Source organism: Parabacteroides sp., assembly GCF_977054455.1.
This window is the reverse complement of sequence record NZ_CDRTCT010000033.1, coordinates 1-54,404: the sequence shown is the minus strand read 5'-3', so window position 1 is coordinate 54,404 and position 54,404 is coordinate 1. Positions and strand designations below refer to the sequence as shown.

Here is a 54,404-nt window from a genome sequence, read left to right as displayed (position 1 = left end):
CAGCTTAATGATTTTGTCCATATTTTTGTTTGCACTTATAATATAGACTTTTATTTTTTAAGCTGTGCTCTTTTATTAATTAAATACACAAAAAGTAACCATACAGCAAAAGTGAACAAGACCCATTTGATTTAAATGGGATAGAAAATCGTATTAGATGCAGTAGTAGTTTCGATTCAGACCAATGGCTTTCTGAAAGATCGTACAATAAGGGGATGAAAAAAAAGGTTCACCCGATAATCATCGGGAAGAACCAGAACGGGTACAAAATAAAAAAGGCCATCTTCACAGACAGCCAATCTTCATTGTTAACCTTAAATCTAATACCATGAAAAACACGATGCAAATATAGAGAGTTTATGTTATACAGCATACTAATTCCACAAAAAAGAGCATTTCCTTAACCTGATTTAACTATTCTATGTTTTACAACATAGTTTTCATGCACTTTTGGCTTAATCATGCCCGGCACAGGCAACGGTTGCACCGTCATTGGAACGGCCTACAATGCCGAATAAAAACGATCCAAACAAAAAGGCGACTGCCCGGATGGATAGTCGCCCCTTTCCTATCGATCTTAATGACCGGGAAATCAAACTTACTTGTTGAAACGTTCCTTCAATTTAGCCAGCATATCCTGAGTCATGGAATCCAAGTCGTATTCCGGTTTCCAGCCCCATTCCTGACGGGCACATGTGTCGTCCAGAGAGTTCGGCCAAGATTCTGCGATAGCCTGACGCAACGGATCTACATCATATTCCATCTGGAAGTCAGGAATATACTTTTTGATGTTACTGTAGATAATTTCAGGATCGAAGCTCATGGATGCGATGTTGAAAGAGTTACGATGAACAAACTTCGTAGAATCGGCTTCCATAATTTCGATAGCTGCACGCAGGCCGTCCGGCATATACATCATATCCATGAATGTACCCTGCTTGATCGGACATACGAACTTCTCGCCTTTGGCAGCAGAATAATAGATATCAACGGCATAGTCGGTCGTACCGCCACCCGGAGGTGTCACATAGGAGATAAGTCCCGGAAAACGTACGGAACGGGTGTCGACGCCGAAACGGATGTTGTAGTAGTCACTCAACAACTCGCCTGAAACTTTCGTAACACCGTACATAGTACGCGGGTTACGGATCGTATCCTGCGGAGTCTTGTCCTTCGGTGTGTTATTGCCGAATACGCCGATTGAGCTCGGAGTGAATACCGCACAATGCATTTCACGGGCGACTTCCAATACATTAAACAAACCGCCCATACCGATTTTCCAGGCAAGCTGCGGTTTCGCTTCTGCAACGGCAGACAGCAATGCTGCCAAGTTATAAATCGTATCTACCTTATATTTTGACACAGTCTCAGCAATCTGCTGTTCGTTTGTAATGTCGACAATTGCAGAAGGTCCCGATTCCAGCAGTTCGCCCTTAGGCTCCTGTCCGGGGATGTAACCTGCTACAATGTTTCCACCGTAGATACCTCTCAACTTCATGGTTAACTCTGATCCAATCTGACCGGTAGAACCAATTACTAATACATTCTTCATTGCGTTTGATGTTCTTTTAAGTTTTTTCGATGGCAAAGGTATAGAGAATAAAAACATTCCGGTATGAATTTCTTGTATTTTTTTAGCCTATATATTCAAAAAAAATATGACCTTTGCCGCATCGACAGACAAATCAGAGACAAAGAAAAACTGGTTTCAAGCATCATACATTGCCACTTGTCTGCGATAAAAGAGATATAATTGTCAACTTAATTAAAAATACTAACAAAAAACAAAGTTATGTACGGTAAACTGAAAGATTTCCTTACTCAGGAATTGGCAAACATCAAAGCTGCCGGATTGTATAAGAACGAGCGTATCATCACCACTCCTCAAAGAGCCGACATCAAAGTAAACGCAGGAAGCGACGTTTTGAACTTCTGCGCAAACAACTACTTAGGCCTGTCTGACAACCAGCGTCTGATCAAGGCTGCCAAAGAAGCGATGGACACACACGGATACGGCATGTCATCCGTCCGTTTCATCTGCGGGACGCAGGATCTGCACAAACAGTTGGAAGCCGCTATCTCCGACTATTTCAAAACCGAAGATACGATCCTGTATGCTGCCTGCTTCGATGCCAACGGCGGCTTGTTCGAACCATTGTTCACTGAAGAGGATGCGATCATCTCCGACGCATTGAACCATGCTTCCATCATCGACGGCGTACGTCTTTGCAAGGCAAAACGCTATCGTTATGCCAACGCAGACATGGCCGACCTGGAACGTTGCCTGCAAGAAGCCCAGGCACAACGTCACCGCATCATCGCAACAGACGGTGTATTCTCTATGGACGGAAACGTGGCTCCGATGGACAAGATCTGCGAACTGGCTGAAAAATACGATGCCTTGGTAATGGTCGACGAATCCCACTCCGCCGGTGTCGTAGGCCCGACAGGACACGGTGTGGCTGAACAATATAATGTCTACGGAAGAGTCGATATCTTCACCGGTACGTTAGGTAAGGCATTCGGCGGCGCTATGGGTGGATTCACAACCGGAAAGAAAGAGATCATCGACATGCTGCGCCAGCGCTCCCGTCCTTATCTGTTCTCCAACTCTGTCGCCCCCGCTATTGTAGGCGCCAGCCTGGAAATGTTCAAGATGCTGAAAGAAAGCGACGCTTTGCATACGAAACTGATGAACAACGTCAGCTACTTCCGCGAAAAGATGCTGGCTGCCGGTTTCGACATCAAACCGACCCAGTCCGCTATCTGCGCCGTTATGCTGTATGACGCTAAATTATCCCAGGATTTCGCTGCCAAGATGCAGGAAGAAGGCATCTATGTAACCGGTTTCTACTATCCGGTAGTACCGAAAGACCAGGCACGTATCCGCGTACAGTTGTCCGCCGGCCACGAAACAGAACATCTGGATAAAGCAATTGCCGCATTTATCAAAGTCGGAAAAGAACTGAACGTAATCAAGTAAGTTTGTTTTCAGCAAATACAAGAGGCGAGGATCGGAAACGGTCTTCGCCTTTTTCATTAAAATGGGCTATTCTTCAAAAGAAAAGAATTACCTTTGTCCTAATCACAAGTAATTTTTATGCAACTCAGTAACTATCATAGTCATTGTACATTCTGCGACGGGCGCAGTACACCGGAAGATTTTGTCAAATTCGCCATTTCGCATGGATTCCGCGCTTATGGCTTTTCTTCCCATTCACCGCTCCCGTTCGAAACATTCTGGAACATGTCGAAAGACGATATGCCCGAATATCTGATGGAAATAGAACGGCTGAAAAAGAAATACAGCGACCGGTTGGAAATATATGTAGGGCTGGAAATTGATTTTCTGGACGAGAGCTATAACGCATCCATCCCCTACTTCCGCAACCTGCCGCTCGATTACCGCATCGGCTCCATCCACTTTCTGCCGGTCGCACAACCGCTCGCAGAAAGGAACATGGTGTGCATCGACGGCTCTTTCCGGGAATACAAGAAGTCTGTCGACACCTACTACGACGGGGATATCCGCAAACTGGTCGCCCATTATTTCAACTCCACGCAGCAAATGATCGAAGCAGGCGGGATCGACATCGTCGGCCACATGGACAAAATATACATGAACGGCCACAAATGTGACGGCTTCGACCTGCAAGCGGACTGGTATCAAAGGCCGCTCAACGACTGCCTGCACCTGATCGCCGAAAAAGGCCTGATGGTCGAAGTCAACACGAAGAACCTCGTGAAGAAACAGGAGGTCTATCCGCACACCGCCTACCTGCACCGCCTACGCGAGCTGGATATTCCGGTGATGGTAAACTCAGACTGCCACTATCCCGACCTGGTGAACGACGGACGTGCGGAAGCATTCGAACTGCTGAAAAAGGCCGGGTTCAAATCCACCCGCGAACTGATCGGCGGACAGTGGCAGGATGTGGCGATCTGACGCATTTGTAACGCTATTGTAATACGTATTTCATTTCATCGAAATACAGAAATACGTCCTTTGCAGAAATAAAATTGTATTTGTAATAAAAAAGAGACAAAGATTATGGATATGCCGAAGATTCTTGTAGTGGACGATGAAGAGGATTTATGCGAAATCCTCAAGTTCAATCTTGAGATAGAAGGGTATGAAGTAGACACGGCTTTCAGTGCCGAGGAAGCGTTAAAGATGGATATAGCCTCCTACCAACTGCTGCTTTTAGATGTCATGATGGGTGAAATATCCGGATTCAAGATGGCCAGCATCCTCAAGAAAGAAGAAAAGACGGCCGATATCCCCATCATCTTCCTGACAGCCAAGGACACTGAAAACGATATGCTGACAGGCTTCAACTTGGGAGCCGACGACTACATATCCAAGCCTTTCTCCATCCGTCAAGTGGTGGCACGCGTGAAAGCCGTGCTGCGCCGCACATCAGACAAGGAGAAAGCGCCGGAAAACGAATGCCTCAAATATGAAACTCTCTCACTCGACACGAAGCGCATAAAAGCCTCCGTAGACGGACAGGAAGTCCCGCTCACCAAAAAGGAATTCGAGATACTGAAACTCCTTCTTGAAAACAAAGGAAACGTGTTCTCGCGCGAGGAGATCCTTTCCCGGATATGGAAAGACGAAGTATATGTGCTCGACCGCACCATCGATGTAAACATCACCCGCCTGCGCAAAAAGATCGGGCCATACGGCAAAAACATCGTGACGCGGCTCGGCTTCGGATACTGCTTTGAAAATTAAAAATTGAGAATTAAAAATTAAAAAATAAACGAACGGGCACTTATTCTTACATTCCAAGATGATTTCTTACTTCTTAATTTTTAATTTTTACTTCTTACTTCTTAATTCTTAATTTACCCCATGGTCAAGATAGAATCAACGACAAACAGCAGAATACCTTTCAGCCAGCGACTTTTCTGGTCGATATTCGCCATGTTCCTGGGGTTCACGGCTTGCTTCCTGTTGTTCCAGTATCAGCGGGAACGGGAGTTTGCCCAGGAGAAGTTGAATTGCGTATTGGGAAATTACAACTACCAGCTGTTCCGCCGCGCGCAGGAGGCCGAGGACCTCAGCCGGGTGGTCCACCGGTTCATCGGCGACATCCCCCAAAAAGATCTCCGCGTGACCATCATCGACCCGGCGGGGAAAGTGCTGTTCGACAACAGCGGCGCCGAAGAATTCAACAACCATAACGACCGCAGCGAGGTGCGCAAGGCACGCCTCTACAACGAAGGGTTCGCCATCCGCTCGTCCAACTCGACGGGCAAACGCTATTTCTACACGGCGACGAATATCGGCGGGTATATCTACCGCTCCGCCCTCCCCTGGGACCCTTACACACAGCGCGTACTGACGATCGACAAGGATTTCATCTATTTTATGGCGTTGATGACGCTGATATTTTTCTTCGTCCTCTCCCGCTTCACGTTCAGCATCGGGCGGACGATCTCGAAGCTGCGCGACTTCGCCCTGAATGTGGAGAAAGACCGCATACCGGAGAACGAATATATCTTTCCCAACGACGAGCTTGGAGACATATCGAAGAATATCGTCGGGCTTTACCACCGCCAGCAGAAGGCCAAGGACGAGCTTTCGATGGAACGCGAGAAGCTGATCAAGCATTTCCAGTACGCAAAAGAAGGTTTCGCCATGTTCACACCGGAAGGCAGGGAGATATTGTCCAATATCCTGTTCGTACAGTTCGCGAACCTGATTTCCGACATGCAGATACGACAGTCGGAAGACGCGGTCGACATTCCGGAACTGGAACCGATCCATCTGTTCCTCTCCAAAAACATCCCGAACACGAACCGCAAGCGGAAAGTGTTGCGCGAATCGGTCACGGTGGACAAGAACGGAAAGATTTTCCTGATCGAATGCATTCTGTTCCTCGACAACAGCTATGAGATATCTATCAACGACATCTCCCGCCAGGAAGAAGAGAGCCGGATGAAACGGCAGCTGACGCAGAACGTGGCGCACGAGCTGAAAACTCCTGTCAGCAGTATCCAGGGTTATCTCGAAACGATCATCAGCAATCCGCAGCTGCCGGACGACAAACGCCAGTTCTTCCTCGAACGCTGCTACTCGCAAAGCACACGACTCACGGGACTGCTGCGCGACATCTCGGTGTTGAACCGCCTGGACGAGGCCTCCGAAATGTTCGAGCTGTCGGAAGTAAGCATCCCAAAGCTGGTCGACGAGATCGAGAAGGAATGCTCGAAGGAGATGGAGGAAAAGAAAATCACGACAGAGGTGGTCCTTCCGGGCCACCCGACGGTCTTTGGCAACTATTCGCTGCTCTATTCGATCTTCCGCAACCTCTACGACAATGCGATCGCCTATGCGGGCGAGGGCATCCGTATCACGGTGAGTTGCTACAAGGAAGACCCGAAGTTCTACTACTTCAGCTTCTCGGACAACGGCGTCGGCGTCGCGGAAGGGCACGTGAACCGCATCTTCGAACGCTTCTACCGCGTCGACAAGGGCCGTAGCCGCAAGGCCGGCGGGACCGGCCTGGGGCTCTCCATCGTCAAGAACGGCGTGAACTTCCACAAAGGACAGATCTCCGCCAAGAGCGGGTCGGGCAAAGGAATAGCGTTCTTCTTTACTTTAAAGAAGAGAATTTGACTCCGTGAAGATGTGTCAAAAGAAAATCCTGCTTACAACAGACATAATTTAGGCACGGATTACGCGGATTACACGGAAAGAGAATAAATTCATCCGTGTAAATCCGTGAAATCCGTGCCTGAAAGATCGTGATAAAGGAGTTTTGAAACACCTCCACTACTCCTTCACGCTATCCACCGGATTCTCATTCGCCGTGCGCCAGTTCTGGAAGGAGACGGTCAGGAAGGTGACGAGGAAGATGACGCCGAAAGCCAAGGCGAACACCCACCAGTAGACAGGCGTACGATAGGCGAAATTTTCGAGCCAGCCGGCGGCCGAAAGGTAAGCGACCGGTGTGGCAAGGAGGAAGCAGACCACGACGATCATAAGATACCTGCGGTTAAACATCAGCAGGATATCCGCCACCGTCGCCCCGTAGACCTTGCGGATGCCGATCTCCCGCCGCCGGTACTGCGTCTCGAAGATCACCAGTCCGAAGACACCGACGACCGAGATCAGGATCGCCAGCAAGCTCGCCCCCGTCACCATCTTCTTCACAAACTCCTCGCGGTGGTACAGCCGGTTATAGAGCGCGTCGTAGAACTCCACCTCCAACGGATAGGAAGCATCCAGCCCCGCCACCACCTCGCGAAGGCGTTCGACCGCCTTCGTCACATCCGCCCCCGCCCTGAGACGGATATAGGCATAGCTCAACCATTGGAAGTCATTGCCGGGCGAGACGCAGAAAGCGATGTTCCGTTCCTCCTCCCGGAGCGAAGTCAGCGCCACATCGCCTATGAAACCGGTGATCCGCCCCGGTCCCCACCCCATGTCGATCATCTCCCCGACTTCGAGATTGTTCGCCCGTCGAGCCGTCTCGTTGAATATAAAATGGAAATTGCCATCCTCGTCGTCCGACGGCGAAAAACCATTGCCATCCGTCACCCTGATCCCCATCACATCGAGGAACGAAGGGGAGACATTCAGGAAGAAACCGGGGAAAGCCTCTTCCTTGTGCGTAAACTCGTACGTCGAATAGGCATCCTCGCCCCCGACCTTCTGGGCGGAGAAAGCGACGCCTTCTATATCGGGATATTTCATCAACTGGTTGGTAAAAGCCTCCTTGTGCCGGGTGCACAGGTCGCGGCTAAGCTCGGTGATCATGATCTGGTCACGGTCGAACCCGAGCGCATAATGGCGCATGAAATAGTTCTGCAACTGGATGATGCACGCCCCGACGATCAGGGCGATGGAGACGATATACTGGAAGCCGATCAACGCCGTGCGCAACCGCCGCCCGCTCCGCGACAGCCCGAAACTCCCTTTCAGCACCAGCGCGGGCGGGAAAGAGGTGATATACCAGGCCGGATAGATACCCGCCAGAACCCCCACCGCCAAAGCGATCGCCCCCGTCCACAGCACAATCGGCAGGTTCGACAGCAGACGGATATCCGCCTCCACGAACGACAAGTATTGTCCCCTGTCCAGCAAACAGACCCAGACGAGCGCCAGGAGATAGGCCATCAGGCAAATCCCCGCCGCCTCCACCAGCAATGACAGACGGAGCGTCGCGTCCGGGCTCCCCAACACCTTCTGCGTGTTGATGCTCCGGATGCGCATGGGGGTAAGCGCCGTACTGAAATTCATGTAATTGACCGCCGCGATCAGCAGGATCAGCCAGGCAATGAGGAAAAGCAGGCGCACCGTCTCCGGGCTTTGCGTCCTGAGCGGACTGCTTCCCCAGACGTCCTGCATATTCATATAATGAAGATCTTCAAGCGGCAGCAACCGGAGGTGCAGATGTTCGCATCCCCAGATTTGCGAGAAATCGAACGTCCGGTTGAAATTGTCCTCCACCGCCCTGGCAGATTCGGAACTATCGAGGAGCAAGTAACAGAGCCAGTTCGACCCGCCCCACTCGGTAGGTTTGCGGTAAGGGGCGTCGATCGCGGAGTAGATCGTATTGCCCAGCTGTGTATTCTCCGGGAAATCGCGGTAGACGCCCCCCACCGTCAGGTCGCGGCCCACCTTCGTCCAGACGTTCTCCTTGAAATGGATCTGCCGCCCTACAGCCGGTTCGCCTCCGAACATCCGCCGTGCCATGCTCTCCGGGATAATCGCCTTTTCGGGATCGGCAAGGCAATCCTTGTCCCCTTCGACAAAAGAGAACCCGAACACATCCACGATGGCGGGATGGCAAGTCGTCACCTTCTCGCGAAAACCTTCCGCCTCGCTCCCCTCGCCTACCGAGAGGTAGTTCCGTTTGTCATACGGAGTGATCATCGTCCCCGCCTCGATATGGGGAGAAGAGGCGATCAGCACGTCGGGAAAAGCGCCGGGATAGATCACGCGTCCGTTCGCCATCACACTGTCGCAGAGTTCGGCCAGGAAGATCCGCCCCGCCTTCGGATGGCAACGGTCGAAACGCCGGTCGTAGTCCACCTGCATCATAATCACCAAGAATGCTGTAAAGGCAACAGACAGGCCTATGACATTCAGCCCGGCCGCCATCCGGAAACGTCTGAGGACGCTCAGGAAGTTGCGTAAAAGTGTTTTCATCACTATTTTATTTTTAATTCTTACTTATATTATATGTTACTTTTGGCTTGATCCAAAAGTAACTATTCCTTCACGCTATCCACCGGATTCGCATTCGCCGCCTGCCAATTCTGGTAGGTGACGGTCAGGGCGGTGACTAAGGCCACCACTAAGAAGGCGAGGGCGAACGTCCACCAGTAAACCGGCGTGCGGGAAGAGAAATTCTCCAGCCACTTCTGTACACCGTACCACGCGAGCGGTGCGGCAATGACGAAGCAGACCGCCACGATACGCAGGTAAAACAAGTTGAACATCGCCAAGATCTCCCCTACCGTCGCCCCGTGCACTTTGCGGATGCCGATCTCCTTGCGCCTGTACTGCGTCTCGAAGACCACCATCCCGAACACGCCGACGATCGAGATCACGATGGCCAACAGCCCGAAAAGGCTGATCATCATCTTCAGGTATTGTTCCTTCTGGTACAAGTGATTGAAAACATCGTCATAGAAACGGATGTCGAACGGGTAAGCCGGATCGATGTCCGAAAGGGTACGGCGAATATGCCCGACCGCCTCCTCCACATTCGTGCCGCCTTTCAAGCGGATGTAGGAAACATGCATCGGCCAGTCGTTCACGACAAATGCCACATCCGCCTCCGGCCCCTCCTTGCGGAAAGAAACGGCCCGCACATCGCCCGCGAAACCGGCTATATACCCGTTGCCATTTCCGGACAGTTCGTGCCCGACCTCCATCTGCATACGTTCGCGAGCCGAACGGTTATAGATATAAGTGTCCACCGAGTCCCTTTTGGCATCCGCCTCCATGAAATCGCGCCCTTCGGTAACGGGGATTCCCATCACCCGGAGAAAATTCCACGACACGGGGATCATATAGGTATAAAACTCCTTTCCGTCATACTCCATCGGCAGCATCGAGTAGGCATCCGACCCGCCCATGACCGACGCGGCGAAAGCGACATCTTCTATCCCCGCATATTCCTTCAATTTGGAGACATACACATCCTTATGCTGCTTCGCGATCGTTTGAGGCAGTTCGACGATCGCCACCTGGTCCTTGTCGAACCCTAAGTTGAACGTGCGCATGTAGTTGTTCTGCAACTGCACAAACATCGCCCCGACGATCAAACCGATCGAGACGATATACTGGAAGCCGATCAACACCGTGCGCATCCTCCGTCCGCTCCGCGACAGCCCAAAACTGCCTTTCAACACCAATGCAGGCGGAAAAGAGGTCATATACCAGGCCGGATAGGCGCCTGCCACCACCCCGACCAGCACGGCGACCAGCAGCATGCCGCCCATCAACGGCAGATGGTTCTGAAGCAACGTATCAGCCTCGACAAACGACAGCCACTGCGATCTGTTCAACAAGAAAACAAGCAGGAAAGCGACGAGTGAGGCCAGCACGCTGATGCAGACCGCCTCGCCCACCAACGACCGGCGCAATTCGGCAACCGAACTGCCTAACACCTTCTGCGTATTGATGCTTCTCATTCGTATCGGAGCGAGCGACGTGCTGAAATTGGTAAAATTGATCCCCGCAATCGCAATGACCAGCAAGGCGACGAAGAAAAGCAGGCGTACCGTACCGGCATTCCCACATTCGAAAAAGTCCGGCAACTGCCCCGGCATATAATAAATGTCCGTCAACGGAACCAGTTCTATCCGAGTGCCCTCATCACAACCATGCCCTTTGAAATCGAACGATTGGTTGAAGTTGTCTTCCACCACCTGCTGCGCATCGGGACTGTCGAGCAGCATATAGCCGATAAAATTCTGGGAAGTCCAATCATTCTCAAACATCTTGTTCACCCGCGTGTACAGGCAATTATCCAACTGCGTGTTCCCCGGAAAATCCCGATAGACCGCTCCGACCGTCAGGTCGCGAACGTCTCCTTTAAAATAAACCCGTTCCTCCAGATGCAGCCTCTTCCCGATGGCCGACGTTTCGCCGAACATCCGCCGCGCCATGCTTTCCGGCATCATGGCCATTTCGGGTTGTTCCAGGCAACGCGCATCCCCGTCGATGATCGTAAAGCCGAACACCTCGGCTAGGCCGGGATAGCAACCTCTCAACAATTCGGTGAACCCTTCCCGCCCGTTCTCCTCCCCGACGGTCATGTATTGCCTACGGTAATCGATGGTCAGCAGCGTGGCCGCCTCGATATGGGGCGACGATCGGTAGACGGCATCCGCAAAGGCACGGGGCAGAATAGGGGCAAACATATCCTCCTCCATCTGCAGCCTGTCCAGGCGGACAATCCGGTCGGCCGTCGGATGGCAACGGTCGAAGTTGCGCTCATATTCGATCTGCATCATAATCACCAGAAAAGCGGCAAAGGCAACGGAAAGTCCGGCAACATTCAATAACGTAGCTATCTGAAATCGTCTGATAATGCTCATGAAATTACGCATAAGTGTTTTCATCACTGATTGTATTTGTTTTTATTTGCCTAATACTATGCAAAAATTATGCCATTAAACCTAAACAACTGAACAACAATATTATACCAAAACAGTTTCATTCTACGTCTGTCAAAATTATAGACAGGTGTGTCCAAGATTTTGACAGTTCCGCACCACCGCCCCCTGTCCTCCCGATTTTTCAATTGTTCTTCACGCTGTTCACCGGATTCTCATTTGCCGCATGCCAGCTCTGGAAGAATACCGCCAGGAAGGAAATGATGAGGCAGAACAATCCGGCGGCGATGAAGATCAGCGGCGTGAGCGTGATCCGGTAGCTGTAGTCCGCCAGCCATTGCCGCATGAAATACCAGCTCAGCGGCGTCGCGATCACGAACGCGATCCCGACATACGTCAGGAAGGTGCCGACGAGGCGTACCAGGATCCCGCGGTTGTCCGAACCGAACACCTTGCGGATCGCCACCTCCTGCGAGCGTTGCTGGATGAAATAGGTCGACATCGCCAACAGCCCCAACAGCGAGATCAGGATCGCAATGCAGGCGAAGATCACCACGATCTTGGTCAGACGGATCTGCGACTCGAAATGCTCCTGGATGCCTTGGTCGATAAACTGCCCTTCGAAAGGAACGCCCGCCACCTCCTCGAAGACCTTGCGCACCGACTCGTACGCCTTCATCGGATCGCCCTGCACCTCGATCACGTAGCTCCACGGCCACCAGCCCGACTCCGTCTTCCGGAAACGGAACATCACCGGCGAATTTTCCTGCGTGATGTCTCTCAACTGGAAATCACGGATCACCCCTAAGATAGGCTTCATATCTTCGTTCATCTTGAAAGAAGGAGCATCTTCCGGCAATTCCATCTGCTTAAAGGCCAGTTCGTTCAGGTACCAGCCTCCGTCGGCATCGGCCAACCGGTTGTCCGACTTGATCTCGAAACCGAAGATGTGGAAAGCGGCGCTGTCGACCTGCACTTGCTGGAAACTGAGCGATTTGCCTTCGTATATCCCGCTCAGGTTGTTCGTCCCGCTCGAAGGCGTCCCGTTGCTGTGGCCGACAGCTTTGACCATCGGAAGCTGGCGCAACAGATCTTCCGCCCGTTCCATCTCGCTCTCCGTACGGAAAGAGTTTTCCGATTCGATGATGTTCGTCGTGTTGTAGCCCAACGGTGCATGGATCAGATGGTCGATCTGGAGGTACATCGTCAGCGAAGCGGTGATCATGGCGATCGTGATCACATTCTGGAACGTGATGAAGAACTTGCTGAACACCATCTTCGTCTGCCGGCGGAACGTCCCGCGCACCACGTCGATCGGCTTGGCCGACGAGATCATCACGGCCGGAAGCAATCCCGACAAGGCGCCCGTCAGCACGATAAACAGGAGGATCGCCCCCATCCAGAGCGGCGTCGCCAACACGTCGAACGTCAGCCGCACCTGCAGCAGGTCATTGGCAAACGGCAGCGCCGCCTTGGCGAGCAACAGCCCGATGGCAAACGAAACGACTGTCAGGAAGGTGGCCTCCAGCATCAACCGCAGGAACAGTTCCACACGCGAAGAACCCAAGAGGCGGCGGGTCGCCATCTCCTTCGCCCGCTGCCCGGCCTGTGCCACCGTCAGGTTGATATAGTTGATGATCGCGAAAATCAGGATCAGGATGCCGACGGACATCAGGACCAATGAAAAGCGCCTGTCGCCCTGGTTCAAGCTGTGCGACTCCGTGTTTCCGAAATAGATCTCCGAAAGCGGGACGACGCGCACCTCCTTTGCAAATTCCATCTTGTAAAGCCAATACCGCTCCTTGAAAAAGCTCATTATTTCGTCTGTCCGGGCCTTCAAGTCCATCCCCGGCTTCAGCAACAGGAACGAGACGCACGAGCCGGCGTTGCCCGGATTCGTCTTCGACAACGACTGGTTGAACTCCGACACCCGCTCAATACGCACTAACAGGTCCGTGCTCGGAATCACCGAACGGTTGATGTCTTCCATGATGCCGGTCACCGTGACATTGGTCGAATCGTTGATATGCAAGGTCTTCCCGATCGGAGTGTCGGTACCGAAGGCCTTCCGGGCAAAGCTTTCCGAAACAACCGCGCTGTAGGGATCATCCAAAAGCCGGTCGCGGTCACCATCGAGCACCTTGAACGAAAAGAGGTCGAAGAACGTCGAATCCGCATACACGATATCGCCCGTCAACTTCTTGTCTCCATAAAGAATTTGTTTATTCTTCCCCTGGTCTATGACGACCGGGCAGACTTTCTCGATCTCCGGATACCGTTCCTCCAACCAATAAGGGACGGGAACGGCCGATTCCAGGAATATTTCATTGCCGACGGTGACGATCCGCTCGTAATTCGTCTGCTGTTTGTCGATGTTCAACTCCCGTTCCACATACACCGCGATCAGGATCACGAACATCAGCGAAACGGACAGCCCGAAGACGTCGATCGCCGTATATCCTTTGTTCCTGCTCAGGAACTTCAGGAAAGATTTTATATTTAACAGATTGTTCATAGTGTATTCCATTTATAATTCATCACTCCATATCCATATCTCAGAAAAGGACATATCCGACTTTCCCAAGCCGGATATATCCGCAAAAAACAATTGAATGTGTCTATGTGTTACTTACAAAAATTAAATGAATTCACTTACGGACGATACGATGCTGCCGTCGAACAGGTTGATCACCCGGTGGGCGAAGCTCGCGTCGTGTTTGGAGTGTGTTACCATAACAATGGTGGTCCCTTCTTTGTTCAGTTCGGTCAGGAGCTGCATCACTTCGGCGCCGTTCTTGGAGTCCAGATTACCGGTCGGCTCATCGGCGAGGATGATCTTCGGGTTCGAAACGACGGCGCGGGCGATGGCGACACGCTGTTGCTGTCCTCCGGAGAGCTGCTGCGGGAAGTGGCTGGCGCGGTGGCTGATGTTCATGCGTTTCAGGATGTCGTTGACCATCTGTTTGCGTTCGCTTGCCTTCACCTTGAGGTAGGTAAGCGGCAACTCCACGTTCTCAAATACATTCAGTTCGTCGATCAGGTTGAAACTCTGGAACACGAAACCGATATTTCCTTTACGTACCTGCGTACGTTCTTTTTCTTTCAGGTGGCCGACTTCCTTGTCTGCCAGGTAATAGTCGCCCGATGTCGGGTTGTCCAGCAAACCCAAGATATTCAGCAAAGTGGACTTGCCACAACCGGAAGGGCCCATGATAGCCACAAACTCACCGTCCTTCACTTCCATCGACACGCCGTTCAATGCAATCGTTTCTACCTCTTCCGTACGGAAAAACTTACTTAATCCTTCAATTTTAATCATGACTGTATCTGTTTTTATTGATATTGCTTCTTTTCTTGCCTACTTATAGGCAAACAGCGTGCCAAAGTACATAAATTATTTATTTACAGCATCCTAACTATTTCGATATTTTCCGCGAGTGTCTAATTTTTGGACAGTGGTGTAAAGATATTGGACACTCGCAGGAAGCAACCGCGAAGAAATTTATCCCCATTCGCTCTCCTCTTTGAAGTCGAAACGTTCGATCTTCGTCACCTGTATTTCTCCGTTCCGCAGCAGATATTCGTTCCCTTTGAACTTTTTGTCCAAATCATCCAACGAAAAAGAGATGTCCGAAGTTCCGACTGCAAAGCGGTAGAAAGAGGGCATGACCTTGCCGTCGGTTTTCGATTCGATCACCTTATAGGCGGCTTCCTTGTCCTTCCTGAAGGCGTTGAGAAACTCGTCCAGCAATTTCGGATTGTCCTTTTTCGAGAATGTGATCGTGGTCACTTCCTTCACCGGTTTTTTTGTTTTCCGGTCCTTGTCGTAGATCACGTCGACACTCACCTTTTCCATCGACTCGCATTTTTTCATCAATGCATTCAAATTCGCCTGCGCCAGCAGATCGCCGGCCCAGCTCCCCGTCACCAACAGGGCGGCTGTCAAAATAAGATTTCTTGTTTTCATACTTTTTCACTATTTGTCTTTATATTTCCTTTCCAATCTCTCCACATCCGATTCGAACCGTTCGACCTCGTCCTCTTTCGTTTGGATATTATCCATTGTTTTCTCGTACTGCCGCAAAGAACGCAGCGCCAGCCGTTCCTTCTCGTACTGTTTCTTTTCCGCCTGCCGGATCACCTCGTCCAGTTCCCGCGCCACCGCTTCGGGTATCTCCGTCTTCACTCCGCCCCTGATGATGTAGCTGCCGGCATAGGGGTTGAACTCCTCTTCCTTGCCGCCGTCTTCCTTGTTCAAGAATAAGAACAGCAACAAAGAAGCGGCCACCGCTCCTCCTATCCCTATCCACCTCTTAAAAAAAGGGACTTTGCGGACCGGTTTCGGAGGGTTCCGCCCCTCTTCCACCTCCCGGACGATCCCGGTTTCAAAAAAACCGAATACCGGACGGTAGGTTTTCAAATGCTCCGACAAATCCGGGCGGGCGAAGAAGGCATATAGCTCCTGCTCCTCGGCGTTGGTGGTTTCCCCTTCGAAGAAACGTTCCAACAGGTTCTCGATATTGGTATATTCGTCTGCTTTCATCTTGTTACATTTGTAAGAATAGATCCCTAACTTTTTTACGTGCACGCGAGAGGTTCATCCGGACAGCTTCGGGCGTACTGCCGGTCAATTCGGCAATCTCCTTTACTTCGAAGCCGTCGACATGCTTCATCCGAAGTATCGTCTGCTGGAGGCCGGGAAGCTGCTCCATGATTTGCATCACCTGGCTGACACTGTCTTTCTGCTCCAACGCGACATACGGATCACCGTCTGCCGCAAGCATCGCCGAGCCGGACAACTTTTCCGGCCTGTACTGGAACGCCCGGAGACGGTTCAGGCAAAGATGTTTCGTGATCTGCACGGCAAGCGCCTCCACGCTGTCGTAGCGTTCGAGTTCATCGCGGATATACCACATCTTCAGGAAAACCTCCTGCACGACATCCTCCACCTCCTGCGGGTCATCCAGCAAGCGGCGGGCGCATCCCGACAACTTCCCCCTGAGCGGTACGACTTCTATTTTAAACTGTTCTTGTTCCATTCTATTAAAAAGACACGCCACCCGGACAAACGTAACATGAGGATTGAAAAAAAATACCCGGAAGGCATTTCGATTCACCTACCGGGTACTTCCGATTCACCTGCCGGGCAAACAAGGTCCCGGCTTATTCCGATTTTATGCTTTTCACCGGATTCTCGTTCGCCACATACCAGGAACGGAGCACGACGCAGAATCCGATCACGGCCAGCAACGCCAAACCGCCCAGGATAAAGATGAAGACGTTCAACGATATCTTTTCGGGGAAATTCTCCAGCCACTTGCCGCCTGCCAGATACGTGCCGGCCAAACCGATCATGACAGCCGGCAGACCGATCATGAGGATATTGTGCAACAACAACTTCAGCACATCGCCCGCCGTCGCCCCGTTCACCTTGCGGATCGCGATCTCCTTGCTGCGCCTGCGTATCTCGTCCGAGACATAGCCGACAAGCCCCATCAGCGTAATCAGCAACATGAAAACGGCCGCCACTGCTACCGAATTGCGGAAACGCTCGGTGTCGCGATACGACTCATGCAGCTTGTCGCGATAGGTAGTCAGCACGATATCCTGGTCCGGCAGCAACTCGCGCAGGCGGTTTTCCAACATCGTGAAAGATTCGGGAGACATCTCGCGAAGGCGGATGTTCATATAGAAAGAGTTCCAGCCACCCAACCCGACGATCACGACCGGGGTCTGCGGGGTAAAGGCCGAGCCGACGATAAAATCGTCCAACACACCCGATATCACGACATCAAACAGCCCTTTGCATTTGTAGACCTTGCCGACCGGATTGCCTTCCCAGCGCAGGACTTCCAGGAAACGTTTGTTGACCAAAGCCGGAATCGGATCTCCGCCAAGACGTGTCGGGATATTCCCGCCCTGCATGATAGTCAAGCCTAATGTTTTGACATAGCAGGAGTCGGCAAACTCAAAGCGCAAAGTGGTCAATGCCTCCTGTGTCTCCGGATCGATAAGAGGCGTACCGCTGAAAAAGTTGCAGACCAACTGTCCGGAATACGTGATATTCTCGATCTCCGGAGAACGCATCAACTCCGTCCTTACCATCTCCTGCCGGGCAGCCGGTATGCTGTCGAGATTGCAAAACACCAGATTGTCCGGCTGATAGCCCATGTCCTTGTCCAAAATCCGGTCATACTGCATCAGGATAATCGCCAAGAACATCAACATGAAAGCGGCACACGCTATCTGGACACCCAGCAAACCCTGCTTCCAACCCCGCTTGCTATAGTTATAGAAACGGAACGCCTGTGTCACGGGGATAGCCGAGAAAATACGAGCCGGCACAACGCCCGAAAGCAACACCACCAACAGGACCAGTCCCAGTGACAGCAGCAACTGGCGTCCGGCAAAAAGCGAACCGAGCGTCACTCCTGTCAACTCCGTAATCCAATCCTCTCCGGCCAGGATCAGCAACACCGTACAAACCAGCGAAACCAGGATCAGGATCACCGTCTCGGACAAATTCATCATGAAGATATTGCCCGAACTGGCCCCGTTGCTTTTATAGATCGCCATCGTACGGGAGCGGGTGGCCAGGGAGGAAATGGACATCATCACATAGTTCAATGAAACGGACACCAAGATCAATGTCGCCAAAATGGACAGGACGAGCAGCGTCAGTTTCGTTTCCTTATTGTCCGTATGCAGCGTCGTGACCGGCTTCAGATAACAATCGAACATATACCCGTTTTTCTTCATGGACTCACGGTCCATGTGCCGTTCCAACATGGCGGGAATCGCTTTTTCATTGATCTCCTTCAGGTCGGCGTTCGCTTGCAGGCGGACATATCCGACATAGCCGTCTCCCCCGTCCCAACTGTTGCGGCTGTTGTCGGCTATCGAATAGATGATATCGAAATCGAGATGCGAGTTTTCGGGCACATCCTCGAACGTCCCGACCACCGTTAGAACCGACCGGTGCCTTTTGTCACCGAAAAGTATCTTTCCGATCGGGTCTTCACCTTTGAAAATACGACGTGAAAGCGACTCGGAGAGAAACACGTTACCGCCAGTCTTCAATCCCATCTCGTCACCCGAAAGGATTTTGAGCGGCAAAGTCTTGAAGAACATCGTATCGGCCATAATGCCCCGGACCGCATAGCGGTTTTCCTCTTCGAATATCACCCGTTCCCCGTTTCCGGTCGTGCTGGTCCCGGCCACCACGCCCGGTATTTCGAGCGGCATGGTCGGAGCTATCGGCTGGAACGAATAGCTTTGCTCGGTCGAATGGGAGGTCTCGGTCCCTACCCCGGTCGTATAGATCATTTGCACCTGATAAATGTTCTCCACATCCGGCAGGAACTTATCATAACTCACATCGAACGCGATACGGGCAAACAGGATCAAACCGATCGCCAACCCCAACGTCAGGGTGAAAACCTTGATCAGATTATTCCCCCACGCGTTCTTCAAATAGCTGATTGTATAAAATAGTTGTTTCATAACTGAATATATTATCTATGATATAAAGACACCCCGATCCGGCAATCCTAACATCCCGCCGAATATCTATTCCGACTTCAAGCTCTCGACCGGATTAGCATTCGACACGGCCCATGCACGGTACAGGATACAAGCGACGATCAACACATAGACCATCATCGCTCCGGCCAGGAAGATGAAGAATCCGATAGGCGCCTTTTCCGTAAATTTCTCCAACCATCCCGTACCGGAATAGTAGGCGACCGTCATGCCGATCACGATGGCGGGAATCGCAATATAGGAAATGTCTTTCGAAATCATCTTCAAAATATCCCATGCCGTCGCCCCATTCACTTTACGAATCGCAATTTCGCGTCCACGGCGGTTCGTTTCGTCGCTGGTATATCCTAACAGGCCGATCAAAGCGATAATCAACGTCACGATACCCCCGATCATAACCGAGTCGCGGAACGTGCGGGAATCCTTATACAGGTCTATCATATCCATATAATAAGCCGTCACCGTAACATTTCGGTCGGGCATCATATCTTCCAGCACCTTTTGTACCTTTTTTATATTCTCCGGAGACATCTCATGGAATTTGATCAGGATCATCGGTGCATACTTATCATAGAACAGGACGGTCGGGCGTGTATCCGGATTACCGGTACTGCCGATACAAACATCGTCATACACACCGCAGATGGTAAACGGTTCTCCATTATGGCTATGTTCCGTAATTATAACGTTCTTGCCAATCGCACTCCCGGTCCAGCCAGCCACCTGTTCCATCTTTTCGACAAAAGAACGGCTGACCATCACCTTGTTCGAAGCCGACCCGTCAGAACGGAACACCTCTCCTTCGATAACCGGAATCTCCATCAGGGAAAAGAAATCATCCTTTACCCAATACATATCAGCAATGTTGAACAGTTCGCGGTCATCTCCGGGAAGTGAAACATTATTTCCCGACATCCCTGAAATCGGCAGGTCATAGCAGGCAGAAACTTTGTCAACTTCGGGTATCTTGCGCAATTCCTCGATGGCCGTATTACGGACAGATTCTTCCACTCCCAGTGTCGAGCAATAAGCCAGTTTCTCATAGGCATATCCGGGATCGACATTCACCATATAGTCATATTGCTTATTGATCACCGACAATAACGCCACCAGATAGGCTGTCGCCAAAAACTGTATGAACAGCAGGCAAAGTTTCCAGTACCTGCGGGATTCCTTAAAATTGCGGAATGCGGCAGCCACCGGAATGCGCAGGAACATATAGGTCGGGATCAAGCCGGTAATGAAAAAGATCACGATGCAGACTCCTATCAGTATCACAATGGTCTGTGTCGAGAACAATGCCCCCAACGTAGCCCCTAACAGTTCTTCCGTTTTCGTACGGAACAAAACGATCAGAAAAGCGGCAAGCAGCAAAGAAATCAGCATGTGCAAACACGTCTCCGACATGATCATGCCGAACAGGTTCTTATCCGAAGCCCCGTAACATTTATGGACAGCCACCTCTTTGGTCCGGTTGATCAGCGTGGAAATCACGATAAGCACATAATTCATCGCAGCCGTAAAAATGAGTACAAAAGCCAGGAAGCCCAACAGGGAATTCATGCTCTTCACCTCGTCGCTGTTACTGTGCATGTCCATCAATGGAACCAAGCTATAAGTCAAATCGATCCCCGCTTTTTTCACCTCTTCCAGATCGCAATGCCGTCCCTGCATTTCGCGAATGGCAGTCGTCAGGCTTTCCGGATCAGTGCCGGGATAAAGTTTTACATACCCCAGATAGCGGTCATTCCCCAGCCAGTTTTCGCGGCTCCATTTGCTCATGCCTTCCAAAGATGCGACAATCTCAAAACGCAAGTGGGAATTTTCAGGTACATCTTCAAATACGCCGCCTATCGTATAGGTTTGTCCCGGACTGGATTCAAATTCGAATTCCTTGTTCAGAGCCTGTTCGGCACCTCCCAACAGTTTGGCGATGCGATTCGAGATCATGACGTATCCCGGACGGGACAAAGTCTCTTTCGGATCACCGATCAGGATAGGACGCGGCAACAGGTCGAAAACATTCGTATCGCCCATCATGACATAGCGGGCGGAGTAACGGTTTCCATCCTTTGTCTTAAACAATTCCTTGTCTCCCCCGATATAAGTCAGACGGGTTGCTTTTTCAACCTCCGGTATCTCGACCTGCATGGCTGTGGCCACACCTCCGCTCACCTGTCCGTAAGACTTATATTCACCATCCCGGATAATGTTTTCGTGCAACCGGTAAATGCGGTCGCTGTCCGGATAAAACTTATCAAACGAACGTTCAAAACAAACTTTCGATATCAGGACAAGTCCCATCGCCAATCCGACTCCCAGGGATAAGATCTTTATCCCGTTACTTCTGCCTTTCTTAAAAAGCGAACGTAATGCTATGTTCAAATTTTTCATATCGTGTATTTATTATATTCTGCCCATTAAAGTTCAAAAAGCGTGCCAAAAGGATCAACAATCTATAATACAAACAGATAAAGACACCGTCACTTTTTAAAAGTGTCCAATTATTTGACAATGGTGTACAATAATTAGACACTTGAAATTTTATTCGGATTTCAGGCTGTTAACCGGATTATCATTGGCAATCTCCCAGGTGCGCAGTACGACCGTTGCCAACACCAACAGCCAGATCGCCAATGCGCTGCCAACAAAGATAAACACGCTCAACGGTATCTTTTCAGAGAACTGCTGCAACCAATTTTCTCCCATTATATACGAACCGATCACCCCGAATATCACAGCCGGAACAGCCATATAGAGCACATCTTTCGAGATTATCACCAAGATATTACCGACTGTCGCCCCGTTTATCTTCCGGATCGCTATCTCTTTGCTGCGGCGATTCGTCTCGTCCGAAATATAACCGATCAATCCGATCAGGGTGATCAGGAATGTTACAATACCTCCCAACATGATGGAATTACGGAACAGACGGGACTCGGAATACAGATTCTTTATACTTACATCATACGACGCTATGGTTATGTCTTTATCGGGAAGAAGATTTTTCAGGGTATTCTCGACAAGTTTCATATTTTCGACTGTCAGTTCTTTATGTAATTTGACAGAGACCATGCGCCCCGGTTGACTTGAATAAAACAGGACTGTCGGAGACATAATTTCCGAACTGATGGCACCGACACGAATATCATCATACACTCCAAGAATCTCAAAATCGTTCGGCATCCCATGCCCGCTCAGGTATATCTTTTTCCCGACAACCCCCTCTTTCCAATCCAATATAAGCGCGAGTTTTTCCGCCGTTGTCCGGCTAACCATAGCCACACGTGCCGAATCCGAATACGAACGGTCAAAGGCTTTTCCTTCAATAACTTTAATGTTCATTAAAGGAATATAATCAGCATTTACATATCCCATATCCGAAATATGCAAGATGGCATCATCCCCTCCTTGACGAAAAATCATATTGCCGTTACCAGACTCGATCGGTAACCTGTTAGAAGCTGCGACGGACTTCACTTCCGGCAATTTAGCCAATTCATCCATTACTGTCTGTATTGCAGTGCTGTTCACGCCCGGAATGCTTGAATAGATAACCCGGTCATACGAATAACCCGGATCATCCGTTACCATCCGGTGATACTGCAAACCGATAATCAGTAACAAGGTTACCAAAAAGCCGACTGCAATAAACTGGATGAACAATAACACCTTCTTCCAAATCCGTCGCGATTCTCTATAAGAACGGAAAGCGGCAGCAACCGGTATCCGCGAAAAAAGCTGGGAAGGAAGCAAGCCTGCAAACAAAAATACCAGTACACAAACACCCGCCAAAAGTAAAACGGTTTGAATCGTGAACAATCCTCCCAATGAAGCTCCCAACAGTTCTTCGACCATCCCGCGAAAAGAAAGGATCAAAAGGGCGGAAACAATCAGGGATACCATAAGATTCAGAAATGCTTCAGAGAAAATCATATCCGAAATATTCCAAGTGGAAGCGCCGTAGCATTTATGAACAGCAACATCTTTCGAACGTGTCACCAACGATGAAATCACCAACAGTATATAATTCATCAAAGCGGCAAACAGTATGGCAAACGCGATCAACAACAGCATCACAGCCATTCCTTTCACCGCAGAAGAAGTAGCATAAACTTCTTTCAAGGGTTTCAGCGTCAAACTATATTCAAGCCCCATTTCCTCCAATTTTTCAGAAGGGACATGCCTGTCCAGCATTTTTGCCATTTCAGATTCAAGGCTGGCTTGCTCCAATCCGGGTTGCACTTTAACATAAGCCTTATAACTATCAGCACCAAACCACCCCTCTTCATTGCTCCATCCCCTAACTTCTTTATTGGAGCAAAGCGAAAGCATCACATCATATTTCAAGTGCGAATTTTCAGGAACATCTTCAAATACACCTCCGATATTTATTTTCTTCCCGGGGAAATTGATAATTTCAAATGTCATCCCGACAACATCCTTGCCCTGACCGATCTTCTCAGCCATACTTTCGGAGACAAGTGCGTATGAAGGTCTCGAAAGTATTTCCTTTGCATTTCCAACCAACACCTTACGCGGCAAAACATCGAAAAAGCATTCGTCCGCCATAATAAAGTCACCTTCATACCGATTCTTGTCCGACGTAAAAAACACACATCCCCCCAATTGTTGACCGCGAGTGGCAGCAACAACTCCCGGAACCTCTGCTTTCATACCCGGTGCTATACCACCACTGACATGATCCCCATCTTCAAGTTTCTTTTCACCCAATTCCATATTTTCCCGTATCTGATAAATACGGTCTCCATCCGGATAAAAATCGTCATAAGACAATTCGAAACAAACCTTGGCAATCAACACCAACCCCATGGCAAGGCCAACTCCCAATGATAAAATCTTAATTCCATTGTGTCTTCCTTTTCTAAAAAGCGAGCGGACAGCTATTGTCAAGTTTCTCATATCTGTAGTTTTTTTTGATTTGACTATACATTATTATAATGAGATATGTTCAAAAAGCATGCCAAACGGACTAAAAACATAATAATCAAACAAATACACATTAAGGCAAACCATCAGAGTGTCTAATTATTGGACATCGATGTATAAATATTGGACAGTACACGAAAGATCAGACAGCATACAAATAACACTTCTGGAACCGGAGTCAACACTACTCGATTACAATAAAAAATCAACTCTAAGTTTGCGTAAAGAAAAAAGCTGAGGTTAATTTATATCTTTGTTGTATGAAGAAAATAGATTAACCGACTAACGGAAATACAATAACCCCTCTAAAATGAGCATTTTTAAGCACCATTGATAATCAGTGTTATACGATGTATAAGATTATTAATAAATATTATCCGCAAGGGAAATTTCAAAAATATGGGTTAGTAATCCAATTTTCATGCAGTACCGTTTCGATTTAAACCAACGGGTATTTTTGAAAATTAGACAATAACAACAACCCCGGCCAGAGTTTAGTCCACTCTCTCATATATTTTGTATTTTTGCACCATGAAACGAAATATACTTGCTCTCTATCTGATCAAACTGTCCAAATGGTTCACTTTAGTCATGCCGATCATCGTGCTGTTCTATGAAAAGCACGGACTGGGACTACAGGATGTTTTCATCCTGAAAAGCGTTTATTCGGTGGCGGCAGTGGCTTTGGAAATTCCTTCGGGTTATCTGGCTGATGTCTGGGGGCGCCGCAAATGTCTGATATTGGGATGTATCCTTTTCTTCTTCGGATATCTGTGCTATTCGTTCACCTCGACATTCACGGCTTTTCTTTTCGCCGAAATCTTGTTGGGCACAGGACAAACGCTGGTGAACGGGGCGGATTCCGCACTATTATACGACACTACCGTCCAATACAAAAAAGAAAATTTATACTTACGATACGAGGGACGGATCACGATGATCGGTAATTTCGCCGAAGCGCTGGCGGGCATATTCGGCGGTTTATTGGCGGCTTATTCCCTTCGTCTGCCTTTTTATGGCCAGGCAATCATCGCTTTTACCGGCATCCCGGCGGCATTCGCGCTGAAGGAGGTCAACCGTTCCAACAAGATACAGAATCCGGTCGATGAGATCGTGCGAATCATCAAATATTCATTAGTCACCAACAAAAAACTTTGCTATAACATCATGTTTTCCGGGATCATCGGGGCGGCAACCCTCACGATGGCCTGGTTTGTGCAGCCGGTGCTGATGTATCTGAAAACTCCTGTGTCCTGGTATGGCATCATCTGGACCGTATTGAATCTGACCGTCGGTTTTGCGGCTCTCTGGTCAGACCGTGTGGACAGCTATTTCGGCCCGCGTAAGATGGGAATCCTTATCCTCGCGGTGATCGTCGGCGGATATGTCGCGCTCGCTTTCAACCTTACCTATGCCGGCCTTGCCATCCTGCTTGTCTTTTATATTTTCCGCGGTTTTGCCACCCCTATCCTCAAAGGCTACATCAACCAGATGACCTTTTCCGACATGAGGGCGACAGTGCTTTCCATCCGCAACTTCATTATCCGCCTGATGTTCGCCGCTATCGCCCCCTTTATCGGTTGGCTGAATGACATGTATTCCCTCCGGATAGCCCTGCTCGTTTCAGCCGGGATCATATTGCTGCCGGGAGGGGTGTTTTTAGGGTTGCAATTCAGAAAAGAAACAAGTTAAAAGGGGACATTGCACAAAGCGCTTATCTTGTCTACATTCTTGATATAGGAATTATGCTCCCAAAGACGTCCGGCACAATACTGATCGAAAGTGTCCTGATATGCTTTCTCATCGTCAAGGCTGTTCACCAGTTCCGGTATCAAGATCTCGGCAAAAACAAAAATGCCTTTTTCCGGTACAAGGACAAGATTGTTCTTGGGTTGTATGGACATTGATTTCTCAAGCGTATCGAGTGGGACAATGCGGTAACGCTTTTCACCGTCCTTATCCGAAATCAATAGCAGAAAATCCGTATTGCGAGCCGGAGAAATAAACAGGATATCATCGATCGAACCGGCAAAAGCAAAAAGCGTATTCGGTTGTGACATTCCCTTTTTCAGATTGGACAGGCCAACTTCGCCATTCTTAAAAACCGTAACCAGCAAATCTTCCTTGTCTTCCGGATTATAAGAGAAAATAACACTTCCCCCTTCTCCTCCCCACTTTCCGATCTTGGGACTTACGGAACAGGCTATTTTGCCATTTTTAAACAAGGAGACAAAGACATGGTTGGGCGTGTATCCCAGGTCATGCTTCTTTTGCAAAGGATTGCAACGCAGAGCTGATGTCCGGATTCCTAAATTAATTTGAGTGTTTGCATTTTTAGTGCGCAAAGCCTTTTCCTGGACATTTTCTTCGTTTACGGACAAAACCGGAGCAACCGCTTCCACCTCTTGAACCGCTGTCATTTCAGGGACCACAGAACGTTTATCAAAAATATATTCATTCCGTTCCGCACTAAAATACGCAGGAAACTCCGGCATCTTAGGAACAGAATCCAGCTTTTGCCGATGGCGCAACTTGATAAAATCCGCCACATTGCCAACCGGTTTGATCAGATTGGAACTGGCTGAACGCGTATATACTTCACCTTTCACCTCTACCACTTCATTGATAGGCGCTACTCGAAACGCCAAAACCAGACGTCCGTCTTCATATTCATACAAACGGCAACGTATGTACGCCTGATAACGATCCCGATCTTCTTTTTTCCCTAATAGCCTGATCACATTCTGATTGACAGAACGGAGGTAAACATCGCTGTCATTATGGGCAAACCTCAGCTCCTGGTCCAGTCCGGTCAGATATCCCTTATCATTGACTCCGATATAAAGCGTTCCCCCTTCCGTGTTCATGAACGAAGCAATCACACGAGCCAGGACAAGGCTCTGTTCTTCAGTCGCGTTTTTGTCGGCATGGATAAATGCAGATGTCTTGAATTCTTTTTCGACTCCTTCATGGCCGAAAAATACAGGAATGTAGACTTTAGGATTTTTCTCCCGGACTTTACAACCAAGCAAAGCATTAATATTCCCGCAAATCAGTTCCTGCAGCTCACAATCCTTTTCTTTCAGATAGGACATGATATTAAAATAGCGTGCCAACTCGGCTACCGTACGGTTTTGATTTTGCATAAACGATTGCAAATCGGACTGGACGGAAGTCAAGGAACGGGAGTCGAACCAAGTCTGTAACAACCGTATAACCTGTTTGTTATTACGCAAACGCAGGCTGTACCGATCCATATCCAACGCTCCCATACGGTCCGATAACCCCTTAAAAGTTTGCCGGCATTCAACTCCTCCCCTGTTTTTCAACAATTCGGAGTCCAGAGAATTGACCCAATATATATAGTCGGAACAAAGGCCGTAATAATCAGCCAATTCTCTGTTCCCCACAAAACGGCACAGAAATATCAGGGCATTATAAGCATTGAAACGTCCACATATATCTTCATCATCGCTTATCAACGCATCTACACAATAAATAAGTTCCTTCAACTGGCTTACCGTTATCCTATCCGGTTCATCATATATATCGGGAGTTACCGTCTTATTCTCATTCTCACTTTCAGGCATTTCATCAGTCCGGACCGATTCGTCAGGAGCGCTTTCCGGAATTTCAAGGTTCAGACTTTGAAAAGCGACAAAGAAAGGATTGTTTTTTTCTTTCAAACGTTGTAATTCTTCCTGCTCTTTATTGACTTTCAAGACTTCTTTTGTCATAAAGAAAAAGAAACTGCGCAAATTTTCCAATACATTATTGTAAAAGCTTTTTTCGTCCGGACAGGGAATATGAGACAACACTTTGATCGTATTCTTCAATTTATCCGTCGATAAACCTCCATATTCCACCTTATAGAAGTTACCGGCCTTATATTTCTTATGTGAATTGGCTGTTGTCGCCGTCGTGCCGGTAGAAAGCAACCACCAGACTTTGCCTTCTGCTATATCGATCACTTTGCCTATCAGATTTTTTTTCCTGACACAATCCGGATACATATACTCATTGAAATCCTGTATCAGGGAAAGCTTGATTTCACTTCCTTCCACGCTCTTTACTTTCGCACGGAATATTTCGTTGACAGCAAACATATCCATAAAGCCAGGAATGATATAATAGCATGAATTTATATAAGCGAACGGCAGACAGGCTTTCATTCCCCGATATGGGGCATCTATAATTTCCATCTTCAAAGACATGTCTTCCTTGTCGATATGCAGGATCCGGACCTTGACCCGTTGATCCGGACGCAGGAAATAGTCTGTCTCGGCTTCTTCCGCCTCCATCTCGATCTCCGGAATCTCGATCTCTTTCTCCTCTGATACGGTATCCACAAAAACCGGAGAAGACATGGGTTGCGACAAAGGATAATCTTCCGCGACCAGATTCCAATAGGAACGGAAGTCACGGATATTCTTGCAAGCATCAAAATTCAATGATAACCGGCTAAAAGAGGCGACAAATAGACGGTTGTTCAACACAGCAGCCCGGTCTTTACGTCCTTTCCATGAGTTGCATTCCAGTTCGACCAGCGGACTCAACGTAAATCCGTCGTTATCAAGCGTAATCATATTTTTTTCATTCCGACATTGTCTCCACTTTTTACTATCTTCCGGGAAAAGACAAGCCTTGTCGTCTGCCTGTATCATGATGAGGCGTTCCAGAATCTTTATCTCGTCAAAATGCCGGAGATGCTCCCACCGGATACGGTCACCCAGTGTATTCTCACCTGTGAGCAAAGTATAGGATTTATTTTTCAACAGTTCACTATACGGCGACGGTATACGGGAAAGATAACGGCATATACGGGCAGCAATTAGTGAAAGGTCATCCTCCTTTTGCCGGCATTGTCCGCAGATCAAGAAGACAAAAGTATGTAAACGGACCGACTCGGTTATCAGAGGATGGAGCGTGTCCCAATCATCGGAGAACCAATATTCAGATACCTTATCATCCATCTCCTTCGCTTTCCGTTTCAATACGCCGGAAAAATCATCGCATTCCTCTTCTGTCATCAGACCATTGGTAATCAGCCTGCACACGATATCGATCAGTACCGGAAGATTCTGGGAAAAACCGGTCAGATCGTATGACAGCAGATAATATATCTTTTGGATCTCATCATGCACATGCCATAAATTACCGCTCTGTTCCAACTTATGCAAAACAGCTTTCAGACATTCATTCGCCTTTCCATCCGACAGGCAACGGCAAGCTTTTAGTTGCAAGGAAAGACGATCCATTTTGGCAAACAGTTCGGTTCTTTTTTCATCCGCCCTCTTCTGGTAAACCGTCTGCAGATAGTCCGATCCTTCTCCCATCCATCGGCAAACTTCGAAGGCCTTCTCCAAAGCTTTAGCGGCATCCTTTCCATCCTGGGCCAAACAATCTCCATGTTTTTCTTGAAAAGCAGCCAAAGCCTCGACCCATCCAATCTCCTGATTCCGATACAGGAAGCGGGCTTTTTTCAACAATACATCGGAAGCTGGATAATGTGAGACTTTATTCTCCGCCAACAAGTTCATATCAATATTACAGGATTGAAATACAGAAGCGAATTTTTCCACAATACTATCAGATAATTTTTTTTCTGTTGTCGGCGCTTCTTTTTCAAGGACAGTTACATCACTCATCATAGTTATAATATTAAAAATAAGATTATTACTCCATTAATTACTCTCAAAAAATTATATACATAGCTCGAAAGTACTCATTTAATCCCAAGCACAAAAATATTCCAACGATATTTTAAGAAAGACCATAAAAAAAGAGGCCTGTCCCTTACTCAGGAAAAACAGGTCTTTTCTGGGGTTGCAATTTAGAAAAGAAAATAATAACTAAAATTCCCCCCTGTCCGGAACAATCATCAAACGCACCGGTCCCAATAGCCCAGAAGGTCTCAATGTATCTTCTCTCGTGTACTTGGATATATTTGTCTGGGTATATCTTTCTGCCTCAGGGAGAAACTGATCTCCAATTAACCGATTAGGCCATAAATTAGTTACTTTGATTTCTATCTCGTTTCTTCCTTGTTTTACATACCCTGAAACCTCCTTTTGAAATGGTTTCAACCAGCAAGTTCCCAGATTATGTCCATTAAGAACAATTTCAGCCACATTATACAATTCTCCCAAATCAAGAAAGACTTTTGCTCCGTCAACCTCATCTTCTATCATAAATGTATTCTGATAAGAAGCTGTTCCCGAATAATATTTTATACCTGAATTTTCTGATTCGGGCCAAGATATCAAATTCTTAAATTCGACAGATTCGGGTCCTCCCATCTCCGTAGAAAAAGAGACATTCCAAGATGTATTTATCGTTAAATATCGTGTAGAAGCAATTGTAATATTCTTACTTCCACCGTTACTATAAGTCAATTGATAATTTCCACCTTGTTTAAAAAAACAACTTCTACTGCCATCCGGTCCTGTCACAGAAACTATAGATGGTTTCACATTCTCCTTTTCTTCAAAAACAATGAAATAAGATCCATACGGATCAAATGAACAGGGTATATGAATCCTTTCCCCATTATCGACATATACTCTTTGCTCTATTACCGTACCATCCACTGGATTCCAAATATAAGGAACTTTTCCAGAAGTCCTGAAAGATAAAGTTGCACAACCCATTTCTTCTTTCAAATTGGCCAAATAATAAATGTCGCTCTCCATCTTTCGACGATGGATAAAGTCCAATGAGAAATTCGAATCTTTATTTTCTATTTTTAAATCCGGCTCTATCTTTTTTTCAGATAAAATCTGATCAATATTTTTCCCATAGATTATTTTTCCATTTCCAACAGTTCTATCTATTACAGGTTTATCAACTTCTCCCCACAATAAATTTGTGATACTTTTTATCTGGTAATCTATTTCTGTGCTTTTATATAAACCAATAGAACAAACCGGTCTGGGACCAACGACTGTAGCACCGGCATACACCATTTCCCGTATTTTCTCCAATACCTCTATAGAAATCCTACTCTCTTCTGGTAAAACCAATAATTCATATGAAATTCCGTTCGGCAAGCATATTTTCCCGTCTTGAACCGACATTTGATTTAATATGACATCAGAATTAACATAATCATATTGATAACCAGGATTCATAAGAACAGAATCTTGTTTATATTGAATTCGTTTTTCGATACCGGTACCATAATAAATACAAACATCCACAACAGGAGTCCCTTGCTGCAATATATATTGATTACGAGCCAGATAAGTATTCCAATCCAAAGAATAATTCCACCAGGTCGTATTTCTGTTTATATAGGTCCCGGCGTAATAGACAAAACCGGGTTTCGCAGTTAAAGACGGAGAATGAGGATATGTATGAAAATACAATTTATTGATTCCTTCACAAAAAGCACGGTCCGCAGTCGGTTTTAAAAAATAAGGATCTTCCTCCCATTGAGGTCCGACCGATGTAAAAGACTCCGCAGAAATAATATTTTTGCCATAAATATGGCCGGCAGAGACAGCTTCTTTCGTCAAAAAACGCTGCTTTAAAGATGTACGATGTGTTTTGGAACGAGCCCAAAACTCCCCCATAGGAACATCCGAATATTTCTGACATAATAATGCATCCGACTGTTTCTGATGGGGACCCGATGCCTCACACATCGTCAATAATCCGTTTTTGTGAGCTACTTCTTGTTGGTAATGATAATGTTCTGCGATCAGGTCGGAAACCGTTTGTTTGTAATCATTCATAAACCGTTGAGAAACATCCTGACTTTCTATAATCTCATTTGCAAAAACCGGTAGATACGGAATCGGATCATACCCTCTCCTTTTCACAAATTCCTTCGTAAATTTCAGATTCCATCCCGCAATACCGGCTTCCCAACTATCCGAAACAATATACTTTACAGCAGATCTTTCTTCAACCGGCATACTACTTAATAAACGTCCTATATACTTCTGATAGTACTCATCAAAAATATCAGTTCTTAAATGATCAAGATATTTGAACTCGTTCATTGCCCGAAATGTCGGAGTAAAACCAAAACGGAATATTTTCCAATTACCTGCGGGGACATTCCAGTTAACGAATCCCTTATCTGTCATATAATCAGAGATATCGATTACTTCTGACTTCGATATCTTTTCGTTATCAGGAACAGCCAACAAAGAAATATCCTGATAATAAACAGGCATTCCCTCAGCATTCATCTTTACATCAGCAGAATAAGGCATTTCCATTTTTACAGATTTTCCCCCTTGTATCTTTACCATAGAATAGACCAGTTTCTGTTGGGAATCTTCCGGTTTTACCCAAGGGGCCGCACAGCCTGATGTCGCGATACATACTCCAAACTCCAATCCTAAACGTTTGCATTCAAGGATAGAATGCCGCACAAGTTCATTCCATTCCGGAGATGCCAGTTCCAAATACTCCGGCATTCTTTTCTTCCCTCCACCGGTTCCGAAATCCAATAATTGCACACTATGGATTTTCTTCGCCTTCATTTCTTCCAAATCAAGCGTTATTGCTTCTTTCGTAGTCGGACAACGTAACCACCACCACCAAACTCCCGGATAATAAATTGAGTCCGGAGAAAAAAAAGACTCTTTATTAAGTGAACTTGTCTGGGACTGCAAAGGATAGAATCCCCATAAGCCCAATATGGAAACTATTATAAAAACAACGTGTTCTTTCATTTCTTTATTCTATAATTATAAAAATAGAGGATGTACCATTTACTTCCGATAATATATATTTGGTACATCCTCTTATTGAATCTTTTATACAATAATTATTTCCAACCTGGATTCTGTTCCAAAACCGCATCCAAATTACTATCGATAACAGATTGAGGTATCGGCAACAAAAAGTCAGATCCGATAGTACCGCTCCATGCCTTATAAGTGACAATCCAAAGTGCATTATTTACAATACGGTCATTCGGCACATTTCCACCTATGCGCAAAAGCGTATTCCAACGACGCTCTTCTCCATACAACTCACGTGCTCGTTCATCCAAAATATAATCCAAATCCACATCCGCTGCAGATATTAAAGGTGCATGAGCACGTTCGCGCACTTCATTGATATCATCCGCTGCGCCTTGTCTATCTCCTTTCTGCAATTTAGCTTCCGCCCGTAACAAATAAGTTTCAGCCAAACGAGCAAAATAAAAATCAACATAAGTATGCGAACGGTTATTCTTCCCGGATTCCAAGCCATCATAACCCCAATCATCAATTGGAATAACCTTGGTATGGATCGGATAAAAAGCTGGGATCGTGACTTCTGCAACATATTGGGCGATATTGTCTTCATTAATAATTGTTCCATATAAAGAGTGTTTCGGGTCCATCACCTTAAAATTTCTTCTGATATTTGTCTCAGAATTACGAATATCATTGCCACAATTCTCCCAAATCGTATGTTTGACAAAATAGGTTGGCTCAATGCGCCCTTGCGAACGTCCTCCGACATAAGCAGAAATATTTCCATTCAAATTAAATGCATCATTTCCAATTCCTCCTCCGGTCCACGGTCCGGCTCCGGCACCCTCTTCAGCTAATTCCGTGCGCCAATATACATTTCGGAAGACCGGACCAAATGCCTGAGGAAACTGCAAACAAGCATTTTGTTTATTATATTCTTCGTGGTAACGAATATCATTCTGATCCACCCATAAGGATTCTGAATTTCCTTCTTCATAATCTAAATTACCTCTCTGGAAAAGATCAAAAAAAACATCTCCTTCCGGATAATAGGCCGGAACACCATTATGCGTATCCGTAGACATCGGATTTGCCCGTGTACCAAAACGTTCTTTCATTAAAGAATGATGCTTCATTACCTCTGTCGCAGCAGCAATCGATTTGTCCAGATAAGAGACATCCCCAGCCTGATCATATGCTAAAGCCAAATAACATTCGGATAAATAGTGATAAGCAGCACCTTTCCCAACACGTCCTGCCTCCGGATGCTCCGGTAAAGCAGAGGCAGCTGCCTCCAATTCATCAATAGCATATAGATAAGTATCTTTACGTGAAGATCTCTGAAAATTAAAATTAGGGACTTCAAAAAAAGTATCCGTAACAGGGACTCCTCCAAACAGTTCTGCCAGATTCATATAGGAATATCCCCTAAAAAAACGAGCTTGTGCAACAGCAAACTCCTTATCTGCAGGATCTGACCAACTAACCTGCTCTGCACCGTACACAGCCAGATTGGCCCGAGCTATCAAAGAATAGAATTCGTTATAAATCGTTTCCGTTTTTCCATATGTCGTACTCCAATTACTAAATACAGATACAGCAGAACCTTCTCCATTTGTCGATTTTCCAAAATCACAAATATCAGTGCCTTGTCCTACCATAAACCAACGGCCATTATTATTAGGTATAAGTATTTGTTTGTGCCGGTGATATAAATCTGTCACACAATCATTAACCTGAGATGAAACATTAAATGCATTCATATATGTATAAGAAGATTCTGTTTTTTCTCTCAAAAAGTCATTATCATTGCAACTAACCAAAAGGCCTGCTGTTGCCAATACCCAAAAGGTAATTTTATTCAAATTATTTATTTTCATAAAACACATTTTATTTATTTGTTAGAATGAAAGATTAACACCTATAGAAAAAGATCTCTGCAACGGATATGTATCTGTTGCGGAAAGAGGCTCAAAGCGTTGACGTATTTCCGGATCACCTCCTACCCAATTAGTAATAGTAAATAAATTACGAGCTGCCAGATAGATGCGTAAATTATTAATGCCCATATTACGAATCAGTGTTTGCTTGAATGTATAAGAAAGATTTAAATCCTGTAAACGAATAAAAGTATATCCCATTACAGGCGTATAATTACTCCCGTTAAATTTGGGACGAGGATAAGTATTATTCCGGTTTTCAGGAGTCCACCATGTATGATCCAGATTATTTATAAAGCTATTATTGGTAAGATAGGCTTGAGGATTTGATTCAAGACCATATCCATTTCCACCGAAAACCCCGGTAAACAATGCATATAATTCAAAATTTTTATACGTAAACGTATGCGACATGTTCATTCTAAAATTTTCTTTACGATATCCTAAAATAGTTCTGTCGTCAGCAGTTATACGCCCATCTTCACTTTCATCGACATTTGCGTATTTAGGATCGCCCGGAACCGCATTATTGGCTTCAATATATTCTTTATCATCTTCTTGGATAATTCCAATCACTTTATATCCATAAATAGCACCTAAAGACTTGCCTATAAAAAGACTGTTGCTTAAGTCATCTTTTCCATCTCCATATAGATCGACCAATTTATTCCGATTCAAATAAAAATTAAGCATAGAAGACCATTGAAAATCTTTGTTACTCACATTCAAGGTATTTAGAGTAAATTCTATACCCCAGTTATTTACCTGCCCCATCGTTGCTTTCATCTTAGTGAAACCATTATTCATAACAGGAATCATACGTTCGAATATCTGGTCTGTAGTCTTTGATTTATAGCCATTCATTTCCAATTGAATCCGATCATTCAGAAAATGAGCATCCAGTCCTACATTGACCGCAGTAGTCGTTTCCCAGCCTAATTCCGAATTACCAATTGCTGCAACATACTGTCCCCAGCTTGGTCTGCCAGCATTACCAAAGAGGTAAGGATGATCTCCAGTCTGCCCTAAATTGATAGTGGAAAGTGTTCCATATGCACCCAATGACTGATTTCCATTCTTACCCCAGGAAGCATTTAATTTCAAGTAATTCAAGAATTCAACTGATTCCATGAAACGCTCCCGTGAAAGAGTCCAGGCCGCACCTACTGCAGGAAAGATCCCCCATTTATTATCAGCACCAAACACAGAACTTCCATCACGTCTCACAGAAACCGACAGATGATAGCGATCATCAAAATTATAGTTCAGACGTCCTAAATATCCTATATTCGTCTTTTTAGTTTTCTCAACATCAACAGTCTGGACCTCTGCAAATGCCAGACCATCATACCCTAATATGGAATTACCTACTGCATCATAGTTCGAGCCATTTAATTTTCGCAAATCACTGATATACTGATCCCTTGTATAAACTGCTGTCAAATCAATAAAATGTTTGTCAAACTGAGCTGTATAATTCAATATATTATCAATTACATAATATGTATTTGCCCTTAATTGGTTATAGCCTGTTGCATTCGAGAGGTAGCTCGCAATCGTTTCTTCAGAATAACGAGCCTCATCGGCAGGAGCACCTTCCGTCACAAAATATCCTTCATGATTAAAACGATCATGACGATAATTTTCCATTGAATAAACTCCATTAAAACGATAGCTTAACCCCTTCATCCAAGGGCATTTTAACAACACATGCCCTTTTAGATAAGTCGTAGCATAGCGTTCCAAATCATCAACTGTTCCACCTTTGGAAGTATCCCACAAGGGATTAACAGCAAATGTACCTTCTTCCATCACATACTTCTCAAGTTGTCCATTTAAACGTGTCGCCTGTCCATAAGGAGATAAGTAAGGTTGTAGTTTTGCAGAAACACCATCATAATTATTATATGTATAATTAACTTGAGCACCAACTTGCAACCAATCTGTAATATCATTTTGTAAACGAATCATAATTGCTTCTCTTGAATAATCATCTCCTATTAGAATTCCCTTTTGATCCGTATGGGACAAAGACAAATAATAATTCAGCTTTTCCGTAGCTCCGGAAACAGAAAGTGCATATTTCTGCAACAAACCAGTTTGTGTCACATAGTCAATCCAGTCTGTTGTTTTTCCAGTTAAATAATTTTCGTAAGCACTCGGTTTCATCCAACTTTGAGGATTGCCATTTGCCGCATCTAATGCTATATTAGTTTTATTCACAAAATCTTCAGGACTCAAATAGCGAGGCATTTGTGCCATATTTGAAAAAGAGACAGATCCATCAAAATTGATCATCGGCTTCCCTATTTTTCCTTTCTTGGTTGTAACCATAATAACCCCATTGGCGGCCTGTGAACCATAAGCAGCCAAAGACGTAGCATCCTTCAGCACAGATACGCTTTCAATCGTAGAAGGATCCAAATCTCGCCATCCCCCCATATATATCACTCCATCTAAAACAATCAAGGGATTGGCACTCGAACTCTTAATTGACTTTTGTCCATGTACTTCAATAGTAGGAGTACTACCGGCAGCCATTTCCCTGGATGTATTAACACCCGTTACTGTTCCGCGCAAAGCATCCATCACATTTGTCCGAGAAGAAATAGCAACAGGAGAATTGTCCATGTTGACAGTTGACACTGAACCTGTAAAATTTTTCCTTTGCATAGTTCCATAACCAACAACCACAACCTCTTCCAACAATTCGGAATCTTCTTCCAAAATAATCGATAATTCAGTTTTATCTCCAACAGGTATTTCCTTTGACATAAAACCGATATAAGAAATAATCAAAACAGTACCCGGATCAACATTTAATGTAAAATGTCCATCCAAATCAGAAACGATACCATTCGTTGTACCTTTCTGTACAATATTTGCCCCGATAATAGGATTTCCCTCTTTGTCAAATATCACACCCGATATCTTTCGAGTATTTTTTTGCTGTAGTTTATGATATAAAGCAACATGACGTTCTTTAATAACAAATTCTATCGGTTGTCCTGCAAAGATATTATCCAACACATCTTTAATAGAAGTACCTTGTGTCGATATACTGACTTTTCTATCCAAGTCCACTTCGTCCACATTATATACAAACGTGTATTTTGATTGCTGCTCAATTTTTTTTATCACTTGTGCTATCGGTTCATTTTTCACCTTAAGCGTTAGTTTTGTAGATTGAGCATAGGATGAGGCAACAGCCCCCCACACGCTTACAAAAAAGAATAACAGGGTAAATTTCATAATAATTATAGCCTTTCTTAAATTCGTTTGAAAGAAAAATATATTTTCTGGATGCTTTTTTTCTTCCAAGAGCATCCCCTTACAATGATTATTCATACATTTGTAATATCTAATTGATTATTTACTGGGTAGTTGGTAGCTACCTTTTATTAAAAATGATCTCTAATTTAGATCTGGATTGGGAATGTTGGTAGCATTCCCAATCCTTTTTATTGCAGCTTTCTATGTCGAGTCCATATATCTATTATTTTTTAAGGTTAAACAACAAGTTATTTTTTAGTTATGTAAATCTCTCCCTTATCTTTTTTATATTTATAATGAGCTGAAATCTGAAGTACAGACAAAATTTCATCTAATGTCTCTTGATGAGTAAATCTGGCTGTCAGCCGTTCTTTGAGCAATTTTTCATCCTGTATGTGTATTTTCACATTAAATGCACGTTCCAAAGATGAGGTTATTTCTTGTAATGTATTTTTTTCAAAAACAAAATGACCATTTGTCCAAGAAGCATAAGATGACGCACACACATTCAAGACATCAATATGTCCATTCTTCTTATTGTATAAAGCTTGCTGATTGGGCGACAAAACAATATCAGCTACAGACGTATGATTCTGAGAACCGAATAAGGCAATTGAGCCATCTAATAAAGTCGTTTCTACAATCCCCTCTTCCTCGGAAGAAAAAACATTAAAACTTGTTCCCAATACCTTAATTTTTAAGCCTTCAGCATCAATAACAAATGGTTTTTTCTCATCATGTCTCACTTGAAACAAAGCTTCTCCCGCAAATTCAACAGAGCGGATATTTCCTGAAAATTGTTGGGGATAACGTATCATTGCATTACTATTTAACCAGACTGTAGAGCTATCCGGTAAAACGACTTTCACTTTTGTACCGGAAACTGCAGAAACCTCTAAATAAGACAATGGTTCATTTTTAGTATAAACAGAGATCAGAATCGTAGAAACAATCAATAATGCTAATGAAGCAGCTACAGTAAAATACTTCCAAACAGGAGAAATTCCTACAGGAATACTATTTTCATACCGCAACTTATGCCATATTTTAGCATAAACCGCATCTGCGTCTGTCGATACCGGACGGAAACTTATTCTTCCTTGCCAATCAAAAGAAGATTCATAATCTTTGTTATCAATGTCATTCTTATCCATGTTAGAAAGTCTTTATATATAGAAAGATGACAGTGCTTCTCAAAAACCCTCATAAGAACATGCAATTTTTTTATATCTCTTGAAAACTTCTTTTTTTATCCTATATTTGCAAAGTTGAATTATATAGAAAAGTGAGATCTACTTCCGATACATATAGTGAAATCGCCCGTCTTTTATGCAAAATTTCTAAAAATGACGAAGTTGCCTTTCGGACACTTTTTGATATTTACTATCAAAAGTTGTTCCACTTAGCATTATATTTTTTAAAGTCTAAAGAACTTGCAGAAGAAGCTGTATCCGATGTCTTTCTTTTCATATGGAAGAAACGAGAAACATTAAACGAAATAGACAATATCGAAAGATATTTATACACATCTGTCAAAAACCAAGCTCTACATTATATAAGGCGAGGATACATTACGAATCAAGACTCTATAGATTTATATACAATAGAATTACTTCCTGATGGGAATAATCCGGAAATAACCCTCTTAGATCAGGAATATCAAAAATTAATACAAGAGGCTATTCTTTCCTTACCTGAAAAATGTCGTGAAGTATTTCGTCTTGTTCTTTCTGACAGGTTAAAACATAAAGAAATTGCACAACTACTCAACATATCAGAAAAAACAGTTGAAGCCCACATAAGTAACGCTTATAAACGAATTGCACAATACGTCAATAAAAAATACAGTAGCAATCGAATGACTAATAGTATGATATTCTTATTTTTTTAAAAGGCCGCTTCTAAAATAAAGAACATCGCAGAACCGGAAGTTTCCGACCTGCAATCGGTTTTATCCACCAACTGGTTCCACATGCCACTTTCACTCTGGTAATCTTTCAGGCTCTTCATCATAAGACGATAATCTTCCAAAATGCAGGCACGATTGGGATTAATCTAAAGACGGGTTTGCCAGAACAGGCCTCCATCCGTCCAAACTTTTCTTCCGGTGTTGCTCCTTCGGGCAATGTCCATTGAGTATCGGCATACGGCAGTATAGACCTCTGCATAATGAATCCATTTGCCTCCATGTTGCATATATTTGGAAGGAAGGAAACGCTACTCTAACTGTATCTCATAATTTACAATAACCCCAATTTGGAACTTTTTCTATTTCGATCCAAAACACCGATCATTTTGGCTTGACATTTTTACACGGCTAATCCAGTTTTGGTGGCAATCGAAAATACGGAGTCGGCAGATAATGGATATATGCAGTTTTTATGACAAATAAACGAGAGGAAAACCGACATTCCGGAAAACCTGAACTATCGGAGAATGGCTTGTAGCAAAAAAGTCAGGGGACGAATCCGAATATCCAAAACGTTTTTCGGGTCTTTATTGCAACGACGACCGTCTTCGTTACGATAAAGACCGTCTTCATCGTGACGAAGTCCATCTTCATATGAAACAAAGACGGTCATCATGGAAACGAAGACGGTCGTCGTCACAATAAACTGCGCACCTCATACCGAAAAACTACTTTTTCTGGCTCAAAAGCGGGATTTCAGTGCTATCTGTAAAGGATGTATAATATTGTAAAATAAGCAATATTATACAAGAACCCCGAATAAATGAAGAGTCAAATCAAGAAAAAACAAAACTACAGGAACCCCTGTCTTTTCAAAAAACCATCCGTCAACTTCCGAACCTTATAGTAGTCTTCCGTAAGCGGCTTTCTGTATAGGAAGATCGGATGACCGGCACCTTCAAAGAGATGGAGTTCGCAATCCACTCCCTTCTGCAAAAGTTTATCCTGATAAGTCTCGATTGTTTCGACCGATACGATCGGATCTTTCGTGCCAAGCAATATCAGAGTGGAGGGAGTTGTTTCCGACACATGATGGATCGGTGAAATTTTTTCAAAATCCCTCTTGATTTCCGGAAAACCATCACCGCGCGAAACCATGTCTACAACCGGATAATATAACACGGAGAGGTTCGGCCTGTAACCAGCCGGAACAGCCTCGTCACTCCCGACCGTCCCGAGTGCGGCAGCTAAATGACCTCCGGCAGAACCACCGGCTACGGCAATCTTATCCGGATCAAGCCGGTAGTCAGAAGCATGGCTACGCAACCAGCATATCGCATCTTTGGCATCCTCGAAACTCTCGAACGGAGTAGAATGATGCAGATATCCGATACGATAATCAACCGATACGGCCACCATTCCTTTCGAAGCATAATAAGCACATTCACGATAAAACTGAATCGGAGTACCTAATTTCCAACCTCCTCCGAAAAAGTACACAATAGCCGGTCTTTTTTCCCCAGTCTGCATATTCCGGGGCTTGAAGATATGAAGTGCCAAGGAATCCCCATTCTCTAATGTTTTATACCGGACGATTTCAGGAGAGAACACAGCTTCCGATGAAGCCAGTACTTTCTTCAGGGCTTCGAACCAGACAGTCGCCATCTTCTCCGCACCAGCTTTATTAGGATGTACTTTATCATGTACCGTATAGTCTTGCCAGTTAAAGTCCTGGGCCTGATTGACCAAAAAAACTTGTCCGGAGTTTAATCCGGCAACCATTTCCGCTATCTTCTCGTTCAATTCCGGTATATACGAGTATTTAGGCAGTTTGCCGCTTGGTATTACCTGGGCAATCAAAATACGGACATTCGGGTTGATCGCCTGTATTTTGTTGATAATAGATTTGTAAGAAGCAATCATTCCGGGAACAGGTTTCTCTTCCACAAAATGGTTGTGACCGGCATGGAGCAATACGATATCAGCCGGATAAAGCCGGTAGAGGCTGTCGATCTTCGACTCTAAAAACTCTACATTCTTGCCGCTGAAACCACAATGACTAAGCGTCCCGATCCGGCATTTGCTCTCACGGGGACCGATAAAGTCAAACTGATACCCGGCTGTAAACAATTTCTCCCAAAGCGGATACAAATAGCAAGTGAAAAAATCCGCTCCCTCCGTAATGGAATCACCTAATCCCATCAGGGTAAAGCGTTCCTGTTTTTTCTCCTGTCCGGTAGCAGCAACGGTACCGCACAGTAAAGAAAAAAATAACAGATATAAATAAAGAGACCTATGTTTCATGATTTTCAGGTTTGCAAGATTATATATGAAGCAAGGAGGTGTGTCAAAACTCCTTTATCACGATCTTTAAGGCACGGATTTCACGGAGCCTAAATTATGTCTATTGTAAGCAGGATTTTCTTTTGACACACCTTCTTGGCATTGAAATATTATTGAACAACCGGTTTGTCTTTCAACATGCCGCCTTCATTATAACGCTGGTTATTCGGCAGTCCTTTCTTGTTCACACCTTCCTTCATCAATGTCTTCAAATCTTCCAGATGAGAACGGTAAACACCACGAGGCGTCACACCATATTTCTTGCACAAAGAGGCGGCCATACCTACTACCTCTCCCATCATTCCGGTCGTACGCATCACACGCACTGTCCCCAAGGCTACGTGGGTCACACTGATATTACGACCGGCCATAAAAAGATTATCCACATTACGAGAATACAGACAACGATACGGGACTGCATACGGATGGATCAGGATATGCTTCGTCACAGCTTTGAACTCATTGCCCGGAAAATGTTCACTGTTTTTCGGATCCTGCCAATGCAAATCGATACTCCAGGTCGTGGCGAAGGAGGCATCTTCATGGAACACGTTTTTCGTGACATCGTCTTCCTTTAAGATATAATCACCCAGCAGACGACGAGATTCACGTTTGCCGGCGACATAAGCTACCCAACCCAACTTACGATTCTTATACTGGTCGTTTTCCTTCATACGGTTTTTCAAATAGCTCCAGTTTGAATAGACAACCAACATGCCATAATCACGGATGCGTTCGAAGTCCTTGATCTGGTCGAAGTTCATACCTGTTTCCCAAGTCCACTCTCCCATCATCACCTTTTCACAATTCTTTTCGTTGAACTCCACTCCATAGCTGAACTCTGGAAAAGGACTCGATTTCTTATTATCAACCGAGTACCACTGGACGGAAGAGCCCATCGTCATCTTATCCGCTTTCTCTGGGGCTATGCTTTCACCATATTCATCCCGGCCTTCACGCCCCATACGATAATCTGCACCGGACAAATAACCGATTGTACCGTCTCCCGTGCAATCTGAGAAAAGAGGTGCTTTAAATTCAAGTTCTTCGCCGCTTTCGATGTGTTTGACTACAACGGATGTGATCTTATCGCCTTCCTTTGTCACCCCTATTGCACGATAGTTCAGGAAAAGAGACACATTCTTTTCTCCTGCCAGCCAATCCAGCTTCTTCCGGTCTTCATAATATTCCGCAGGTTGTGCATTCCCTCCCTTTTCCGGACCAAATTCTTTCTGCAAACCGCCAAGTTCCTTATAAGTCCCTTCTTCGATACGGCCTCCCAAATGAACACGTATCTCCGAACTGTTATTACCCCCCACCACAGGACGGTCGTTGATCAAAGCCACTTTGCATCCCAAACGGGCAGCAGACACGGCCGCACTCATTCCGGCTATACCGGCTCCGACTACAACCAGGTCATACTCTCCGGCAAGCGGGGCTTCATCCGGCAATCCCAGGGCTTTACGGCGAAAAACTTCCAACTCCTTCAGCCCCGATGGAGGCATCTTCCCTTCTTCCGTTGTAAAATAGATCGCATCACAACGGCCGTCAAAACCGGTCAAGTCATGTAGTTTTATCACGGTTTTCAGATTCTTGACCGACACCTTTCCGGCTATCTGCCACATCCAGGAAGAACCTTCCGCTCCCAACGGGGAGGTCATCTTCTTTCCTCCGACTGACAGACTGAATTTTCCGGGTCCCTCGCCTTTTTTCCACGGGGATGTCCAATTATAGGTACGAACATATACATAATATTCTCCTTTTTCAGGAAAAGTCACCTCGGTATAGGCATCATCGACAGGTACACCCATCCCGTGCGCCAAAAGGTAAGGAGACCCCATCAAATCCATAAACTGCTGGTCGACCTTCCAACCTCCCTTGTTACTAAAACTTTCGACTTCGACAAAAAGGTCTGCCGCTCGGACTGTTCCCAAACTCAACAAAAATAATAATGATAAAATTACACGAGTCTTCATGATATTAATATTTAGAAAGACAAATATACATGTTATTTATAATTCAACCAAGCTGTTGCTTTCGTATCCGTGTTCGATACAAAACGAATCCATCTTGCTTGAAATGCTTCAGGGAGTTGCTGGACGAACCTTTCTCCCGGTTGTACTGTATAAGTGGCATATTCCATCCAATCACCATTGCCGGTAGGATCCACTTCAACCGTAATGACGACTTTCTTATCAGACTGGTGCGACAACGAAAGCTCTTTCTTGTCGTAGAATCCAATCAGATACGGATCAGAAGCAACACCTGCTTTTACATCTGTATTCTTCCACGGGCCACCTTGGCCTACCGGTTTTCCCAATGTCCACAAGTCATCAATAACCCCTACCCAAACAGCTGCTTTTCCATCGTCCGAAACTATAATATGCGGATTTTCTTTACCCTCTTCAGGTGTCACACCTGTCAAAACAAGCATACCTCGGTAAGAAGCATAATCATTGATGCGGTAATTATGAGTTGATATAGGACGAATTTTTGCATATCCATCCGCATTCTCCGCAGGAAGTTCATAAAAAGTACCCATACAAGAAAACATATCACGCTCCGTTGCCACTTCCCGACAAACACGCAGTACACCTTGGTTGGTCAAATCCTTATACATTTCATTTCCCAAAGGAAGACGCCAACGCCGATTCAAATCATCTACAATCAATACTGAACCCTCTTCTATCGAAACAACCTGTTGCGGTATGGCAAACTTCGTACGAATAAAATCAGCCGTCTTCTCATCTTCTTTCTGGATCAGGCTCAATTCATCTCCCATTTCATAATAACCGATTTCCGAAGTCTTTCCGTTTTCCGTAACATTCGCCAACAGCCCCAAAGCACGGCGGTTGTCCCCCAGTCCATAGAGCAGGCCACCGGTAACCGTATTCTGGTCGACAGGCGCCAGACCCTGATAAATCGGGTCAGAAGAGGCCACACGATTATCGGCAGTCGTATAGTTGAAACTAACGGTTGCCAACGTATTCTTATCCGTTTTTACACGAATCCATTCTCCTTTTTCGGCTGAAGTAAAAGGAACGGAGACCGACTTTCCTGCATTTACCGTTATACTCTTCAAAGTCTTCCATTCATTTTTGCCGGCTTCGTCTATTTCAAAAGTAAAGATCACCGGTTGTTTTCCTTCATTCTTCACCCAACCGAAACGATGTGTCCAACCGCTAAACAAGAAAGGTTCAGAGGCTTCACCCGCCTTCACGCTTTCCTTTGCCCAAACAGCACCTTCGGCGGTAGCCGGTCCCAATTCGTCCGGTCTTGTCAAAGAGGTAAACCACAGATTCGAGTTCGATTGGCCAGGTCCCTCTATACTTCCTTTTGCTTTTCGTTTGTTCAAAAATTCTTTCTGAGCCGAATCATCACAACCGAAAACCAATTGATCGTTCCAACGGGTAAAATCACCAATCACTTTCAAATAAGCGGAACGCGGACGGATACCGGCTGAATTATCAGCTGTAAACATTCCCGGAAAATGCCAGAACATTCCATGCATCGTCATCAGATAATCAGGTTGAGACTCTGTCCCGACATTCCGAATGCGCGGCCATTCCGTATTCCATCCATGCGCACCGTCATAGCTATGGCTGGCTTTGGGCAAACGATAAAAAGCCCATCCTTTTTGAGCATCCCGTACACCTAAAATAACCGATTTATAATCCCAACCGGTTGCCCAAATCGGATCTGATTCCGGATTTGCATTTCCATAAATGCCACCCGGCCCCGTCACTTCGACAAATTGATTACGACGAACCACTTTCCACTCTTTTCCATTCCACTCAGCCAAAACACCAGCCTCCACATCAAACTTCTTCAATGCTTCTTGTGTCCCTTCTCCATTGTTGGTAAAATACATACAGCCTTGCCCGGAATATAACCCTTTACCATGTACTCCCGGTAACAACGCATTTATTGGCCCGGCATCCGTATCATTTTTTTTCTGTTGTTTCTTATTGCCATCCTGATACAATTCTTTTACTTCCAATGTATTCACATCCACTTCATAAAATCCTTCTTCCATTGTCCCGTAATAAATCTTATTTGACGGATCTGTCAAATGACGGGCATTACCTGTATGACGGCCGGACATGACAGTATATGGAATAACACGAACTTTACCTGTTTTATCAATCGCATAAGGACCTATAAAAAGTTGATTGCTTTCTTTATGAATCATTCTGTTTGCGGGTGTACCTCCAATGCTTTCATCACGTATAATCTGTTGATAATCTGATGTTACTTCATACAATTTATCAGAAGAGCCATTCGGCAGATGAGGCCCATAAGTAATCACCCACAAACGATCCGCCCAAGGCACGACCGCCCCCGTACCGCATTCGCCTTCATTATTATAATAAGCCAAACGAGGATAAATACCGGATATGGAATCCGGCACTTTTTTGACATCTTTCTGCGCCGTACAACCCAACAAAGAAAAGGCGGCCAATAATCCAACTACATTCAATTTCATATTATCTACTATTTTAGGTAAAATGTCATAAAAAGGGCTCCTCATATTCTATATGACGATATAAACAGAGAAGCCCCAAGATATTAATTATTTAAACACCGATCCCTACTAACCGGAATTTATTTTAACTCCACAACCATTACCATTTCGGATTTTGCGACAGATTTTCATTGATAAGTCTGTCTGCAGCAGGTACCGGCCACAAGTAGTCACGACTTTCATCAAACACACGTTCGGTTGCCACGGTAATATATCCCTTTTTCGCCATTTCGCTCAAATCGGCAATACCGTCTTCATCGATCTGCGGAACACCACCTATCGGATAGTTACCGTCTTTCCAATTCTGAATCAACTGCTTATATTCAGCAGAAACGGAACTTTCATTACCGTCCCAAGAGGTATTGCCGGACCATGCACGATTCAAGAAATAAATCGGACGATTCAATACTTTACCGGCAATCTTCCAACGGATCAAATCGCTATAACGATGACCTTCCCAAGCCATTTCAATGAAACGTTCGGTACGGATAATCGTACGCAACTGCGACTGCGTTCCTTCCATTACTCTCGGATATTCAAGCCCTGTTCCATTATAAGCTCTTTCACGCAATTTATTAATCGTAGCATCCAAAACCTCTTGGTTGCACTGGTTCATCTCATTCATCGCTTCGGCATACATCAACAAGACATCGCCATAACGCAGCATCGGATAAGTAGTCGGTGCACCTGCTTTACCATTTTCCAAAAATGAATCATCGACATATTTCTTAAATAATAAACCAGTATAGGAAGCATGTTCCGCTCTTGCTTTAGAATCATTATTTCCCACCTGTGCACCGTCAGAAATTCTCTGAACGGTTGTTTTAATAGGAGAAGGAGAATATTCATACCCTAACCATTTATAATCATTCGGATCATACGTTCCATCCAACACACTCTTGTTATATGCTGTTGCAAACGGAACAATCGTCATGGCCATACGGGGATCCCGATTTTCAAAAAAATCTTTCGGGTTATAAAGCGGAGATTCATCGATCGGTTTACCGTCAATACAAGGATAAGCACAAACCAATTCATAAGATGGAGCTTTTTGTCCACCCCATCCGCCTGAAAGGCGAGATATACTATTCAACACATCACCCGCAGCCCAATAATATTTTTTCAACGTCACATCTCCACGGAAGAAGAAAATCCATTCGTCAGACCAGGAAGCCGTAAACAAGTCCTGATAGTTGCCATGCAATTTATACACATTCAAATCCATACAACTCTTGGCAGCAGTGGCAGCAGTAGCATAATCTTCATTATAAATAGCAATCCTTGCTTTAAATGCATAAGCAGCCCCTTTCGTGGCACGCTGGATACCGGAATAGCTGTTCGGTAAACGTTCGGCAGCTTTGTCCAAACATTCGTAGCTGTAAGCCAATACATCGGCTTTCGGAGATCGAGAAGCGGTATAGGCTTCATCCAAGCTCATACCCACCTTATCCAAGATCGCATCTCCCCAATGAAAAGCCAACATACCGTAAGCATATCCCATATAGAAATAAGGTTCACCTTCATATTGTGCGATGTTTGTTTCCGACACACCCATAGCACGTGCACGATCCATATTATTGATCAAACGCAAAGCACGAGCGATACCTTTATAATAATTCTCCCAACGATCGGAAATCTTTTTAGTTTCAGAAGTCAATGTACCATTATTCACCTCTGATGATTCATTTCGAGCCGTCACATCATCTCCCCATTTCATATCGTCAATCGGGAAAAAATCCGTACGATAGAAATCATTCAAAGACATTTCTATTTCTGCTTGAGAAGAATACCAATTCTCGCTTGATCCTTCAGAAAGAGGATTTAAATTAAGATCGACACACGACATAAGCATGAATAGAGATGCGGTACATATAGAAAATTTTATCTGTTTCATATCACTATAAATTTAAAATTTAACATTCGCGCCAAATGTAAAAGATGTGGATATAAAGTCGGAACTTGCACCTATTTCCGGATCCCATCCCTTAGGATAGTGGCTGATAGCAGGAAGATCATTTATTGTAGCATATATCCGAAGTCCTCTGATGAAACACTTATCCATAAGTTTTTGCGGCAATGAATACCCCAATGTAATGTTCTTGACACGGAAATATGCTCCGTTAAACAGCCAATAATCAGATCCAGTATAAGTATTGGTAGTATTGGTATATGTAAGACGAGGATATTTGACATTCCGGTTTTGATCTTCCGTATTATGCTGACTCCAATAATTACCTAATACAAGAGAAGGCACAGCTCCCCATTGTTCTTTCAACGGTTGTATCCAAGCAGAATTGAAGAGAACATTCTGGTGCCCCACGCCTTGGAAAGAAAGAGAGAAATCCCAATCCTTCCAGCCTAAGAAAAGATTACCACCAAACTGAAACTCCGGCAAGGAATTACCTAAACGAACTTTATCATCCGCATTGATAACACCATCCCCATTCACATCGACATATTTGATATTACCAGCCTTATCGTTAGCAGTGAGTGTCGGATACTTGTTTCCTTTCGAATCATACAAGTCTGCATCAGTAACAAAAAGGCCATCAGTCTTATACATAAACCACTCATAATAATAAGAATCTTCTTCATAAATCTTATTACCATCTATCGTCCTTCTGTCTCCTAAATATCCCATTTTCGAACGATAATCAGACAGATTGAAGGATACGCCGTAAGAAACCTCACCAATCTGATCACGCCAACTTGCTTCAAACTCCCAACCGTGCGTATACATATCACCTGCATTTTGTTTCGGAGCGGAAAAACCAGCATAAGAGGGGAAGCCCAACGTCAACAACATATCGGATGTTTTCTTATAATAATAGTCTCCGGTCAAACTCAAACGATTATTCAGCAAAGTAATATCGACACCAATATCATAAGTCGTCGTTGTTTCCCATGTAATATTGTTGAATGCATAATAATATTGCGCCGCATTTTGTACAGCGGTCACCGAGTGAGAACCCTTATCATACATATAACTGTTTCCGAAATTGATAGCTGCTTGATATGGGAATTCCGCATCACTAATACGCTCATTGCCCAATGACCCAATAGAAGCACGTACTTTCAAATAATCGATCTGTTTGTCTTTAGGGAACCAAGGTTCACTCGAAACAGCCCAACCTGCCGATACGGAAGGGAACACACCCCAACGATAATCGGAAGCAAAACGAGAAGAGGCATCTGCACGGACATTCGCTTGTAACATATAACGATTTTTGTATGAATACATGGCACGTCCAAAAACTGATTGATACGCATTGTGTCCTGCTTTACCTGAATTATACTGGTAATCTTCCGGTCCAAGATTCAGATAGGGATAAGAATCCAATTCATAATTATTTCTCGATGCACCCAAATTTTCCCATTTATATTTATAGCCTTCATAACCTGCCATTGCATTCAAGGAATGATCATTCCATTTGTTTTCGTAGTTGGCATAAAACTGATAAGTACGGCTTTGCGTGTTATTACGTGCTTCGTTCAACTGGGTTGTCTTACTAAGTTGTGCAGCAATGACCGATCCATCTTCATAATAAACATTCACTTTCTTATTAAATGCCTTTTTGCTCTCGAAAGTGTAACGAGGGGCGAAAACCGCCGTCAAAGTCAATCCTTTCACAGGAGTCAAACTCAACTGTGCTTTCCCTCCGAATTTATAATAATTGGCATTGGTCGTTCCTCCTTCGTTCAACATAGCCAACGGATTAGCACCCGATTTCACATCAGCATAACTACCATCTTCCCAATACGGATTATAATAAGGAGTTGCTAAATATGCCCAATAAATCGGGTTAAAAGTTTCACTCTTGGAAAAATTAGTAGAGAATGGATTAATACTTTTCGAAGTTGAAAAATCAATATCAATATTGGCCCGAATCCAAGAATTGATTTTATAATCGTTGTTGACACGGCCAGCATACCGTTCATACGATTTATTCGCATAATACCCGTCTGCCGTCTGATAATTGAACGAGAATTTGGACTGCAACTTATCCGTACCACCCGAAACGTTGAAGTTATGCTGCTGATGAGAAGTCGTATTCTTCAACAATAAATCGACCCAATCCGTATTCGGATAATGGTAAGGATCCGTTGCATTGTTAGCCATCCAAGAATTAATGGTTTCTTGCGAATATTGCGAATAAGGATTAGACGCACCATCGTTCCACTTTATCTCATTTTGAACATTCATCCAATCGATCACATTTCCATTAGTCGGCCGTGTAGTCGGTTTGTCAATGGAATATTCATAATTGTAATCCAAATTGAATTTATTCTCCTTAGCCCTTTTGGTCGTGATCAAAATGACACCTGCCGCGGCACGAGAGCCATAAATAGAAGCCGATGCAGCATCTTTCAAAACACTCATGGTCTCAACATCCGAAGCTACGACATCATTCAACGAACCGGGTACACCGTCAATAATGACAAGAGGATCATTATTGGAAAGTGTCGTCACACCACGAACACGTATTGTTGCCGAACTCCCCGGACCGCCGGAAGAACGTGTGACCTCCACACCCGAAATCTGCCCCTGCATAGCCGTAGACAACATTTGAGTGGAACGTTCCGTCAAAGAAGCCCCTTTGACACTGGATATCGGACCTGTCAAATCTCCCTTACGAGCCGAACCATAACCAATTACTACTACTTCATCCAACAATTCCGCATCCTCTTTCATCGTTATAGACACGGATGTCTTATTTTTTACAGATATTTCACTCTGAATATATCCGATATAGGAAACTATTAATGTTGCATCTGATGCAACATTAAGGGAGAACCTCCCTTCTGCATCCGTTATCGTACCGTTGGTTGTTCCCTTCTCCACCACATTGGCACCAATAACCGGCAGGCTGGATTCATCGAGGATTACACCCGTAACGGTTTTCTGATTCTGTTGGACGCCGGTCAATAAAAGGTTGTCCGAAGCCTTGATCAATACCTGTCGATCGATAATCTGATACTTGTAGCCAGTGTTCCTCAACACTTGATCCAGTACATCTTCCAATGTCGCATTTTTAGCATTAACACTCGCTGTTTTGTTGACATTCACACGATTATCGTTAAAAAAGAATGTAAACTCACTGCTTTTTTCAATTTCTCTGAGGATTTCAATAATACTACTGTTCTGCTTGTTGATTGACACCTTATAGCTCTGCGCGTATGTAGAGGCAGAAATACAACATGCAACTCCCAACGAAAATAAGGTTGTGATCTTCATGATACGTTTAGTTTTTCTAAATAACGGGATACAATAATCCCTCTCACTGTTTTTTTTCATAACTTTGTTATCGTTTTAATGAATAATAAATGCAAGTCTTCGGCTTGGACTCCTTACGACAAGCATTTTAAAAAACTCTCTGATTGGAAGGTGCTTGCCGGCATCTTCCAATTTTTTTGAAGGTTAACTCTTTTTATCCCATAGGCATTAGAATTAAGTTGTTTATAATAAGTCATTTTAAAGTCAATATATAATCGCCATTCTTCTCCTCTTTATACTGCAATGGAGAAGATGCTTTTATCATAAAAAGTATCCGTTCCAGCGACTCATCCCTCACCTTGAAAGTGAACCGGTATTTATCTGCCAGATCCTTTTGGCACATCACCTTTCTGCCGTACCACTGTTCGAGACGCGGGATGATCATAGAGAGTTTTTCGTTTTCGAAACTCAGCATCTTTTGTTTGCGCCAGGCGGTATATTTGTCGGCATCCACAATCTGCTTGGTGATCTTGCCGGTTTGCCGGTCCACCAAGATCTTTTCGTCGGGAGAGACGAGGTATTCTTCCAATCTGTTTGTTTCCTTGTCCGCCACACTTACTCTGATCTTGCCATTCAGAAGGATCGCTTCTATCTTATTCTCCATATCGTAGCTGAACAATTCGAACGCAGTCCCCAACGCCTCCACGCTCATATCCTCCGTATGGACGATAAAAGGTTTTTCGCGATTCTTCGCCACATCGAAAAAAGCTTGTCCATCCAATGTTATCTCACGCGTCTTACCGGAGAAACTGGCAGGATAGGTCAAACGGCTGCCCGGTCCCATCTGCACTTTCGTTCCATCCGGCAAAGAGACGGATTCCATATTCCGGATGCCGGAACTTACGACATACATCGGGACATTCGCCTTGCCCTGCAACGCGAAATAAGCGGTTCCGGCCACCCCCAATACCAATAAGATAGAGGCGACCATACTATATATCTTATAAAACACAACTTTCCGCTCTTCGCCATGCGACCAAACCTCCCTGCATATATTCTGCCAGATAGACGGCTCATCCGGACGGTCGCTCCTCACCGCATCCGGTGCATTGTCCCACTGATGCTCCATTTTTCTCGTCACCTGCCGAGAGGCCTGCAAGGCCGTGCGCTCCTCTTCGGTCAGCGTGTCCTGCATCAGCTTTCTTACTATATATTTCTTGTCCTCGTATTCCATTTTCAATCGCTTTACAGATATAAATACACCTAAATCACGCTTTCCCCCTATTCAACCGGTCACTTTTTTTCACTTCAATGGCAAACGACAGACATTCAATGAGCAAATTCCGGCAACTCATCCCCTAACTTTCCGGCAATTCCAGTTCGCTGATAATTAGCACCGAGCTACCCTTTCGGTACTCATAAAGAGAGCTACTGGCTGTCAATACTTTTGTGGCATCACCAATGCCTTATATATATAGGAAAAAAAGTAATGCAATTCACAATAAGAGTTCGGATATAAAGCGTGTATATCATATTTTTTTACTCCTTCTTTCTTAACGGACATGGCAAAATTGTACAGATGCTTTTCCATATCGGGATAAAGATATAAATTATCGGACTTGAACCTATAATAGAAATTAACGATATTCCCGTCATGATCGACCCACATAGACAACCGGATATCTATAAACTTTAATAAATCCTCCGGATAAATCAAATCCGGAAATTCTCTTTTGAAAAAAAGAAATAGGTCTTTGCCCATTTTTCTAAATCCAAACAATTCCCCCAGATCTCTCTGCTCCGGAATAAACTTTCCCCCTTTTTCAAAAAGGTAAACAACCGTGTCACCTTCTGCCGGTATATAGTCTTCACGGTCAAAATAGACAGACTCATAACCTGCCGGACGAACTCTCTGCGCGGAAACTGCCGAAACGATGGCAACGACAAATAATAGAAGTATGGATAATTTCGTTTTCATGATTTCTTCGATTTTAATAAATAATTAATAGCTACTTTCTTTGATATTTAGGTGGACGTGGCTTCCCGAAAAATTCCCGGAGCAACTTAGGTTCTAATCCCGGATTACAAACACCGGGAGCACCAGACCATAAATCACATAATTCGTAATAGGTATTGTAATCACTACTGGTAAGATAACCCTTATCTCTCAGAGATTCAATCCAATCTTTATATTTTCCACAAAAAACAGGATTGGGATCACTCTGAGTAGGAATGTATCTTACCCCATCCGAATTTTCATCAAATCTGTCAGATATTACTTCAAACACAAATATAAGAAAAAATCTCTGGAATAACCTCGAAAAACGGGTGAAATGACACTAAACGACTTAATATCAGAGTTGTTACGGTGTCAAATGATGACAAGCCGAAAAAGCGGAAAACGCAAAGAAAAGCGGATTTA

The 54,404-nt window shown here is 45.0% G+C and carries 29 protein-coding genes and 1 pseudogene; 6 read left to right on the top strand and 24 right to left on the bottom strand.

The window, feature by feature from the left end; genetic code table 11:
* Positions 1-598 precede the first annotated feature (598 nt).
* Complete coding sequence (locus ACW6QF_RS15850; RefSeq protein WP_298547389.1) at positions 599-1,552, bottom strand: NAD-dependent epimerase/dehydratase family protein; 954 nt, start codon at positions 1,550-1,552, stop codon at positions 599-601.
* 240 nt (positions 1,553-1,792) lie between these two features.
* Between ACW6QF_RS15850 and kbl the strand changes: the two genes are divergently transcribed.
* From kbl to ACW6QF_RS15830, 4 genes are all read left to right on the top strand, one after another.
* Positions 1,793-2,983 carry a glycine C-acetyltransferase gene (kbl, locus tag ACW6QF_RS15845; protein ID WP_005642511.1) on the top strand — a complete coding sequence of 397 codons (1,191 nt, stop codon included), beginning with the start codon at positions 1,793-1,795 and terminating at the stop codon, positions 2,981-2,983.
* 117 nt (positions 2,984-3,100) lie between these two features.
* Positions 3,101-3,946 (top strand): histidinol-phosphatase, encoded by an 846-nt coding sequence (locus tag ACW6QF_RS15840; RefSeq protein WP_456088524.1) that lies wholly within the window; start codon positions 3,101-3,103, stop codon positions 3,944-3,946.
* Positions 3,947-4,051: 105 nt separating this feature from the next.
* A complete protein-coding gene (locus ACW6QF_RS15835) occupies positions 4,052-4,738 on the top strand; it encodes a response regulator transcription factor (RefSeq protein WP_456088523.1) in 687 nt (228 codons plus the stop codon).
* 909 nt (positions 4,739-5,647) lie between these two features.
* The gene (locus ACW6QF_RS15830; protein ID WP_456088525.1) at positions 5,648-6,628 is read left to right on the top strand and encodes a sensor histidine kinase; all 981 of its coding nucleotides are present in this window, start codon (positions 5,648-5,650) and stop codon (positions 6,626-6,628) included.
* Positions 6,629-6,784: 156 nt separating this feature from the next.
* Here ACW6QF_RS15830 and ACW6QF_RS15825 read toward each other — a convergent pair whose 3' ends face one another.
* The 10 genes from ACW6QF_RS15825 to ACW6QF_RS15780 form a co-directional block, all read right to left on the bottom strand.
* A complete protein-coding gene (locus ACW6QF_RS15825; protein WP_456088522.1) occupies positions 6,785-9,166 on the bottom strand; it encodes an FtsX-like permease family protein in 2,382 nt (793 codons plus the stop codon).
* A gap of 62 nt (positions 9,167-9,228) precedes the next feature.
* The gene (locus ACW6QF_RS15820; RefSeq protein ID WP_456088521.1) at positions 9,229-11,592 is read right to left on the bottom strand and encodes an FtsX-like permease family protein; all 2,364 of its coding nucleotides are present in this window, start codon (positions 11,590-11,592) and stop codon (positions 9,229-9,231) included.
* A gap of 178 nt (positions 11,593-11,770) precedes the next feature.
* Entirely contained in the window at positions 11,771-14,101 is a 2,331-nt protein-coding gene (locus ACW6QF_RS15815) for an ABC transporter permease (RefSeq protein ID WP_456088520.1), read from the bottom strand.
* Positions 14,102-14,224: 123 nt separating this feature from the next.
* Entirely contained in the window at positions 14,225-14,905 is a 681-nt protein-coding gene (locus tag ACW6QF_RS15810; protein ID WP_293672642.1) for an ABC transporter ATP-binding protein, read from the bottom strand.
* 183 nt (positions 14,906-15,088) lie between these two features.
* On the bottom strand, positions 15,089-15,553 hold the full coding sequence (locus ACW6QF_RS15805) for a DUF5024 domain-containing protein (RefSeq protein ID WP_298547410.1): 465 nt from the start codon (positions 15,551-15,553) through the stop codon (positions 15,089-15,091).
* A gap of 9 nt (positions 15,554-15,562) precedes the next feature.
* Entirely contained in the window at positions 15,563-16,129 is a 567-nt protein-coding gene (locus tag ACW6QF_RS15800) for a hypothetical protein (protein WP_456088519.1), read from the bottom strand.
* A 4-nt stretch (positions 16,130-16,133) separates the two neighbouring features.
* The gene (locus tag ACW6QF_RS15795) at positions 16,134-16,625 is read right to left on the bottom strand and encodes an RNA polymerase sigma factor (RefSeq protein ID WP_456088518.1); all 492 of its coding nucleotides are present in this window, start codon (positions 16,623-16,625) and stop codon (positions 16,134-16,136) included.
* A 124-nt stretch (positions 16,626-16,749) separates the two neighbouring features.
* The gene (locus tag ACW6QF_RS15790) at positions 16,750-19,089 is read right to left on the bottom strand and encodes an ABC transporter permease (protein ID WP_298547416.1); all 2,340 of its coding nucleotides are present in this window, start codon (positions 19,087-19,089) and stop codon (positions 16,750-16,752) included.
* Between the two features lie 66 nt (positions 19,090-19,155).
* Entirely contained in the window at positions 19,156-21,522 is a 2,367-nt protein-coding gene (locus ACW6QF_RS15785; protein WP_456088517.1) for an ABC transporter permease, read from the bottom strand.
* Between the two features lie 150 nt (positions 21,523-21,672).
* Positions 21,673-24,051 (bottom strand): FtsX-like permease family protein, encoded by a 2,379-nt coding sequence (locus tag ACW6QF_RS15780; protein WP_456088516.1) that lies wholly within the window; start codon positions 24,049-24,051, stop codon positions 21,673-21,675.
* 558 nt (positions 24,052-24,609) lie between these two features.
* Between ACW6QF_RS15780 and ACW6QF_RS15775 the strand changes: the two genes are divergently transcribed.
* Complete coding sequence (locus tag ACW6QF_RS15775) at positions 24,610-25,770, top strand: MFS transporter (RefSeq protein WP_298549882.1); 1,161 nt, start codon at positions 24,610-24,612, stop codon at positions 25,768-25,770.
* Here ACW6QF_RS15775 and ACW6QF_RS15770 read toward each other — a convergent pair.
* From ACW6QF_RS15770 to ACW6QF_RS15750, 5 genes are all read right to left on the bottom strand, one after another.
* The gene (locus ACW6QF_RS15770) at positions 25,767-29,729 is read right to left on the bottom strand and encodes an AlbA family DNA-binding domain-containing protein (RefSeq protein ID WP_456088515.1); all 3,963 of its coding nucleotides are present in this window, start codon (positions 29,727-29,729) and stop codon (positions 25,767-25,769) included. The two genes, ACW6QF_RS15775 and ACW6QF_RS15770, sit on opposite strands and share 4 nt — an antisense overlap.
* 201 nt (positions 29,730-29,930) lie before the next feature.
* Complete coding sequence (locus ACW6QF_RS15765; protein ID WP_456088514.1) at positions 29,931-32,765, bottom strand: glycosyl hydrolase; 2,835 nt, start codon at positions 32,763-32,765, stop codon at positions 29,931-29,933.
* A 95-nt stretch (positions 32,766-32,860) separates the two neighbouring features.
* Positions 32,861-34,657: a RagB/SusD family nutrient uptake outer membrane protein gene (locus ACW6QF_RS15760; RefSeq protein WP_456088513.1), complete on the bottom strand. Its 1,797-nt coding sequence runs from the start codon at positions 34,655-34,657 to the stop codon at positions 32,861-32,863.
* Positions 34,658-34,678: 21 nt separating this feature from the next.
* On the bottom strand, positions 34,679-38,065 hold the full coding sequence (locus ACW6QF_RS15755) for a TonB-dependent receptor (RefSeq protein WP_456088512.1): 3,387 nt from the start codon (positions 38,063-38,065) through the stop codon (positions 34,679-34,681).
* A 173-nt stretch (positions 38,066-38,238) separates the two neighbouring features.
* Positions 38,239-39,144 (bottom strand): FecR family protein, encoded by a 906-nt coding sequence (locus tag ACW6QF_RS15750; RefSeq protein WP_456088511.1) that lies wholly within the window; start codon positions 39,142-39,144, stop codon positions 38,239-38,241.
* Positions 39,145-39,275: 131 nt separating this feature from the next.
* Here ACW6QF_RS15750 and ACW6QF_RS15745 point away from each other — a divergent pair, with 131 nt between their 5' ends.
* Positions 39,276-39,881, top strand: a complete 606-nt coding sequence (locus ACW6QF_RS15745) for an RNA polymerase sigma-70 factor (protein ID WP_456088510.1) — start codon at positions 39,276-39,278, stop codon at positions 39,879-39,881.
* 20 nt (positions 39,882-39,901) lie between these two features.
* Here the strand turns inward: ACW6QF_RS15745 and ACW6QF_RS15740 are convergent.
* The 8 genes and pseudogenes from ACW6QF_RS15740 to ACW6QF_RS15705 all read right to left on the bottom strand — a co-directional run.
* A pseudogene (locus ACW6QF_RS15740) lies at positions 39,902-40,143 on the bottom strand (glycoside hydrolase family 88 protein); the annotation flags it as partial.
* Between the two features lie 608 nt (positions 40,144-40,751).
* Positions 40,752-42,203, bottom strand: a complete 1,452-nt coding sequence (locus ACW6QF_RS15735; RefSeq protein WP_456088509.1) for an alpha/beta hydrolase fold domain-containing protein — start codon at positions 42,201-42,203, stop codon at positions 40,752-40,754.
* A 149-nt stretch (positions 42,204-42,352) separates the two neighbouring features.
* Positions 42,353-44,218 (bottom strand): FAD-dependent oxidoreductase, encoded by a 1,866-nt coding sequence (locus ACW6QF_RS15730; protein WP_456088508.1) that lies wholly within the window; start codon positions 44,216-44,218, stop codon positions 42,353-42,355.
* 32 nt (positions 44,219-44,250) lie between these two features.
* Positions 44,251-46,728, bottom strand: a complete 2,478-nt coding sequence (locus ACW6QF_RS15725) for a hypothetical protein (protein ID WP_456088507.1) — start codon at positions 46,726-46,728, stop codon at positions 44,251-44,253.
* Between the two features lie 139 nt (positions 46,729-46,867).
* Entirely contained in the window at positions 46,868-48,661 is a 1,794-nt protein-coding gene (locus ACW6QF_RS15720; protein ID WP_456088506.1) for a RagB/SusD family nutrient uptake outer membrane protein, read from the bottom strand.
* A gap of 12 nt (positions 48,662-48,673) precedes the next feature.
* Entirely contained in the window at positions 48,674-52,003 is a 3,330-nt protein-coding gene (locus ACW6QF_RS15715) for a TonB-dependent receptor (RefSeq protein ID WP_456088505.1), read from the bottom strand.
* Positions 52,004-52,235: 232 nt separating this feature from the next.
* Positions 52,236-53,216 (bottom strand): FecR family protein, encoded by a 981-nt coding sequence (locus ACW6QF_RS15710; protein WP_456088504.1) that lies wholly within the window; start codon positions 53,214-53,216, stop codon positions 52,236-52,238.
* 204 nt (positions 53,217-53,420) lie between these two features.
* Positions 53,421-53,960, bottom strand: coding sequence for a hypothetical protein (locus tag ACW6QF_RS15705; RefSeq protein WP_456088503.1), 540 nt, complete (start codon positions 53,958-53,960; stop codon positions 53,421-53,423).
* Positions 53,961-54,404: the final 444 nt, after the last annotated feature.

What these genes read in the sequence shown, in the direction of transcription:
- ACW6QF_RS15770 (WP_456088515.1), bottom strand. Translation starts at nt 29,729, where the DNA reads ATGATGAGTGATGTAACTGTCCTTGAAAAAGAAGCGCCGACAACAGAA.
- ACW6QF_RS15755 (WP_456088512.1), bottom strand. Translation starts at nt 38,065, where the DNA reads ATGAATAATCATTGTAAGGGGATGCTCTTGGAAGAAAAAAAGCATCCA.
- ACW6QF_RS15725 (WP_456088507.1), bottom strand. Translation starts at nt 46,728, where the DNA reads ATGAAATTGAATGTAGTTGGATTATTGGCCGCCTTTTCTTTGTTGGGT.
- ACW6QF_RS15715 (WP_456088505.1), bottom strand. Translation starts at nt 52,003, where the DNA reads ATGAAGATCACAACCTTATTTTCGTTGGGAGTTGCATGTTGTATTTCT.
- ACW6QF_RS15775 (WP_298549882.1), top strand. Translation starts at nt 24,610, where the DNA reads ATGAAACGAAATATACTTGCTCTCTATCTGATCAAACTGTCCAAATGG.
- ACW6QF_RS15820 (WP_456088521.1), bottom strand. Translation starts at nt 11,592, where the DNA reads ATGAAAACACTTATGCGTAATTTCATGAGCATTATCAGACGATTTCAG.
- ACW6QF_RS15840 (WP_456088524.1), top strand. Translation starts at nt 3,101, where the DNA reads ATGCAACTCAGTAACTATCATAGTCATTGTACATTCTGCGACGGGCGC.
- ACW6QF_RS15765 (WP_456088514.1), bottom strand. Translation starts at nt 32,765, where the DNA reads ATGAAAGAACACGTTGTTTTTATAATAGTTTCCATATTGGGCTTATGG.
- ACW6QF_RS15815 (WP_456088520.1), bottom strand. Translation starts at nt 14,101, where the DNA reads ATGAACAATCTGTTAAATATAAAATCTTTCCTGAAGTTCCTGAGCAGG.
- ACW6QF_RS15720 (WP_456088506.1), bottom strand. Translation starts at nt 48,661, where the DNA reads ATGAAACAGATAAAATTTTCTATATGTACCGCATCTCTATTCATGCTT.
- ACW6QF_RS15850 (WP_298547389.1), bottom strand. Translation starts at nt 1,552, where the DNA reads ATGAAGAATGTATTAGTAATTGGTTCTACCGGTCAGATTGGATCAGAG.
- ACW6QF_RS15730 (WP_456088508.1), bottom strand. Translation starts at nt 44,218, where the DNA reads ATGAAGACTCGTGTAATTTTATCATTATTATTTTTGTTGAGTTTGGGA.
- kbl (WP_005642511.1), top strand. Translation starts at nt 1,793, where the DNA reads ATGTACGGTAAACTGAAAGATTTCCTTACTCAGGAATTGGCAAACATC.
- ACW6QF_RS15735 (WP_456088509.1), bottom strand. Translation starts at nt 42,203, where the DNA reads ATGAAACATAGGTCTCTTTATTTATATCTGTTATTTTTTTCTTTACTG.
- ACW6QF_RS15825 (WP_456088522.1), bottom strand. Translation starts at nt 9,166, where the DNA reads ATGAAAACACTTTTACGCAACTTCCTGAGCGTCCTCAGACGTTTCCGG.
- ACW6QF_RS15830 (WP_456088525.1), top strand. Translation starts at nt 5,648, where the DNA reads ATGTTCACACCGGAAGGCAGGGAGATATTGTCCAATATCCTGTTCGTA.
- ACW6QF_RS15790 (WP_298547416.1), bottom strand. Translation starts at nt 19,089, where the DNA reads ATGAAACAACTATTTTATACAATCAGCTATTTGAAGAACGCGTGGGGG.
- ACW6QF_RS15750 (WP_456088511.1), bottom strand. Translation starts at nt 39,144, where the DNA reads ATGGATAAGAATGACATTGATAACAAAGATTATGAATCTTCTTTTGAT.
- ACW6QF_RS15795 (WP_456088518.1), bottom strand. Translation starts at nt 16,625, where the DNA reads ATGGAACAAGAACAGTTTAAAATAGAAGTCGTACCGCTCAGGGGGAAG.
- ACW6QF_RS15780 (WP_456088516.1), bottom strand. Translation starts at nt 24,051, where the DNA reads ATGAGAAACTTGACAATAGCTGTCCGCTCGCTTTTTAGAAAAGGAAGA.
- ACW6QF_RS15800 (WP_456088519.1), bottom strand. Translation starts at nt 16,129, where the DNA reads ATGAAAGCAGACGAATATACCAATATCGAGAACCTGTTGGAACGTTTC.
- ACW6QF_RS15805 (WP_298547410.1), bottom strand. Translation starts at nt 15,553, where the DNA reads ATGAAAACAAGAAATCTTATTTTGACAGCCGCCCTGTTGGTGACGGGG.
- ACW6QF_RS15710 (WP_456088504.1), bottom strand. Translation starts at nt 53,216, where the DNA reads ATGGAATACGAGGACAAGAAATATATAGTAAGAAAGCTGATGCAGGAC.
- ACW6QF_RS15835 (WP_456088523.1), top strand. Translation starts at nt 4,052, where the DNA reads ATGGATATGCCGAAGATTCTTGTAGTGGACGATGAAGAGGATTTATGC.
- ACW6QF_RS15785 (WP_456088517.1), bottom strand. Translation starts at nt 21,522, where the DNA reads ATGAAAAATTTGAACATAGCATTACGTTCGCTTTTTAAGAAAGGCAGA.
- ACW6QF_RS15705 (WP_456088503.1), bottom strand. Translation starts at nt 53,960, where the DNA reads ATGAAAACGAAATTATCCATACTTCTATTATTTGTCGTTGCCATCGTT.
- ACW6QF_RS15760 (WP_456088513.1), bottom strand. Translation starts at nt 34,657, where the DNA reads ATGAAAATAAATAATTTGAATAAAATTACCTTTTGGGTATTGGCAACA.
- ACW6QF_RS15810 (WP_293672642.1), bottom strand. Translation starts at nt 14,905, where the DNA reads ATGATTAAAATTGAAGGATTAAGTAAGTTTTTCCGTACGGAAGAGGTA.